Raw genomic sequence first — 56,712 nt, forward strand, 5'->3', positions numbered from 1 at the left:
GTGGGTGGCGGCCGCGGTGAGGATGCGGGGATGATCGGCGAGGGCGGTCACGAGGTCACGTACTACGAGGCCATGTACATCGATGTCCTCCGCCACGTCCCCCGGGGCGGCCTCGAACCCGAGGCGGGCGGCATTGCGGCTGAGGGCCCGGGTGCGGGCGTGGGCGTAACGGACCCGGAAAAGGGGGTTGCCCTCGCGCTGGACCAGGTGGTCGGCGGTGATCCGGGGCCGGTCGTGCGCGGCGGGGTGGAGCAGGGCCCAGCGGGCGGCGTCGGGACCGAGCGGGGCGGGGTCCTCCGGGGCGGGCACGGGCCGCAGATTGACGGGCTCCCGGTGATCGATCTCGACCCTCCCGCCCTGGGAGGCCACGATCCGCACGAGCGCGTCGGCGACGACCTCGGCACGGGCGTCGTACGGCACACGCAACTCGACGACCTGCCCGGCGAGCGCGTCACCGTGCCCGTACGCCACCCCCCGCTCCCGGATCTCCCGCACAAGGCCGGCGACGGGCTCGGTCCCCCGCCCCAGGCTGATGTTGATGAACCCGGGCCCGGTGACGACGACGTCCCCGACACCTTCCGCCTGGACAAGATGCGGCCGAAGAATCTCAGCAACACGCTGGGCCGTCTGCCCGGCCGGGCGGGCCAGCTGGAGCGCGATGTTGGTGGCGTAGTCACCACACCCTCCGGGCCCGGGCACGGTCACCACAACCCGCTCCGGCACGGTCACACTCAGTTCCCCCGCGTCAACGGCATGGCGCACTGCGCGCAGCACGGTGCGGGAGAGCTCGACGGGGGTCACGGGACAAGCGTATGGGAGGAGGGGGGTGGGTATGCGAGTCGGTTTGCGGAGGGTCCGGGATGTGGACGGGGTGGGGGCGCGTGCCGGGGCCATGGCGACCGGTGGGACCGGTCGGCCTGCCGAGGACCCTGCCGAGGACACGCAAACCGCCCCCGAACACACCTCACCCTCAGCCTCATCCTCATCCGCCGGTACGGCCGGCGCGCTCCGCCGAGAGCTCGGCCTCCCCGGCCCCGAAGGAAGACCCACCGCGCCCGCCCTCGACCGCCCCTCCGCGCCCCCGCTCGATCAACTGCCGGACAAGGCTGACGAGTTCGGCGGGCTCGAAGGGCTTGGCAAGAAAGGCGTCGACTCCGACATCAAGCCCTCGCTCGACCTCGTACTGCGTACAGGCGCTGACGATGGCGAGAGGAAGATCCCGAGTCACCGGATCGGCACGCAACCGGGCGGCGGTCCGCAACCCGTCCAAACGCGGCATGACGACATCCAGCGTCACGACGTCGGGGCGCACCTCATGCACCACATCCAGACACTCGGCACCATCGGCCGCGGTCACGACCTCAAGCCCCTCCAGCTCAAGATTGACCCTGATCAGCTGCCGGATGACCTTGTTGTCGTCCACAACAAGCACCCGACCCGACGCGCCCGACACAACTCGAGAGTAGGTGCGGACCGGCCACCGCGTCCGGCTTTTCCCCACTTCCGCCCCGCGCGAGTGAGCCACCCCCTCCCCACCGCCACAAACCCGTTCATGAACACCCCGACGGAGCTGGTAGTGTTCTACCCGTCGCCGCGAGCAAGCAGCTCAACGCCAGACGCCCCCGTAGCTCAGGGGATAGAGCAACGGCCTCCGGAGCCGTGTGCGCAGGTTCGAATCCTGCCGGGGGCACCTTGGATCAGGTGCCCAAAGACCCCGTCACCAGCGGAAACGCTGAGGCCGGGGTCTTCGCGTATGTGCAGGCAGATGCAGCCCGAAGCGGGCGTATGTCGGGGTCCGTGGACGAGGCGTGGACGGGATCTTGGAGCATCGCCGCAGGTGACGTCCCCAAGTGGCCGAGGACCCGCATCAGCTCCAGACGGCCGCTCCTGGACGATGGCCACGCTGCGGAGGCTGCCCGCGGTACCCGTGGAACGGCCAGCGCCGCACTAACGACGTTGCTCACCATCGCTTGCGGTTGCGGCGATGCGGGCGGCTCAGGACATGTCGAGCGCGCCCACGGCCGCACGGATGTGGGCCGGCCCGAGACGCGGCCGCCCTCCGGCGCACCACCAGGAGAGCGGCCCCTCCACCTCGCGCGCATGCATGCCCAGGTTGTGTTCGACGCACAGAGGCCACGCCTGCCACAGACGCTCAGCGACGGTATCCTGCGCGGCGTCGGCGACGATCGCCAAGGCATGAGCAAGGTCTTTGGCCACCTTTGGGTACAAGTGACCGCCGTGCCACTCGCCATTGGCCAGCGCAACGTAGACATACTCCGGCTCGCCCGCCTCGTAGGAAGGCTGGGCCACCAGTTGCAGGGGCCCCTGCTCAGGAAGAGTCACTGCCAAATCCCGGTTAAGGAGCGCAAGAGCCTCGTCCCACAAGGGGTACTCGCCCAGCAAGACGCGACGGAGCCCAGGACTGTCGAAGAGAGCATGCATAGGGCCATCCTCCACTACGGACAGCCGACCCCAATCGCGCACCAGGTCGTAATAGGGCACAGACTCAGGCCTTGCTCCAGGCCTGTCGATGGCGAGCGACGCTGTACACCTGCTCGACCTGCTCGGCCGTCAGCACCCCTGAGAGTGGGGCCAGAGCCGCTACTTGGCGCTCCTGGTACACCCGGACGCTGAGTTGCGTGGCGACCACCTTGAGATCGGTGACACCAACGAAGACGAGTACTGGCTCGACTTGCACGGGAAAGCCAGAGTAGTGCTCAAGCACCCGAACCACGCGCTTGGCCTCCGCTCGACTCTTGCGTGCGTAGGGCGCCGGCTTTCCGTGATCGACTTTCACAGCATCGTCGCCGACCCATACGGCCTTGTTGTGGTGGTGCTTCGTATTGATGCTGAACACCCCTCCAGGCCCGATCAGCAAATGATCGACGTCCACATTGTTGGCCAGCGGGATGGAATGCAGGACCCGCCATCCGCGACGCGCCAAGCGGTTCAGCTCGGCTCCCACTCTCCTCTCCCCTGCCAGGCCCCTACGCCACGAGTCCCACTCCGTAGGACGCCGCAGAAGCTGTGAGACGACTCGCTCGATCAGACCTGGGCCGGATTTGTCGAGCAGGTCGCGGAGGGACTCACCGGGACGGTTGGCGGAAAGGTCATCGGCCGGTGTCAGAGGCGGCAGCATCAGAAGGGCTTCAGCCTCCGGTGCCCCCTGCGACAACACCGGCTCAGGGTTGTTGCGTAAGTGGTGTGTCAACACGGCGATCACGTCGTCGCGATACTCACCGACCAAGACGGTGATGTCCCCCGTCCTCACGCCCGCCCAGCCGACCGCGGTGCCATCCGGCAGATTCGCGTACCAGCGATCATGTCCGTACCGCTTCCAGCGCGTGACCTTCAGCTCCACGAGCCCCCCTCGTCCGCTCTCCGCCCGAAGCATCGCAGCAGGCAGGGCTCAAAACGAGAGAGGCCCCGGACAATATGCCGGGGCCTCACAGGTGGGCTCAGTGATCAGACGTGCATCTCACGGACCAGTGTGTCGTCTCCCTGGTAGAGCTCCAGGGAGTAGCTCAAACCGAGGCGGTGAAGTACGCCGCCGAGTTCGTCGAAGTGTTGAGGGTCGACGACTCCGTTCAGGAGGATGTCTGGACCCTCGATCGGCTCGACCTCCAGCTGGCACCAGCTGGTTTCGACTTCGTAGCCGTGCCAAGAAGACGACCTCGAACTCCACCCCGTTCGCACGAAGTGCTGGGCCACCGCAGAGGCATCCCGGCAACCGCGCAGGACACCGCATACGTTGTTGCCAACCTCCACCCACTCAGGATCGATCTTCTGGTCATCGTCGGATACGTCCACGCCGGAAGTATGAGGCCCAGGTTTCGTGCGATCACTTGTATTCGCGCAACAGATCCTCGATACGCCGGTTGGCGACGTTCTGCCGTCCGTCGAGGCACTTCGCGTAGCGGGTCAGCAGGACCTCGACGCTGTTGCCGGCGCGCTCGGCAACCTCGGTGGGATCGACTCCGGCATTGAGCCAAGTCGACAGCGCCGAGTGCCGGAGGTCGTACGGGCGACTCGCGAGCGGTGAGGAGGCGATGGCCGGCGGGAGCGCGAGAAGCCGGGCCTCCTGCCACACGCGGTAGTAGGTCGAGGACGGGACGACCGAGCCTTTCTCGCTGAAGAAGAGGCGCCCGTCGTCCGCGGTCCCGAAGGTGGCCAGGTGCTCGCGGAACATGGCCACGAGGTGGGGCGGAATGGGCACTCGCCTGACGTCCTCGGTAGGCCGGTTCTTCAGCCCGCGGTCGTCGTGGGTCTCCCCCGAGTCGGTCCACTGCTTGCCGACCGACGGGCGAGTCCGGTGGAGTAGGGCCGATCCCCAGCCCTGGTCAGGGAGGATCAGGTCCGTCTCGGCGAGACCGATCGCTTCAGCCGGCCGAAGGCCACCGAAGTACATCGCGGCGAACAGACCCACGAGACGACGGCCGCGGGCACGTCGGTATCCGCCCACGTAGGAGACGGCCGCCAGGAGGTTGCGAGCCTGCTCCGGGTTGGCGACTACGCGCGGGTCCACCTGATTGGACACCTTCGGTTTCTGCCAGCGAACCGCCGTGATGGGGTTCTCGCGCAGCTCCCCCGGGTCGACCGCGTAGTTCGCGGCATTGACGAGCGTCCGACGCTTGCGCCGCACGGTCTCTGCCGCTGCCGCCGTACCGTCGAGCCTGAGCTTCAGCGAGTCGAGGACCGCGCGGGCCGTGGCAGGCTCAGCAAGATCGGCGAGCGGTCGGGAGGCCTTGGACAGCCAGTGCAGAACGTTCCGCACGTCGTCCGGGACTTCCCGATCGTCGGGCCCCGGCAACACGAAGGCCCAGTTGCGCAATGCTTTGCGGATCACCTCATCGGACGGCCGTCCGGCACGCTCGTCGAGCAGTTCCAGCGTCACGCTGGTGAGGGACTCATTGATGCCGTCCCTCGTATTAGGGGCGGCATGGGGCCACTTCATGGCCAGGTACCTGAGGGCGAAGGCGTACCAGGACACGGCCGACTTCTTCTCTTCCATCGAGGCCGGGAGGCCCGACTCGGTGTCGAACTCTTCACCGTCGCGCATCGCTCGCATGAGCTTCGTGCGGAAGTGGTCGGCGAGCGCCTTCGTGCGGAATGACTCCGAGAGCACATTGCCCGCAACGGACCAGCGGACACCGTACGAGGGCGTTTTGGTGTCCCGCTTGCGAACCGCCCAGACCTTCACATCAAGGGACTTCACGCCGCCGCCTCCAGCTGTCGCAGCCACGTGATGAAGTCGCTCCGCCATACCCGGAGCTCTCCGTTGGGCAGCTTGAACGCGGCCGGCCCGTATCCCAGCTCCCGCCAGCGGTAGAAGGTTCGGCGAGAGACACCGCCCAGCTCATCCAGGACTTGGCGAACAGTCATCAGCTCGTCGTGGCGGGAGTCCACGTCGGTTCTCCTTCCGTTCCGAGTGCGGGTTCGAGGGACGAGGCGAGCCAGGCTTCGGCACGGCTCAGGCCAGTACCGGCGAAGACCCAGTGCGAGAGGACGAGAGTGGTTTCCGTCGGCTCTGTCTCGACCACCGCGGTGACCTGTGCGCGTCGCCAGTCAGCGCGAGCGGTGCGCAGTGCGCCGAGGGTGGTGGAGTAGCGGCGGGATTTAGTGGAGAAGTGGCCGCGGAAGCCGAGCATGTGCGCCCAGGCGCGTAAGCGGAGCTCGGCGAGCTCAGGGCGTGCGCCGAGGGTCCAGGCGACGCGGATCATGCGTCGGGCGTGTTCGGTGATGCGTGCCTGGGCGAGCTCGGCGAGGAACTTCAGCGGGCGGTCGAGGGTGCCGGTCGCCGTCTCGGCGCCCTTGGTCGCGTACTTCGCGATGTACGAGGCGACAGCGCGTTCGGTGAGGTCCTGGCCGTCGTCGAAGTCGGCGGATCGGATCGTGCGGACGTCGAGTTGGCGGCCGAAGGCGAAGGTGTGCGCGCGTCCGTCGACGGTCGGGCCGTCCACGCGGGCGGCGGTGGCCGCGGCCTGGATGGCGTCCGTCAGGAGCTCCGCCGTCGCCCAAGCGGGCGGTGCCGTGTCGCCGCCTTCCGGGCCGTCGATGCGGATGACCGCGTGGAAGTGCACGGCACCGCGCTTCTGATACTCGGCGACCTTGGCGAAGGAGACGCGGGCATGGTCGCGGAAGGTGCGTTGGGTGAGACCGGCGCGCTTGGCGATCTCCCGGCGGAGGTAGATCGAGAAGCGCCGCCAGAGGCACCCGGCGTGGGCGTTCCAGAGCACGGCCGCTTCATAGTCGTAGCGGTCTGGGTCGAGAGGCGTGCCAAGTGCGCCGTCCTTCTCGTCGTGCCGCGCCCCGCAGCGGCAGGGACGCCCATCGGTGCGGCGGTTGTGGACCGGGCCGAAGCCAGGGGCGGTGAAGGTGGCGAAGACGCGCGGGTGGGTGGCGACCTGGTCCGAGGTGCCTTTGCCGCCGCGTAGTCCGGCAGTGATCAGGTGGTAGGTGTCGCGGCGGTAGGTCTCGGCGCAGGCCGGGCAGCGGGTCGCGCGGCGGTTGTTGCAGCGGACGAGGAGTTGGCCGGCCGGGAGGGCGGTCGAGTCGAGGTGGTGCAGGGTGCGGCCGATCTCGCCGGTTGCCGTGTCGACGGCGTATTCGGTGCGGTGGCCGTCGAGGCGGACAGGGTGGGTGCAGCCGCCCAGGCCGGAGAGTTGGCGGGCCAGCTCGGGCATGGTGCCGAGAGAGGCCAGCATGGAGAGTTCCGCCAGCGGGGGCGGAGTCTGCCGGGTGATGATGGGAGTTCCTTTCGGCTGTTTCTGCGGTTGGGAGGGACGGCCCCGGGGCGGCGGGATGCTTGGCGGCGTTTGCCGCCCCGGCGGCCGGTCAGCGCCTGTTGGCGCCGTTCAGCAAGGAGCGCAGGACCACGGCGGCGATGGCCACGGAGATGGCCGTGATGGCGACCGCCGCCAGGAGCGCAGTGAGGACGACACCGCCGACCAGGACAGCGGCCACCGGGCCCGCGTAGGGGCTGAGCGAGCGGCCGGCGGCGGTCGGAGCCGGGTTGTGCTGGTCGTACTGCTGCGGAATGAGGGTCGGCGGCGGAGTGGGCACGTCGGGCAGCTTGGGGCGGAACATGGCGCAGCTCATTTCAGCGGTTGTCGCCGTTGACGACGCCGACCCCGGAGCGGGTGCCGGACTCGATGGCGGGGGCGAGGAAGGTGTGGGAGAGCCAGAAGCCGAAGAGGGCGATCACGACGGCGACCCACATGCGCACGCCAAGGAACTTGATCAAGCCCCGGCTGCGCTCCGCTCCGCCGGGCGCGCTTCCCGGCTCCGCTGCGGGCGCCGCTCCTGCCTCCGGCCCGCTCCGCCCGCGCTGCGCCGACGCGCGCCCACATGTGGATAGGGCCGGAAGGCCATGGGTCGAGGACTCAATGACGCGGCCCGCGGCCAAAGCAAGCCTCCGGCGGGGGATCGGTCGGCACCGGGATGGAGGGGCGCCGTAGCCGACAGCGGGCCCGTTGTGGCGTGCGCGGAGAGCTCCCATCCCGTCCGCCATCGACCCAGGCAGAGCCGAGCAGACGCGGCCCAGGGGCGTCAAGGTCGTTCGTTCAGTGGCGCGCTCCACCTTGACGCCCCTGAACCACGCCAGCTCCACGGTGTGTGGGTCGACGGCGGACGGGATGGGAGCTGGGGTCCGTGGTTTGCTGGTGAGCGCTGCGAATCGGGCCTAGGTGTCAGCGTGTGCCACCCTGTCCGCACACGCAGGCAGCACTCCCGCGGACGGCGCCAGGGCCGCGATGGCCCACGGAGCGCTATCTGCCGGACAGCAGCCACAGCTGCAAGGGCACGGCTTACCCCGACACCGATTGACCAGAAGTCCCGCGACCTGGTCGACTAATCAAGCGGTCAACACGCACCGCCTAGGCCGATAGCGATGCCACGCCACACCTTCCCTCACAGCCCAAGAAATGTGGCACGCATCAAGGTCATCAACCCTCCTAGCTCAAGCCCGAGTTTGCGACGAAGTTCGTCCCAGGTCTCTGTCGAGATCGGTTCCCTCTGAGTGCTTAGGCGGGTGGGGATCAGTCGGGCGAGCGGCACGTTCAACTTGCCGCGCATCGCCTCCGCGTAACCCCACATCGACGTTCGATCCGTGTTCAGGGCGTGCCAGACGGTCAGCGGGTCGACGCCGGCACCACCCTCAGATCGTGCTGCCGCGCAACCACCTGCCAGCGCCTCGTGAACAAGGGTGATGAACTTCGCTCTGATTCCCTCCAAAGCCTGTTGCCGACGAGTGTCGGTGAGGGCGCTTTCGTACGACCGTTGCCTTCCAATAGCTTCGATCCGAATGGTGTTTGCTGTCTCTTCAGCCTCTCCTCGTGCGGCCGCGATTCCGAGGTTGTCAACGTCATTCAGCCCTTGCACCACGGTGGGCGGAGTACGGTCAGCACGTACAGCTACACTCGGCCATGCCCCGTCACCGGTGATGACCAGCGCACTGTCGTCAGGAAGGCTTGCCCCTGCCCTACGGGCGAGCACCTCGGACAAGGCTGGGTGACCATACGTTGCCAGGGCTGTCCAGCTCTCCCCGTCACGCGATGCCCGCGATGGGTCAGATGTGATGGGGCGGCCGGGCTTGTCGAGTACGGCACCGAAACGTTCAAAGAGGACCTCGCGAAGGTCTTCCAAGGCAACGGGGGAGGGTGCGTGCTCGGGCAGCGGCATCGCATCCTCCGCGCCGAAGCCGACACCTTCTTGTCGCACGATGTCGATCTGGTCGACCAGCTCGCGGATCGCTTGTTGTTGAGCCAATGCCCTCTCACTCTTCGGCGCCTTGAAGATCGCCTGAAATGCACGCTCGGTGGCGCCGAGAATGGGCTGAAGCTGACCGAGCAGCTGACGGAAGTCATCGATCCGTCCGGCGAGCGCTGCGTAAACGTCTTGCTCAACGGTATTGGGTATAAAATAGCTTCGAATGTGGACGACATCTCGCGCCTGGCCGAGGCGATCCACTCGGCCGATGCGCTGCTCGACTCGCATCGGATTCCACGGCATGTCGTAGTTGATGAGAAAGCTGCACGCCTGAAGGTTGAGCCCCTCACTGGCCGCGTCGTTGGCAAGCAGGACGGTCACACGGCCGGAGCGCACAGCATCGACAAGGTCACGCTTGGAGATGTCAACCCAGCCTTCGTGTTCACGGAAGACCTGCCCACCCTGTCCGGTGAAGGTGGCCAATTGTGATCTGTAGGCTCCGACAAGCCTGCCCCTAAGACTTAGAAGCGTGTCCGTGTACTGAGTGAAGACGATAGTTGAATACCCCCGCCCACGGGCAGCATCCAAATCGGAGCGCAACCGGTCAAATTTCGAGTCCGGCACGTTCTTCATCCGGCTGATATACCCCCGGATGTCTTCTATTTCCGTCGCCGTCAGTGGCAGCGCCTGAGAGTCGTTGACCTGATGCCCGTCTCCGGTCTCCAGGCCAACGTCGCTCCACGCCTCCTCGAAGTCCTCTGCCGCCTGATCATCATCGAGCGCCAGAGCTTCGCGATTGAGTCGTTTCGTCAATGTCGCCTGGATCGCCGCCCAAGACGAGGTTAGCCGACGGCGGTAAACGGTCAATACGAAGCCGGCACCACGCTTGCTTCCATGGGCAGACATGAGCCGGTCAATGAGGTCGTCGAGCTCATCGTAGAGATCCTGCTCCTCTTGGGTGAAGGGCACGACGACCGGCTGAGTGTCCCTATCAGCAAGGTTCTCCGTAAGAAGTCCGCGGTCGCGATACATCTTCAACGTCTCGCGACTATGGCGAGTTACGAGTTGACCGACAGGACTGAGCAGAGACAGCCACTCCCGCAGCGCTGCCAGGCCGCTGGGCGTCAGCTCCTGAGCAATCTCTTCCCCAGATAGGTCTCCCGTGCCGAACTTCTCGATGCGGGCCGCTGCTACGGGGCCCACTTGAATTCGAATTTTCTTGAGGACCGCTTCCTCTGCCGCGGTACGCGGTAGTCGAGGCGTATCACGCAGCGTCTGGTCCAACCATGCCCAGGCCGTTTTTCGGTCCTTTGGACCGTCACCCCTCGCCACTTCGCGGAAGTATCTCTCGAATGCATGAGGGTTAGCCAGAGGTCCCTGTAGACCTACATGGATGAGCAGATCCCGCAGCTCGATCGGGGCAACCTGCATCGGTGTCGCCGTCAGCAACCAGAGCGCCTTGGCCGCTCCCCCTTGCGTGATGCGGTCGAGCAATTCGAGCAGACGCCCCGGGCGGTATTCATCCTCATCAATGTGAGTGCGGCGAGCATGGTGCGCCTCATCCACAATCACGAGGTCATACGGCCCGGCCGCAAGGAGACGTTCCTGTTCAACCGGCCGACGCGCGAGGTGGCTGGAGGCGATCAGAACCGGCTCAGACTCCCACGGATTCACCCCGGGTACGACAGTCCGCACATCATCAGGGTGAGCACCGTAAATTTTGCCGCCTTCAAGGCGGGGAACCCATAGACCGAACTTCTCGAAGAGCTCGTCCTGCCACTGCCGACAGACATTCGCCGGGGCCAAAATCAGGGCACGTCGCACGCGCTTAGAGAGCAAGAGTCGGCGCAACGACATGCCAGCTGAGATCGTCTTGCCGAGACCTACTTCATCGGCGAGCAGCCAGGAGCGAGGGTACAGACCAGCAAGGCGTTCAACTACCTGCTGTTGATGCGGGAAGAGCGTCAGTCCCGTCGTTGCCACCGGAAGAGCCTCGGCCCCTACAAGGGCCGGAGCCACTTGCAGATAGCGAGCGACGGCGGCATCGTCGCCCATCGGCTCTGGCTCTTCTGAGTCCCTTTCTCCCGGCACCACGTTCGGTGCCATGCTCAGCAGTCGCTCCGACGCGGCATCCGGTAATGCGTACACCTTGAAGCCGACCATCCGGCCGGCCCAATGCTCCTCAAACTTCAAGGCCCAGTGGCTGAAGTACGTGGCAGCTTCAGTCCACGAGGGGTAGACCGAGAACGACTCGAAGTTGCGAGTCCACGCTTGAGCAGACTCGTTCACCGACCCCTGGAAGGCGACACCGTCGCCAACCGTGTCACGTAGGACCCCGATCTTCTCGTGGAAGTACGGGGTCATATCGCCGCCGACGATCGGCGTCCCGTCTTGGTCCACCGGGATCGCAATCCGTACGTCAAGACGCCCCATCTTTGCCAACCAGGCAAGCACCTCAAGGCGCCGTCGATCCACTTCGGACTCTGTGACCAGCGCATCTGCGAGCTTCTTGGCAAACGCCGGGCCGATCTCGGCCCGGCCAAGTAGAGCATCCCGGTCCCCCGGGCTGACCTCAGCACCACATAGGAGCCGCACGCGTCCGCCGCCGTTGATGAATCGCGACAAACCACGCGCAGCGGCACTCAGCGACGAGGAACGGAAATACCCGACCGAGCGGTCATAGTGCACTGATCTCGACAGGGCCGGGACGTAAAACGTCTCCAGCACACGGTCGCTGGAGTCATAGCCCGGCTTAAGGTCCAAGCCTCTCAAGCCGGGCGGCGACGTAACAGTGATTTCAGACATCGAATCCGAAGGTCTGCTGCTCGTGCTGCACAATAATGGGTTCCACCTCGTCGGCCGGCGGTTCGATGTGATCGAACAGAGCCGCTCGCAGGCTGTCTAGGATCCGGGCCTCTGGGCGGGCGAAAGCACCCTTATCTTTCACTCGCGGAATTGCGTAGAGGGCGGCCCGAACCACCTCAGTGAGGGTGGAGTCATCAACCAGACGGGTGCGGCTCAGCCAAGCTTTCGCTGCGCCCAGACCATCCGAGTCGTACAGCGCCATCAGCGCGTGTAGCCGGTCGAGCCACGTCCCAAATTCCGCGGCATCGGGGTCAAGCGCACCAGCTGTGACCCGCTGTGCCGGCGTGAGAAGGGTGACACTTCCGCTCGACGCCTTAATCACCTTGTTCCGCTTAGCGAGATCATCGATCTCAAGGTGAGTCGCAATAGAGAGCTTCCGCGCCTCGTCATAGGGGAATTCCGCAGCAGCGAAGTCGCTCCAGGCGAGCAAATACCAGTCAGTGATCCGATCGAAGTCGATATCCCGACCTCCCAGAAGCTCCCGCTTCTTGAGCGACGCAACCTTCTCCCGGGCCAAGTCAAGGGCCGCGTCAGGTCGCAAGACCTCTGGCTTGCCATCGCCATCAAGTTCACCCGTATAAACGGGCCAACGGTCGGACAGCACCGAAAGAACTGGCCCATACGTTGCGATCGTGAGGTCTACTCCGGTCATCCCTTGCTCGGCAAATCGGGTTACGGCATCTTCAGCAGCTCGCTCCACATCACGTCGAATGTCCGACCAGTAGGCGGGATCGCCATCCACTCGCTTCCGACACCCGAGGAAGATCGAAGATTTCGCCGAGTTTTTCTTCGCCTGATGAAGAGAGTTCTCACTCTCCGTATGGACTGGCCACGAAGAATTGATAGAGAAGCCAGAATCCAGGAGAGCCGAGCCGAGCGTATCCCAGGCGGAAATTTTCTTGTGCGTGAACATGACCGTCATCACACCATCAGACTTCAACACCCGGTGAGCTTCACGGAATGACTGTTTCATCAGCTCTTCGTACCGGTCGTCAGCCAATTTGGCCGCCGTTTTGGCGTCTGTTTTCTTGCGACCACGTTGTACGGGCGGCGCCATGTCCTTGAATAGGTAAGGATTGGCCACGGCCTCAGAAACCTTGTCCGTCGAGACGAGGTTAGTGAACTGCGGCCATGTGCTCTTGAGCGCCCGCTTAAGCCATACATAGAAGTAGTCGGACAGCTCCGCGTACATCACATTATCTGAATAAGGGGGATCAGTGACGATAAAATCTATCGATTGACTCTCCAGCGGCAACTGCGTAGCGGATCCACTTATGATCTCAACCTTCCCGCTACGCTGGAACGAGTCGAGTCGCTCTCCGCCGGAAATGAGGCGCGCGGTCCCTTCATAAGTGCGCCTTATCTGATCAATCGCCCAGTCCGGCAGCGAATGCGCAGCATCGAGCTCAGCGAACGACATCTTGAATGAGAGGTCGTGCTGACTAAACGTGTTCGCCGTAACCTGACGCAATGAGTGCCAGACGCTCATCCGACTGTTGTAGTTCAGACACTTACTGATCGCGAACGCGAGATAGAGCCCAAGCGCATTCGCTTGCGCCTCACTAATCTCTTCTCTCGCCTCAGAAACGATCTTCTGGGTCTCTTCTAGCGCAGTCAAATTCGCCAGTAGTTGCCGTGGAGTGAACATGTCCGACCAGCGGGTAAGCCCCATACGGCGTGGTTCCGAAGTCTTCCACCCATCCGGGATCTCATCAGTGGGCGCTAGATCGGAGATCTCCCATCCGGGCAAACGGGCCGAAAGTTCCTGCTCAGCAGCCTGGACAGCAGCTAGATCATCGCCCGTCGGCGCACGGAACTTTCGCCCCTTAACCCCGCTACGGGTGATTGCCAGAGCCAGGAGTTGCTGGCCAAGGTGCCCTGACTGCGCCATCTCCTGGATATACTCACCGGAGAAGGTTTCGCCAGTCCAGATACTCGTCGCGGTGCCGTTCTTGTACGTAGCCCTGCTTCCAGGACCCGTAGCAGAACTGCCTTCCACAATTCTCGGGTGGACTACCCCTGCCTCGTGGTCGATCTCCAGGTCTACAGCCACCTTCAGGCCGGAGGCAGGGCGAGCGAGCCAATAGTTCGGCGACAGCGGCGTTGGACGACCGGTCGTAGGACAGGGGACGGTATGCGCCCAAACGTAGGCGACCACCGTTTCCCCACCTTGCAGAGGGTAGTATTCTTCGAGCCTCTTTCGCACACGGCTAGACCAGCGGTTACCCCAGACGTTAATAACCTGCGTGAATTCAACCCCGAGATCGGAAGGAAGAGCCACCGTGCCTTCAAGGATCGCGGATGCTACCGGATTCAACTCGTTAGCATACGTATTGAATCCATATCGCACTGCCTCAAATGGGATACTACCTCCCCCGGAGAACATATCCAGGAGAGTCATTTGCCCGGATCCGGGGTTGCCACGCAACGCAGCAAGCCGCGAAATCCGCTCAAGCACCTCCTTTCCGGGACTCTCCGTAAACGCCCGCGGATACCCATAGCCGTTCCCTGGAAGCTTGATTCCTGCCTCTTTAGCTGCGGCAATTGCCTTCCGCGACGATACGGGATCGCCTGCAATTCCTAGGCACAAGAGGAACCATGCATGGTACTCTGCCTCGCCGCCTGGGAATTCATTCTGCAGGCCAGCAAGGACGCGCTTACAGTCCTCGCTCCCTTCTGCTTCATTAGGCGTCGGCCAGGCCGGTAGGGCAGAAGCAATTACTGCCGCACGGCTGGCAATGTGAGGACGCCGAGCCCACCAGACATGCAACGCGAAGGTCGGCGGCAAAGCCGTGAAGGTCCCAGTTTCTCTGACGCTTTCGGCGCCGATAGACGCTGAAGGCAACCACTGTTCAATAAGGCTCCGGGTCACCGTCTGGCCCCTCTGTGTCTGCACGGCGGATCCGACCGCTGCGCCCTGATCTACTCTTTCGTTGCGCAGGATCACCTGCGCTTGCCCCCATCAAGGAGGATGCGCAGCGCCTTGAGCCCATGCCGATGCTGGACCTGCGCATGCCAGTAGGCCGCTTCCTCTCGACTCATGGCAGCTACCCCTACGGCAATGTCAATGATCCGGTCCGTTCGGCGAAGAGGCTTCACAGCACGCAGCAGCAACTCAGCGTGCGCGCCCAGCATGGGATCAAGCGCCACCGGCTTGCGCGCGTTCCAGTCCCGCCCCCGCAGTCCGGCACTACGCAGGACATCTTGTAGGGGCGCCGCAATGTGTGTGGCGCGGCCGCCGTTTACGTGGACGGTTCGATGGCCGCCATCAAGGTCCTCTGCGGCAACATCGACGGCAACGATGCGGCCATCCTCATCCCGGGAAATTAGGCAGGTGTACTGCTCAGCTCGGCTCATCCGTCACTCTCAGTGCGCATCGAAATTCTGCACTTGGTCGGACCAGTGTCTCGCGCGGCCTGAGCAAAGCGTTCCACTAGATCCCCCGACAATGGCAGTGGGTCGGCGAAAGTCGCGGTTACTGAAGCCTTGAGTACGGACTCGCGCGGGCCAAGCAACTGCTTGAGAGCTTCTCGGAGCGGAGCATAGTCACCAGGTGTCCCCAGGTAGGAGACTTTTGCCGTGTGCATCTTGCCGTCACCTAGGGTGATGACCACATCCACATCGTAGGTCAGGTCGGCTCCCAGGGTGGCCGGCGGGACGATCGAGTGGAGTCGCAGCAGCTCAGGGCCAGCTCCGGCGCCCAGGTGATCGACCTCGATCTTCAGTTCCAGCAGGCTCTCCCGCTGGGTATCCGCCGCTGCGCTGCGTGCCTGTGCGAAGGCACTCCCCGCCGCGCCCGTTCCGGCGAACACCGTGGGCTTGGCGGGTTGCAGGCCCAGCTGCCTCCCACCGTTCGGAGAGCCGTTCAGTGTCTCGTCCGGGCAACCACGACCAGGATGGACGGTGTCACACAGAGGGCACGCCTGCTCGGCGGGCGCCGGAGCTGAGCCGGGCGGGTGCAGGAGCACATCTGCCGCTAGACGAATGCTCGCACCGGGGCGCTCCTTGGTTGCCCAGCCGTCGTCGCCACGGTCCGGGTCCTGGTACTCCCACACACCGTTGCGAACACCGGCACTGATCAGGGAGACAAGCTGAGCCCGGTCGAAAACCATCTTGAGATCAGGGCGCCTGGCGAATGCCTTGACCAGCTCTTCAGTGGGCTGGGGCCGGTTCATAAAGTCACCTAGCTTGTTCTTGACATGCGCCGGGTCGATTGCCTTGTCGCCGGCACGGAGCGTCTTCTCCATCGCAGCAAGACGGTTCAGAATCGCGTCGGTCTGGTTTGGCCAGACCGACGAGGTGGTGACCTGATCAAGCTGTACTGCTTCGAGCCCTTGGCTCGTTGGCACATACAGTGCGTTCACGTGGTTACAGACCGCAACCCTAGCCATGAGCGCGGACTCCTTGGCCTTGTCCTTCAGCTCGCTGCGCTTTTCGGGAGTCAGCGCGTTCAGCGTGTCGGCGCTCGTGGACAGCTCTTCAAGGGCGAGGTGAGTCTTCACAGCGCGGACCATCGCATCATGCGTGCCCAGTGTTGGGGCCAACACCACCAGTCGGTTGCGATACTCGCGCACTCCGCCAGACGGAGTGCGCTCCCACAGCTCCTGGATCTTGGGCGGAATGGCGCCGTGAGGGTCGACGCCACGCGGGTCACCGAAGTCGTCCCAGTGCATCACGACCAGCCAGGCATCCTCGGCGTTGTCTGGGACCTTCGCGTCGTCCCAGTGCCGACGGACCTTGAGCGTGCTGTCGCGGAACTGTTCGGTCAGGATTCTGGTGGCCTTGGTGCGCGCCTTGGTCACGCTTATTTCACTCTCGGCCTCCTGGATGAGCTTCACCAAGGACGCCTCGGTCGAGAAGCGGTAACCGCGAACATCTGCGTGCAGATACCAGCAGGCGGTCTCAAGGCCATCGAGCGCCTTCTGGAGCAGGTTGGGGTCGTCTCCAGGGACAAGCGTTGCGCCGAAAAGCTCAGGGGGCTGCACGCCCGGAACATCGCGCGTGAGGGAGTACAAATAGACCGCGGCGGCAAGGCGCCGCCCGTAGCGCGCTCCCATCCGCTCGTCGACGCGCTCCGCGTGTGACAACTCCGTCCCGGCCTGCGATGCGATGTCTGCGCGAATCACAGGCTCGAACTGCGGTCGCTCCAGCCGGCTGGAGAGCTCCTCAGCAATGACCCGTTCCGCAAGATCGATGTGGTGCGGGTGAATCAAGTAGGTGCCGTCCAGTTGCTGGGCCCACAGCCGACGCACAACACGGGCAAGCAGTCGCAACGCGCCGCGGGTGCGCTGGAAGTTCGGGATCGTAGACAGACGCTTGTCCAAGATCCGGATGAGAGCGGGATGGAACGGATACGTTCGCGCGACCTCTGATGCCCAACCGCTGCCGACCATGCCCTCTGGGAGATCAAGGCCACTGGCATACGCGGCATCAGCGGCCTCTGCATACGCCTGGGCGGTCTCCGCCGCGGCGCTACCACTCTCGCGCTGCTTGAAGAGACGACGCGCGAGGATCTTCGGGAGATCAGGTTCCTCGCTCGGGCGGAGGACCAGCTCTTTACGCGCCATGAGCGAACGAGCCTCGTTGATGGCCTCAAGCACGTCGCTGGTTGCGTCGCCGAAGGCGTCAGTCACACCGGTGGTGGTAATCACCAATGCCGCATGAGGAAGACCGTCCACCGCCTCCATAAGCGCCATCAGGAAGGCCGTGGTCTGGCTGGCGAGCGTAGTTTCGCCGACTCGCACCCCCTTGGCAACGTGGTAGTAGCGAGCGATCTCATCGATGAGGAGCAGTGAGGGGCGCTCTCCCAACATTCGCTTGATCGCATCAGAGCCCGGCGCAGTGAGCGCCTCGTCATCCCCTCGAACGAACTCGTAGCCAGCAGCCCCACCGATCTGAAGGGCTAGGTATCCCCAGACGGTACGGGGTGTGACGCCGGCGATCTCAGGGAAACTCTGCGCGCCGGTGCTGGTACCGACGAACGCCCCCACCTGATCGACGGGCTCGTCTGGGAGGAGCGAAGCATCCATAAACTCTGCCGCGTGACCCGCGTCGAGTCGTCCTCGGGCCGCGTGGAACAGCGCGATGAGGTTGTGGGTCTTACCGCCTCCGAGGTTGGTCTCCAGACGGATCACGCTGGCGCCGTCCGGCTTGCCCCCGCCGATACGCCCCAGGACCTCGTTGAGCAATGACTTCAGGCCAGCCGATGGGAAGGTGGCCGCGAAGAAGCGCCCTGCGTCAGCGTAAGTATCCGGGGCCGTACCTGCGATGACTTCCTCAAGCGACGCAGCAAAGCGCGACTCTGTGAGTTCGCCAGCCAGCACGTCATCACGCGGCTCGACCGCCCGGAACAAGCTCTCCACGTTTCTCCCCTTCGCCACCTGCTCCACACAGTATCCGCGAGGATGGAACCTGACAGGGGAATCTGTCCTGCTCCATCGCACACACGCGCCCACGGGCAACTGCTGGTCTTGGGCGGAGGATCAAGGTCTCCCCGGACACGGTCAAGCCGGAGGGCAGGCTTCTCGGGTTATATGCACGGTATCTGCCATCTCGTCACGGGTCCCTCGTCGAGCTCGAACCCGCCCGACGTGTCGGTGCGGTTTCGCCCTGTTCATGCCGTTTACATAGCCTATGGAGACGAACAGTGCCGCGCACGTCCTCGCCGACGTGTTGCCGTACGGGGCCATCGAAGCCCTTTCAAGGTGGTGTACGTCGCTTGTTCGCGGCCCATTCGCGGACGGGTGAGGCCACTCAGTCAGTCGGCAGGACGCTGAGCTGCAGAGACCTGTGATGGACACGGGGCCTCCGGAGCCGTGTGCGCAGGTTCGAATCCTGCCGGGGGCACCCTGTATGAGGTGCCCAAAGACCCCGTCACCAGCGGAAACGCTGAGGCCGGGGTCTTCGCGTATGTGCAGGCGTATGCGGGGCGAAGCGGCTGTATGCCGGGGTCTGTGGACTATTCGTGGACAGGAACTGAGCGCGTCCGCCCAGGTCACAGCGGCTTCCTCGGAGCGGACGCAGCCCGGCGTGCCGGTCCCGCACCAGATCCGCGGCGCCGAATAGGCTGCGCCTGACTGCCACAGAGAAAGACGCCCAACGTCGGCACCACAAGCGCACCAGATCGCCCGTCGGGCGTAGGTGGTCAGCGCGCCAGTCTGAGACGTGCCGTCTCTGCGGCATGGGACGCGGCTTCGATCAGTCCGAGTTCGCCGGCGAGCGTCGATACGAACGCATCAACCGCCTCGATGGCGCGGCCCTCCATGGTGTCGGGCTCAGCAAAGTACGCCGCGAACTCTCCTGCGCCGATGGTCGCCAGGGCGGACCGACGAGCCTGATGGTCCGCCCACATCGGCCGATGGACGGCGCGCACCCGGTCGAGCTCCAGTTCGTCGATCTCCTCGTGCCGAAGGCGGCGGATCGTCTGCTGTTTGGCCTTCCACATCGCAATGTGGTGCTGGACGGGGACGGGCCCGAACGGGCCCGGAAGGGCTCGTTCAATCCTCGGCATGCCGGGCTGAACTGGCCAGGGCGAGTACAACTCCGTGAGGACCGACGTCAGTCTGTCCACGTCGATCCGCCCGGTCCGCTCGCCTTCCTCGAGGACGAGCTGAGCGGCGCGCCTTTGCTTGAGGCTGGCGGAGGGGTGGGCGAGTTGCTCGACGATTGCGCGGACGTTCTCGCTTCGCCTGACGGCAGTCGTCTGGCCAGTGGCTCGCGCATGGGTACGCCAAGCTCGGCGCGCCTGCGGGGTGAGGACCACCGTGTCGTTGATCAGCCACAGGTACAGCACGACGCGGACCAGCGAGCGTTGCGGGATGCGCCCCAGCGGGGAGCGCTCTCGAGCTTCCAGAAGTCTGGTGAACAACTCGCGTTGCTCGGGGGGAAAGACCCGCGGATCACTGCCGTGCGCGCTGGTCTTGCGCGGCTCGGGGTGGGCGAGCATCCCGTCCTCGACCCAGGAGGTCACCATCCTGGGACTGGCTTTCACTCCCAGGGCGAGCGCGTCGGCGACCAGATCGGCCGAAGTCCCCTCGACCCACGCGGTGGCCCGATTCCCGTTCACGGCGCCGAACTTACATCGAGATTCGAGCTCCGGGAGCTGCATTCAGCGGACATCAGCCATAAGGCTTGGGGCAGCAGAAACTGCCGCCCCGCACCGTATCCCGGCCAGGAACAAGCGGTGCGGGGGGAGTCGACTCATCCCCTGAACGGAGACCGTCATGTCCCACCGTACGCAGCGCCCCGACGTGAAGCGGCAACGCGCCCGCCATCGTCTTGTCCAGGGCCTCGGGCAAGCCGCGTTCTACGCCGCTTCCACCACGTTGGCCGGTGGTCTGGCCCGCGCACTGCTCCACCTGCTCCGTCTGTCTGTCTCGTCATGCTGACCCGAGCGTCCAGCGCCTGTTGCCAAGGGGCGGGGAGTCGGCCCCGCCCCTTGGCCGAACACCACGCGCAATATCCGTATCCTCCGGCCATGAGACTCTTCCGACCGCGCGCCAAGCGGACGACTGAACCCCCTGTGTCGCGGGCCATGGCCCTGTACAGGGCCGGGCGCTACGCAGAGGCGGTGACCGAGGCCCGTGCCGTGGCCCGGTCGCTGCCACTCGATGACACGTACGCACCGCTGGCACTGAGCATCACCGCAAACGCGACGGGCGCCCAGGGCCGCCACGCCGACGCTCTCGCCATATACGACGAAGTGCTGCCGGCCGTCGGAAAGACTTTCGGAGCTCATCACTGGCAGACCCTGAAGCTGCGCTCCGACCGCGCCCAGACGCTGGCCGCGCTCGGTCAGTACGCCGAGTGTGAGGCAGAGTGTGCGGCCGTCGCCCAGATCGCGAGCCGCGGTACAGGGGAGTTGCAAAACGTAGTAAGGGCCGCCAGCAACGGGCTGGTCTTCGCTCTTAGCGCGCAGGAGCGCCACCCGGAGGCCGAGGCACACGCCCGCGAGACCCTGGGCGCCCATCCTGAACCGGACCGGCTGACTCTGGCATTGCGGCTCGGCCTGGCACGCAGCCTCAACGGCCAAGCCCGCCACGAGGAGGCCCTCGCCGAGGCGGAGCGCGCCCGTGAGCTGGACCGCAGCCTGCCCGCGGAATCGAGCCGCCCAGAGACCGGCGCCATCGAGCTGGCCGTAGCCACCGCCCTCCTGGGACTACGCCGCGGCACCGAAGCTCGCCTTCAGGCCGCAGCTGCTCACGATGCCTGTCTGGCCTCATTCGGCCCGGACCATCGCCGCACAGTCGAGGCTCAGGCTCTGCTCGACCGAATCGACGGCGCTTGATCGGACGCGCACCGCGAATCCGGACAGGGGTGTCCCAGGTGTCCGGCTGTCCGGTTACGGCCCCGAACTGCACGGACACCCCGGACAGCCCGATGGACCGCTGTCCGGGCTGTCCGGTCACAGACGGCTGCAACACCCGCGCAGGTGTTGCAGCCCGTCGGCGGAGCCGACCTCTCAATGGGCGCAGGAGCCGGAGGCGACTTCCGACTTCGCACTATCTGCGATACACGAGGGCACCTGACGCCTCCTGGGATCAAGGAACCCGCTGATCAGAGCCGCGTCGCAAGCCGAACTCTGATTGTGCTCCGGAGCCGTGTGCGCAGGTTCGAATCCTGCCGGGGGCACCCAGCATGAGGTGCCCAAAGACCCCGTCACCAGCGGAAACGCTGAGGCCGGGGTCTTCTTGTATGTGCAGGCGTATGCAGGCCTGAGCGGCCCTAGGACGCGGTGTGGGGACTATTCGTGGACAGGTTCTTGGGGCATTCGCCCTGGTCAGCCCCTGACACACCCCAAGGGGCCGCCGCGCCGCGCTCAGGCCGTGGTCAATTGCCTCAGAACCGCCTGCGCCACTCCCCTGGCACTACCAGGATTCTGTCCCGTGATCAGCCGGCCGTCCTCGACCACATACGACTCGAAGGGCTTGTCTGCCGTGCTGTAGTCGGCCCCGAGCTCCTTCAGCCTCTGCTGCAGGTTGTAGGGGACGGCGTCTGCTCGGTTCGCCAGCTCCTCTTCGGGCCAGGAGAAGCCCGTGACCTTCTTCCCTTTCACCAGGGGATCGCCGTTACTTAGGACGACATTCAGCAGACCAGTCCCTCCATGGCAGACCGTCGACACGACGCGTCCCGATTCATAGAACCGCGCCATCAGTTCTTCCAGTTCAGGGGTCTGCGGAAAATCGAACATCACTCCGTGTCCACCCGTGAGGTAGATCGCGTCGTAGTCGTCGAGATGCACGTTGGAAATCTTCCGCGTGTCTTCCAGGAGATCCATGAACGCTCGGTCCCGGTACCGCTTTTCGGTGCCGAGTTCTGCCAGGACCTCATGGGAAAGACTCTCAGGATCCAGCGGGATCTTGCCGCCCTGCGGGCTGGCGATGTCCATCGTGTAGCCACTCTCCGCAGCCACGTCCCAGAAGTGAGTCAGTTCCCCCAGCCACAGCCCCGTACGCATGCCGACTTTCTCGTACTCGCCGACGTTGGTGACGATGACCAAGATCTTCTTCGTCGCTGCCATGATCTCTTATCTCGCTCCAGTCGTGTGTTCACCTACCGAACGACGCCTTGGCTTGAAAAGAGCCGTGGCATTTTACCTTCGTTCCGTGGTCAGAGCGAGGTTGCTCGCTGAGCCCCGCCTCCACATTGGCTGAGGGGCGGACGTCAGGGAGATCCCGAAAACAACCGTAGCCCGATCGATTTGGCACGGCAAAGTCAAGTCCCAGCAACGGTGAAGGCCCCCTGGGTTGTCCAGGGGCCTGCCGACTGCGGCGGGCGCCGTACCCCCGCCGTCTCGGCTGCGAGCGCGCGAGGAGACCGCACCGCCGGCCGTGGCCGAGGGCGAGCAGCTGCTTCGAGCACGGGTGGGACGCCATCCTTGCGGCCGCCCCGGTCGAGGAGTCCGCCTCCATCGCGACCGGCCACCCTTCCGGCGAACGCCAAGTCACCCTTTGGTGAGCGGCCCCCGGCGCTCAGCGACGGCGCGCGACCACGAGGTACTGGTAGGCGCTGAGGCGACGGTGTGTCTCGACCCGCTCCGCCCCGAGGCCGACGGCGACGTCCACCAGTGCCTCGAGGTTGGCGGGCAGCGGCACGTCGTGGCACGCCACGCTCACTGGCTCGAAGCCGGTGGCGGTCAGCATCTGTTCGAACTCGTGCCGCGTGAAGAAGTGAATGTGGGTGCGATCGAGCAGCCCCTGATCCTCGTAGTGCCAGCGGTCCTGGACCAGTAGCGGCGCAAGCACCGTCCAGTGTTTGATGTTGGGGATTGAGCAGATGATCACGCCCTGGGGGGCGAGGTGGCGGCGAACGACTGACAGCAGTCGGGCCGGGTCACGCAGATGCTCGAGCACATCGCCGAAGATGGCGGCATCGAGATTGTCAGGCAGGTCCGAGACGGTATCGAGATCGGCGACGATGAGCTCGTCGAGACGCCCCGCCGCGATCTCAACCGCCTGCGGGAAGAGCTCAACCCCGGCAACCCACGCCCCCAACTCCGTCTTGAGCGCGGCGCCGAGGGAACCAGTTCCGCAGCCGACGTCGAGAATTCTGCGCGCTGTCCGGGGCACGAGCGCTCGGAGGTCTGGCCGGTCCCCCTCGTAGTAAACGCCCAACTCCTCGACGAGATGGGCCCGTGTGCCCGCGGCCTGCTCTGCCCCCGCGATCCACTTCGCGCGAAACGCGCGGTCAGCAGCCAGGAATGCGGCCGAATCTCCGTAGCCGCCCTTGGTGTGGTGAATCACCTCGAGATCGTCGACAACGACGCGCATCCCAGCACGGCGCGCCTGGAAACAGATGTCAGCGTCGTAGCCGTGAAACCCGGTGAACGCCTGTTCGTCAAAGCGTAGCTGCTGCACGGCGCGCGGTGAGAGCACCATGATCAAGCCATCGACCATGTCGACATCGCTACCACCATCCTGGAAGTCGATCAGGCCCCTCGTCTCGACCACACGCCCCGCAGGGTGATAGTCCCACCACGACAGGCTCCTCACCCCCCGCCCCCCGACTACCCCGATCACGCCGACATCAGGCTCGTCGAGCCGCGCCCGGATCTTCTTGAAGAAACCGTCATCCACGATCTCGGTGTCCTCATGCAGCAGCACGAGCGCTTCCAGGTCCTCCCGGCCCCGCGCGTTGTCGAGCACCTTGTTGTACGCCTCGAAGATCGATGTCTCCGAGGAGCTCTCGATCATGACGCTGTCCGGTTCGCAGATGCGCTGCAGTCCGTGCAATGCGAATCGCTGAAACTTCTCGGCCGAGCCGACGCACACGCCAAAACAGAACATGTACTGGTGATCGTCCAGGAGGCGTCACGCTTGAGCCTTGATCCGCCATTTGAGGGGCTCATTAACGAATGTGTCGTCATGCCACATTCGCTACTGACGTTGTAGGTGTGGTGCCGTCAGGGTGAGTTGAGTCCGGTGCCGGTAAGGCATCCGTCGACGAGGTTGGGCCAGTACTGGACCTGGCGCAGTCCCCGCCGGAGGGCTCGCATCAGGTGGGCGGGGTCGGTCCACCGCTTGCCGACACTGGGGCGCGTCCGGTTCAGCAGGGCCGTCCCCCAGCCGTCCTCGGGCAGCTTCAGATCCGCACTGTTGAGGCCCACGGCCTCAGCCGGGCGCAGAGCGCCGGGGTCTGGGTTCCGGGACGCTGGCCGGGGCTGATAGAGCGCCCGTCGTGGTGCGAGCGGAACTCAGTGATGGGGACTGGGAGTTGATCGAGTCGTTCTTGCCGATCAGCGGATCCGGGCCGCGTCCCGAGCCAGCCACGTGATTAGGACTCGTGGCGCACCCTGGAGCGGGAGCATCGCAGCGTCGCTCACACGGCGCCATCAAGATCCACCGGATGCTCCCTATGGAGCGCAGCCTTGGCTCCGCGACCGGAGCTGACCAGGGCTGCTGTGGAAGCGGCAACGGTGATGGCGAGTATGGGCATCGTGACCAGCTGAGCCGCGTCGGCGGTATTCGTGATCAACGCCGCAGCACAGGCGATGCCTGTCGTCGTCACGGCGAACGCCACCGCAACCCCGGACAGGGCAAGCAGCCGCAAGACCTTGGCAGATGGTCGGCACCGGGTGACGACGACAGCAGGCGTCACCGCCGCGGTAATGAGGAACGCCGCCGGCCCAAGCACCCCCAAGGCCCCGACCCAATAGGAGAACGGTTCGATGGAGGCGAACGCCAGGAACAACGGCGCGATCAGCCATGTAGGCAGCGTCGGGATGAGAACCACCAGTGGGCGCCACGCGGTCCAGTCTCCGGTTCTGAAGGTTTCCCCAAGTAGCGCGAGGGCGCCAGCCAGCAGGATGAACCCGGCGCCGTACATGGAGTACTGCGCAACGTCGAGCAGTCGGCGCACCAGGTCCGGAGTCGGCCAAGGTTCCTCGGACAGGATGAAGCGCAATACGGGCAGGACATACAGTGCGGCGCACCAGGTGACCCAGGTGGTGGCGACGCTTGCCTGCATGCGGCGGCGGCGCCGTTCGGCGGACTCATCGGGCATCACCGGGTGAAGCCATGCCCGCAGCGCGCCGACAAGGAGGTCTGCGACGACGCTTGGGCGGGCGCCGGTGTCCTCGACCAGCGCTTCAAGTTCGCAACCGTAGCGCTCCCGGAACGAGGGAGGGTATGCCCGCAAGGCCAGCCGAACTGCCATGTCGATCACGCGTTTGCTACCCCCAGTCGGGTCAACCCGGTGCGTGCGAAGCGGGCCATCGCCCGGAGTTTGTCATCGAGCACGGCCTGGCCTTCCGCGGTGATGCGGTAGGGCCGCCGACGCTCGTCCTCGTCCAGCGGCGCGACCAGGCCGCGTTCCTCCAGCCGCGCGATGGCGGCATACAGCGTGCCCGGTCCCAGCCTGATGGATGTCTGTTCCTCGACGTCCTTGGTGATCGCGTAGCCGTGCTTGGGGCCGTCGGCCAGGCTGGCCAGGATGAGCAGCGCGGGTTCGGCCCATCCGACGCGGTCTCGTTGACGTGGCATCGGGCACCTCCTTCGTTCCTGCCGACTACTACGTTATACGATACTACGTAGTACGTAGTAGTGGCCCAATGCGTCAACCATGCGCTGGGACCGAGCCGTCGAGCATCTCCCGGGATCGGACAACTGCCGCTGGAGCGGACGCGGAACTCCGCCGTGGGGCGGTCGGCCCGTGCCCGTGCCCGGGTCTGGGTCTGGGGTTACTCGGTGATGTTGACGGTCACGTAGTCCGCTGACGCCTCGTGCAGCGCGTCTCCGTCGTAGGAGACCACGTAGAGGGTGTTGCCCTTGGCGCGCGGCACGTCGTTCACAGTGAAGGAGCCGTCGGAGCCGACGGTGGCGGCGGGTAGGTCGATGACGCCCTTCTTCGTCACCCTGCGCACGTCGACGGTGGTGCCGGCCGGCAACGCGACTCCCGGTGTGGTCAGGGTGCCGTGGATCGCCACACCCGACGTGGTCGCCTCGGTGGGCGTGTCGAGCGCCAGGTCGGTGGGCGCCTTGGCCACATCCACGGCGAGCTTGGCGTCCTGGGCGGGGTCGTGCGCGGAGTCGCCGGCGAAGGAGACGGTGTAGGTGGCCTGCCCGCTGACGGCCGGGGTGTCCTCCAGGGTGAACGTGCCGTCCGGGCCGACGGGGGCCGACGGCACCGCGTGGTCACCGTCGGAGTCGTGCCGCACCGCGGTCACCTGTACGGGTGTCCTGGGCGCGGGGCCGTTCATCCGCAGTCGGCCGGAGATCTGCACGGCCTGGCCGGCGTAAGGGGTGCCGGGCTGCGCGGTCAGCGGGACGTCGAAGGAGGAGTGGTAGCGCGCATCGGGGTTGCTGATGACGTGGAGCCAGTACGCGTCCCCGGCGGCGTCGGTGGTCATGGCGAACAGACGGGAGCCGTCGGCGCTGAAGGCCAGTCCGCGGTCGGCCACGCGGTCGCCGCCGTTCGTGGCGTCGGTGAAGGCATACTCCCTGGGCGCGTCGCCCCGGGCCGGATCGGCGCTCTGGACCAGGAGGTCGGCCGCGGTGCCGTCGACCGCGCCGCCGCGCGCGAGGAGCGATCCGTCCGGGCTGAACGCGACCGCCGTCGAGCTGGTGCCGTCGGGCAGCGGCCCGTATCCGGGCGTCACTTCGCTCAGGTCAGTGGTGGACAGCGTCTTGGTCCCCGACACCCCGGCCGCGACCAGGGCGAGGGCGCCGTCGGGGCTCACCGCCACGTCCCGCGGCACCGTCGTCGGGTCGTTCGGGCCGGCGAACCCGCGCACGGCCGACCGGCTGAGGGTCGGCGCGGTCGCGTCCCACACGCCGACGGCCAGCTTGGACCCGGAGCTGGGGAAGGCGTACGCCTCGACGATCTTGTCGCCGGCGGCCGATACGGCGATCTTCGGGTCGACTTCGCTTGAGATGCTCTCCGTGTAACTGCCGCCCGTAAGAGCCCCGCTGTAGAGCGCCTGAGGCTCGGTGGTGCAGTCCTTCGGGGTCGACTGGCTGGTCATCCGCGTGAACCGCAGCGTGCTGCCGGTGGCCACGATGTCACCGGTGCACTTCCCCTTGAAGAAGTCACTGCGCACCCATCCGCCGCCGATGTAGGCGAAGGTATCGGGGTTGAAAATCAGGATGTAGTTGGCCGCGCCGACGTAGAGGGTGCTGCCGTCCGCGGAGAGCATCATCGCACCCGGGTTGATGAGGGCGTCGGTTTTGACGGTCTGCAGGAGGCTGCCGTCGAAGTCGTACACCAGCAGTTCGTTCACGGTCGCGTTGAGCGCGCCCGTGGTCACGTAGACACGCCGGCGGGCCTGGTCGACCAGCATGCGCGAGTAAGTACTGGACGGCAGTCTGACAGCGATGTCGGACGGTTCGCCCTGCTCGGCCGCGTGCACGGTCGGTGCGCCGGTGGCGAGTGTGGCGGTTAAGACCGCCAGCGTGGCGAGCAGGCTGCGGGCCCGTCGGCAGCGGGAGCGGGCATGACGGTACTCAGACAAGTGAACCCCCCGAGAGTCCTGTTCGAGCCGTGATCTCCGCCGCCGGGGCGGCGCTCGGACTGTAACAGAACGTCAGTTCCCATGCGGCGGAATCGGTTTCCCGACGCCCTCACCCGATTCGGGCGGTACGCGGCGTGCGCCGGATGCCTCACGGGTGGTCGCCGCCCTGCTCGCGGGCGGTCTCGGCGTCGAGGTCAACCCGCACTTTTCAGGAGGCTCGCGTGCGGATGCTCGGGCTACTACAACCAGCGCGGCAGCCGGTGAGTCTCATCTCGTAGCGGGATGGGGAGGCGCAGATGAATGGGCGCAAATCCGTGCTGAGCGGCGGCCGGGATGAGGACAGCTCTCCCGTCGGGTGGAGGGCACTCGCGGGCGTCGCGGCCATCGTGGTGTGGATAGCGTTCGGGCCGCTTGGGCCCTTGTGGCTCTATCTTCTCGGCTGGGTGATGGCGCTGGCGGCAACGGACGGTGTCTCCAGGCTGGTACGCCGCCAGGGCTGGGCCGTTCCTTCGCCGGGCCGCCTCGTGGCTGGGCTGCTACGGCTCGGACCGGAATCGTGGCTGGTGGCCCCCCGCTGGGCCAGAGCCCGATTGGCCGCCGGGGGGTTCCTGATGTTCGCCACCATTGCCGGAGTCGTGGGGCGGGAAGCCGGTCAGGAGTACCAGGTGCTGGCGAACCTCCGGGACCAGGGCCACAGGACCGACGCGACCGTCGTCGAGATCACCGGCCGGTCGGAGGAGGGATGGGCGAACTCCGTGACCGTGCGCTTCAACACACCGTCCGGCCCCGTACACGCGGCTGTCGATGTCACGGCCAGCTCAGCAAACGATGCGAAGCCTGGAACGCACATACCCGTCGTGTACAACCCGGTGCGCCCCACCGAAGTCCGCCACGTTGCGTACCTCGACGGACGCGACGCCGACGGAATTCTGCAGGGGTCGATCGTGATCGGGGTACTCGCGGCGGGTTTTCTGGTGCGGACTACCGGGGAGGTGCTCCGCACCATGCGGCAAACGGAATTGGGCAAGACGCCGGGCACCCACCACCCCAGTACCTGAATGGCCCGAGACACCTCGTGATCACGCCTCGGACACGGGCAAGCTCCTCGTGCGTGTTCAGCCCTGGGCCGCATACCGCACGAAGGCGGCCCACTCCGAGGGGTGGAAGGCGAGTTGGGCGCGGGCGGGGGCCTTCGAGTCACGGATGTGGACTGTGGTGGGAGTTGTGGCGGTCTCCAGGCATTCGCCGCCTTCGCCTCCGCTGTAGCTGCTCTTGAACCAGGCGAGGCGTGCAGGTTCCGCGGTGCTCATTACTCCCCCAACAACTTCTCGATCAGGGCAAGGGACTCGCGCGGTGTGAGGGCCTGCCCACGGATGGCTCCATATCGTGCGGCCAGGATACGTACCTCCTCTGGTTGCGTGATCAAGTGACCGGTACCCTGTACCTCCAGGTAGGCCACCTGTGGCTTCGCCTTGGGCGTCAGCAGAACGAACGGCCCGTCCACACCTGGGTTCTCGTCACACGCTAGAGGCAGAACCTGCAGTGTGGTGCTGCGCAGTCGGCCAACTGTCAGCAGGTGCCGCAGCTGCTCATGCTGGATCTTCCTTCCCCCGATTTCACGTCGTAGTACGGCCTCGTCGATGACCGCAGTAACCATCGGTGGCGGCCAACGGGTCAGGATCTCCTGGCGAGCCATCCTCGCAGTCACCCGTTGTTCGATGGTCTCCTCCGCCCACAGTGGCTGCCGCACGGTGAATGTGACTCGGGCGTAGTCCTGGGTCTGCAAGAGCCCCGGCACCGTGACCATGCTGAAGAAGTTGATCTCAACCGCGTCGCTCTCCAGCCGCGCATAATCCCTGAACCATGCCGGATGCCGAACCTTCGACTTCGCCTTGGCCTTCTCAAGATCCTCGATCGTGGCCTTCAACAGCCCACCGGCGCCGAGCAGTTCGTCCGCCGCCTCCAGGAACCCCCGCTGCGGCGTCCGTCGTCCCCGCTCCAGCGACGAGATCAGATCCTCGCTGTATCCGAGCCGGTCCCCCAGCTCCTTCTGCGTGAACCCAGCTCGCTCCCGAAGTAGCTTGACCTGCCTGCCGATCGCCCGGTTCAGGTCGCTGGCCTGCTCACCCTCGTCGTACGTCTCCTGCGGCTCCGTCATCGCCATCTCGACACCCACCCCGCCGTCCCACACGCTCAACCAGGTCACGGCCGACGCCCCGTACAGGACACCGTCCGTCACGGTACACACACCCTCCGTACCGAAGGATTCCCTGGTCAGGGTAGAGCGAGGCGGCCACTCTCAGTGACATGAAGTCAGAAATCTCCTCCCAGCGGTTCAGCCAGCTCCTCAGCGCCACGCCTCGCGGCGCCCGTCTCGCCCGGCTGCTGGCTGTCCAGCAGCTCGACGAGTGGGGCTGGCCGGCCAGTTGCCCGGTGGGCGAGTCTGCGGTCCTGGTCGTCGCCGAGTTGGCGGCGAACGCGGTCACGCACGGGCGTGTGCGGGATCGCGGGTTCCGGCTCACGCTCGCTGTCGAGGCCGAGGCCTCGGATACGCTCCGTATCGAAGTGGTCGACCCACGAGGTGACCGTCGCCCTCTGGCCCGGCGTATCGCCGGACCTACCGCCGAGACAGGCCGCGGGCTGCTCCTCGTCGAAGCGCTGGCCGCCCGGTGGGGCAGCGAGCCATGGCCGCCGTCCGGCAAGGTCGTGTGGGCGGAGATCGCTCTTCCCTGCCCGTGATCGCCCCTGCGTGTCGTCAAGCTCGGGTCGGTCGTTCGTCTCGTGTCACGGAGGCGATCACGGCTGAAGCGGTGGCGGTCACGACGAGGGTGCCCAGCATGACCATCCCCACTCCGATTATGAAGAGGCCGCTGGAGTCGTCCGACCAGTCGTAGTAGGCGGCGACGGTCAGGCCGACCGTGGGACCGAGCACCGCGGCCGCGGTGTAGTGCCGGGATGCTGCCCAGTACACCGGTGGCAGCAGGGTCAGTATCAGGCCGATGACCTGCCACGCGGCGTACGGGCCGGTCGTCGTGCCGTCAGGCTGCGTGTCGCGGTGCTGGTCCCAGCCCAGCCAGGCGGCCCACATCGCCAGCGCCAGCGCGGCCGACGCGAGGGTCGAGAAGAGATGGAGGGCGGTCTTTTGCAGTCCTTGGGTCATGACCCAAGCGTTTCGGCTCGGCCCGTGGCCGACCAGAGCGCAAGTACTCAGCTCTGCCCTAGTGCTCTGCCCTAGTACATCGCCGTCCCGCCTTGCCTGTGTTGCGCCCCCGGCGCACCCTTGTCCCATGGGTGCGCGAGATGGCCCCACGCTCATCGGGTCCGTACAGCGGGCGTTTCGGCTGCTGGAGGCGGTGAGTGGGCATGTGAACGGGGCGCCGGCCAAGCAGCTGGCGCGGGAGACCGAGCTGCCTCTGGCCACCGCCTATCACCTGCTGCGGACGCTGGTGCACGACGGGTACGTGCGGAAGCTGGACGACGGCGGGTTCGTGCTCGGGGACAAGTTGCAGGTGCTGCACGTCGCGGGGCGGGAGCAGGCCCTGCTCAGCCGGGTTCGGCCCACGCTCGCCGCTCTCCGGGACGAACTGTCGGCCGCCACCTATCTCACCTTCTACGAGGAGGGCGAGATCCGCGTCGCCGAGATCGTCGACGGGCCGCGTGCGCCGCGGGTCGACATGTGGGTGGGGTTCGAGGACGCCGGGCATGCCACCGCGCTGGGCAAGTCCGTGCTGCGGGAGCTGGACGACGACTCCCGCAAGGATTATCTGTCTCGGCATTCGATGGCCGATCTCACTCCCCGGACTATTACCGACCGCCCTGAACTGCTCCGACGGCTCGACTCCGCGCCCCTCGCCCCTGCGGTCACGGACCTGGAGGAGTACTCCCTCGGCACGGTGTGCGTCGCGGTACCCGTCTACAGCGGCGGCACCCTCGGCTCGCTCGGCGTCTCGCTGCGGGCGGACCAGCTCGCCCGGCTCGAGGAGGTCCGGGAGCGGCTCATGCCTATCGCGAGCCGCGTGACCCGGAGCCTTTCGCTCACTATCTGAAAATCCGCTTCTTGTGGTGTCCGATCTGAACCTTTTATCTGGATAAAACAGGCAATCCAGAGGGCCGTCGCCCACACACAGGTGAGGATCGCGAACCCAGTATGAGCACGAGCCGAGACCTCCGTGACGGCGTCCACCGGCACACATGGCCGTTCAGGGAGTGCGTGGCGGGCCCTGTGGTGTCGGTCCGGGAACGCGCCGCCGCGCAGTTGGGCGCCCGTGCGTGCATGCTGCCCGTCCTGCCCATCCTGCCCGTGCTCATCGTCACGCTCGTCGTCACCGTCGACCTCGTCGCCGGGCGGGGGCTGACGTGGGTGCCGCTGCTCGCCGCCGGGCCCGCGCTGGCCGCCACCACCAACGGGCCGCGCGGAGTCCTGTGCGTGGGCCTGCTCGCCACGGCACTGGGCACGGCGCTCGGCATCCGCGACGGCGGACTGAGTCACGAGCTGGCGGTCGTGCTGGCCGCCCTGGTGGCCGTAACCCTGGCGAGTGCCCTGGCCAGCGCGTTGCGCAGGCGCCGGGAGCGGGTGCTCGCGGCCGTCCGCTCGGTTGCCGAGGCCGCCCAGCACGCTCTCCTCCAACCCGTGCCGGCGGCCGTCGGTCCGTTCCAGGTGGCCGTTCGCTACAGCGCGGCCGCCGCGGAGGCCCGGATCGGCGGCGATCTGTACGCCCTGGTGTCCACCCCCTACGGCGTACGGCTGATCGTCGGCGATGTGCGCGGCAAGGGGCTGCCGGCCGTGAGTACCGCGGCTCTCGTGCTCGGCGTCTTCCGCGAGGCCGCCTACGACGAGCCCGATCTCCTCGCCGTCATCGACCGGATCGAGCGGAGCCTGGCCCGTAACCTCGGCCCCGACGACTTCGTCACCGCCGTGGTCGCCGGATACCCCCGGTCAGGGCGTCTGGAAGTGGTCAACTGCGGCCACGCGCCGCCGCTGCTGGTACGCGGCTCCGACGTCGTGGCCGTCGAGGCCACCCATCCCGCCCCGCCGCTCGGGCTGCGCGCCCTCATCGGCGAGACCCCGCGCCTCCAGGCGCTGCCCTTCTCCGACGGGGACCAGTTGCTGCTCTACACCGACGGGGTCACCGAGGCCCGCGATCACGGCCGTGCGTTCTATCCGCTCGCCGAGGGACTGGCTCGGCACGTGTCCGACGAGCCGGCTCATACCCTGAACGCGCTCCACGACGACCTGCTGGCGCACGTGGGCGGCCGACTGCACGACGACGCCGCGCTGCTCCTCCTCCGCAAGCCCGCCGCGCCCGACACCGTCGCCGACACCGGGCACGAGGACGGGCACAAGGACGGGCACGAGGACGGGCACGAGGGCGGGGAGATCAATAGGGGCGGGGAGGTCGACAAGGGCGGGGAGGCCGTCGAGCTCTACACCTTTGAGAAGGCGGCTGTTCAGCAGTTGCAGTCGTAGCGGCGCGCTCGGCTCAGGCCGTGCGCTTACGGGATGCGGTTGCGGTCTTCTTGGCAGCCGCGGTCGCCTTCTTGGCAGTCGACTTCGTCGCGGTCGACTTCGTCGCGGTCGTCCTCTTGGCGGTCGTCTTCTTCGTCGCGGTCTTGGACGTGGATTTCGCCGTGGGCCCGGCCGTCGACTTCTTCGCGCCGGCCGTCTTCTTCGCCGCGGACGTCGACTTCTTGCCGCCCGTCTCCTTGGGTGTGGCACGGGTCCGCGCGCGCTTCGGGAGCGGGGTGACCTCGGCCTTCCCGGCCTCCCCGGCCTCCCCGGCCTCCCCGGTCTCCTCGCCCACCGCCTCGCCGCGGGACTCCTTCGCCGCCCGCACGCTCTTCTCCAGGGCCGCCATCAGGTCGAGCACCTTGCCGCCGGCCGCGGGGGCGGGGGCCTCGGGGAGCTCCTCGCCGGCCGCCTTCGCCGCGATGGCCTCCTCCACGGCCTCCCGGTACTCGTCGTGCAGGTCCTCCAGCTCGACCTCGCCGAGGGTGTCCATCAGGGCGTCCGCGAGGTCGAGCTCCTTGTCGCGGACCGTGACGTCCACGTCCGGCGCGACGCCCTCGGGGGCGCGGACCTCGTCCGGCCACAGCAGGCCGTGCATCGCGATCGCGTCGCCGACCACGCGCAGCATGCCCAGGCGTTCGCGGCCGCGCAGCGCGTACTTCGCGATGGCGACCTTGTTGCTGCGCTTGAGGGCCTCGCGCAGCAGGGTGTACGGCTTCGCGGCCGGGGCGCCGCCTGCCGCGAGGTAGTACGCGGCGTCCATCTGGAGCGGGTCGATCCGGTCGGCCGGGACGAAGGCGACGATGTCGATGGTCCGCGCGGTGGGGATCGGGAGGTTGGCCAGGTCCTCGTCGGTGATCGGGATGATCGTGCCGTCCGCGTCCTCGTACCCCTTGCCGATCTCCGCACCGCTGACCTCGCGGTCCTCCAGTTCGCAGAACTTGCGGTAGCGGATGCGGCCGCCGTCCTCGGTGTGGATCTGGCGGAAGGAGATCGAGTGGCTCTCCGTGGCGTTCACCAGCTTGATCGGGATGCTGACCAGGCCGAAGGAGATGGCGCCGTTCCATATGGATCGCACGTGCGGGATCCTTCCGATCAGTACATGTACGGGTATGCGGCAGTGATATGAGCATGCGCCTGTTTGTTGCTGTTTCGTGGGATTCTCATCGTATGACGCCGATCACTGAGGTGGAGGGGCGACGGGTCGCGCTCAGCAACCTGGAGAAGGTGCTGTATCCGGCGACCGGCCTCACCAAGGGCGAGCTGTTGCACTACTACGCGACCGTCGCGGACGTCCTGCTTCCCCATCTCCGTGACCGGCCGGTGTCCTTCCTGCGGTACCCGGACGGGCCGGACGGCCAGGTGTTCTTCGCCAAGAACGTGCCGCCCGGAACGCCCGACTGGGTCACCACCGCGGAGGTGCCGCGGTCGGAGGGGCCCGCGCGGATGGTGTTGGTGCAGGATCTGGCCTCGCTGATGTGGGCGGCGAACCTGGTCACCGAGTTCCACACCCACCAGTGGGCGATCGGGGCGCCCGGGGAGGCGGACCGGCTCGTCTTCGATCTCGATCCCGGGGCGCCCGCGACGGTCGTGCACTGCTGCGAGGTCGCGGTGTGGCTGCGGGAGCGGCTCGCCGACGACGGGGTCGAGGCGTATGCGAAGACGTCCGGCTCGAAGGGGCTGCATCTGCTGGCGGCGGTGCGGGGGGTGTCGTCGGAGCGGGCGTCGGAGTACGCCAAGGGGTTGGCCGTGGAGGCGGAGCGGGCGATGCCTCGGCTGGTGGTGCACCGGATGACGCGGAGTCTGCGGCCGGGGAAGGTGTTCGTGGACTGGAGTCAGAACGCCGCGCGGAAGACCACGGCGGCGCCTTACACCGTTCGGGCGCGGTCCGTGCCCGCCGTTTCGACGCCGGTCGCGTGGGAGGAGGTCGAGGAGTGCCGGGAGGCGGGGCGGCTGGTGTTTCTGGCGGGGGACATCGGGCCGCGGGTGCAGGACTTCGGGGACCTGATGGCGCCCTTGCTGGATGTGGGACGCGCGAGTCCGTTGCCGTGAACGTCCCCGCGTTCGCCAGGTGCCGTGGGCTGCCCTGTGGGGGTAGGTCGCGCAGCCCGGCACTTGTGAGGTGCCGCTGCGCCCACCCGTGCCGCCCCAGGCGGCACGATTGCCCGCAGCTACAAAGTCGCCTCACACCCTCAACCACGTGTTCCGGTCCCGCGCCATCGCATGCAGCGCCTCCACATCCGCCGGCTTCAGCACGCCCCCCAGCCGCGCCAGCCCCGCCAGCTCGGTGTCCTGCAGGACACGGACCTCGCGGAGCTGGGCGGTGACGGAGAGGGTCGCCGGGCCCGCCAGGGCGAGGACCGGGTGGACCTCGGCCGTCAACGCGTACGACGCGCGGTTGGCATCGGCGCGCATACGGCGCAGGAGCGGGCGCGGCTCGCGGCGGCCCACGGTGACCATGGGGTCGGCCACCAGGACCCGCTGCTTGCGGGCGTACAGGGTGTGGAACACGAACAGTCCGCCGGGACCGATGAGCAGGTGGTGGACACGGTCGCCGCCGGGCAGCGGGATCGAGTGCAGGGCGTGCCAGCCCGCGCCGTCCAGGCGGTCCAGGGCCTCGCCCACCGTCTGCTCGGCCAGCAGGGCCCGGCGGCGCGGGTCCGGGCGGAGGCGGTGGGGCGGGGCCGGGTCCCGGTCGAGCGCCACCAGCAGGGCCTCGCCGGGGCGGTTGGGGGCCAGGTCGTCGTCGGGGTGCAGGGCGAGGCGGGCCAGCTCCGCCGGCGTCGGGACCGGGGGCGGTCCCACGGTCACCGGGCCCGCCAGGAAGGGGCCCAGTGCTTCCAGCACGGCCTCGCCGCTCTCCTCGCTGAGCAGGTTGACCCGGGCCGCCTCGCGGTCGTACCAGGCCACGTTCCTGCCGTCCGTGAGGCAGACGTACAGCCGTTCGTGGCCGTGCCGCCAGACCGGCACGACGCGCAGTCCGCTCATGTGCCATCACCCCTCGACCATGGGAACAGGCGGGGTGCTCCAGGGGCAAGAACCCGGTTACCTTTGAGAGCAGTTGGGTGGGGTAGCTGGGGAGGCGCCGGTGCGTACCCGTGGGAAGCAACCCGACGTTCCGGCTCCGGGCAGCCCGTGGAGCGAGATCGTGCCTGGTCTGTGGATGGGCGGACACGAGTTCAAGGGGTCCTCGGGACAGCTGGAGTTCGCCGTCGTGCGGGATGAGTTCGATCTTGTGCTTACGCTGCTGAGGCTGCCGGGGCACGGGCCGGACGCGGACGTCGAGCACCATGTGTGGCCGATTCCCGACGGTCCGCTGGACGGAACCCAGCTCGCCGGTGTCATACGGCTGGCCCGGGCCGCGAACGACGCGCTGGACGCCGGCCGCAGGGTGCTCGTCCGCTGCTACCACGGGTACAACCGCTCGGGTCTTGTGGTCGCGCACACCCTGGTCGCCCGGGGCCGCTCCGCCGACGACGCCATCCGGCTCATCCGCACCCGCCGCTCCCCCTGGGCCCTGCACAACGACCTCTTCGTCGACTATCTGCGCGCCGGCCTGTCGACGGCCCGCCTCCTGGAGGAGCTGGCGGAGTAGGCGGAGTAGACGGAGTAGGCGGAGTAACGGGATAACCGTTTCTCCGGACGAATAGGGTGTACGGCGGCACCGAACGATCCGAGCCACAGGAGTACCGTGCCCTTCAGCCGTCGCGCACGCACCGCCCGAATCGCCCGCACCGCCGTCACCGTCACCCTCCTCGCGGCGACGGCGGCAGCCTGCGGTGACACGGGCGGTCTGCGCGGCGCCGGCGCGACCCCCACCGCGGTCAGCCCCGTGAAGCTCTGGCCGGACCTGCGGCCGGCGTCCAGCCCGGCCTATGACTACGACGAGGGGACGACCGAGGTCGTGAAGGGCGTCACCTCCCCCGGTGAGGACATCCACGAGGACATCCACAAGGTCGATCCGGTCGCCGTCGTACGAGCGGAGATGGCCGCGCACCCGGACGACTACGGCCCGAACGGCGCGTACCACGAGACGGCCGTGCGGATGGACGAGTGCGGGAAGGGCGGGAACCGTGGCCGGTGCCCCCTCCTGAAGGCGTACTACCGGGATCTGACCGGCGACGGCCGGGACGACCTGACGCTGGGCTTCCGGCTGTTCCCGACCAACCAGACGGCCGTGCGCGTCTACACCTTCGAGGCGGACCGGCTGGTCCAGGTCATGGCCGACAACGACGCGATCATCGGGGTCGAGCTGGCCGGGCGCGCCGTGATCGTCCGCTCGCCCGCCGGGATCACCGGCTACGAGTACCGCACGACCTGGGAATGGGACCAGAACCAGCTCGCGATGGTGTTCACCCGCGACGAGTTCCTGCGCACCGGCCGGCTGAAGAAGTCGCCCGCCTCCTCCGCGCGTCCGTCCGCCGCCTCCGCCCGGCCGTCCGCCGCCTCCGTCAGTCCCTCCACCTCCTCCGCCCGTCCCTCCGCCTCCCCCTCGGCGAGCGCGCGATGAGGGTCGCGCTCCCCCAGTGGGCGGGGACGCTCGCCGTGAAGGCGGCCGCGTTCATCGTGGTGATGTGCTGCGCGCTGGCCGCCCTGCTCGGTGTCCTGGTGCATGTCTCGGTGACCGACCAGACCGTCGCCCAGGCCCGCGACCAGGCACTGGACCGACTGGCGGAAGCGACCGCGGCGTACCAGGCCGGGGACTCGATGGCGCGAGGCGCCGGGGTGGACCCGGCCGGACTGCCGGAGCCGCTGCGGGCACTGGCGGTGACCGGGGACCGGGGGACGATGGTCGCCACGTACCGCGGGCGCCCCACGATGTGGGCGGCGGGTCCCGCCGACGGCGACCGGGCGCTGGCCGTGGAGGTCGACTACTCGCAGCAGACCCGCACCATCGCCGGCCTCGACAGTTCGATCCTGTGGTCGTCGGCACTGGCGATCACGGCGACGCTGCTGGTCGGCGCGTTCGCGGTGACCCGGGTGTCGAGACGACTGCACGGCACGGCGCGGGTGGCGCGACGGATCAGCGCGGGCGACCTGGACGCACGCGTGAACGACCCCCGCACCAAGGACGTGACGCGACCCCAGGACGAGGTGGCCGCGGTCGCCGCCGCGCTGGACTCTATGGCGTCGTCGCTGCAGAGCAAGCTGCAGAGCGAGCAGCGGTTCACCGCGGACGTGGCGCACGAGCTGCGCACCCCGCTCACCGGGCTGCACGCGGCCGCCGAGCTGCTGCCCCCGGGCCGGCCGACGGAGCTGGTGCGGGACCGGGTGGCCGCGTTGCGCACGCTCACCGAGGACCTGCTGGAGATCTCCCGTCTCGACACCGGACGGGAGCGGCTGGACCTGGACACCGAGGAGCTGGGCGCGCTGGCCCGGCGGGTGGTGCGGGGAGCGGCGACCGACACCGAGGTGAGGGTCGTACAGGACACCCGGGTGGAGACCGACCGGCGGCGCCTGGAGCGGGTGCTCGGCAATCTCGTGGCCAACGCGCACAAGCACGGGCGGGCACCGGTGGTGCTGACGGTGGACGGGCCGGTGGTCACCGTGCGGGACCACGGGGACGGCTATCCGGACTATCTGGTGGAGCACGGGCCGCAGCGGTTCCGTACCGAGGGCGGGGCGACGGGGCACGGGCTCGGGCTGACCATCGCGCTGGGCCAGGCGGAGGTCCTGGGCGCCCGGCTGGCCTTCGCGAACACCCTGGACGGCGGCGCGGTCGCCACGCTGACGTTGCCTTGAGGCCCGCGTCCCTTTGAGGCCCCGCGCCCCTTTGGGGTGCCAACGCCGATGTAGGCCACACAAGACACCCTATTTGTGTAAGTTCCGGACATGACCAAGCCCGGAACCGTTGTGGCGGCGCCGCAAGCACGCGTCCCCGTCGTACGTCTGTCCCGGCGCCGCGGCATCGAACTCGCCCTGCTCGTGCTGGCCGTGCTGCTGTCCGTGTGCGGCTACTGCGCCGTGGGCCTGGCGAGGACCGGCACCGTCCCGAAGGGCGCCATGGGCTACGGCGCAGGGCTCGGCGTGCTCGCCCTGCTCGCGCACATCACCGTCCGCATCCGGGCCCCGTACGCCGACCCCCTCCCGCTCCCCATCGGCGTGCTGCTCAACGGCCTCGGTCTGGTGCTCATCTACCGGCTCGACCTGGAGACGCCGGGCGACCGGGCCGCCCCCACCCAGCTCGTCTGGTCCACGCTCGGTGTGGGGCTGTTCATCGTGGTGGTCCTGCTGCTGCGCGACCACCGGGTGCTCCAGCGCTACGCGTACGTCAGTGTGGTCGCGGCCCTCGCCCTGCTCACGATGCCGATCCTCTTCCCGGCCGTGAACGGCGCCCGTATCTGGATCCGGATCGCCGGATTCTCCATCCAGCCGGGCGAGTTCGCGAAGGTGCTGCTCGCGGTGTTCTTCGCCGCGTACCTGGCGGCCAACCGCAACGCGCTCGCCTACGCGGGCCGCCGGATCTGGTTCGTGCAGCTGCCCACCGGGCGCGTCCTCGGCCCGGTCGTCGCCATCTGGTTGATCAGCGTCGGCGTCCTGGTCCTGGAGCGGGACCTGGGCACCTCGCTGCTGTTCTTCGGCCTGTTCATCATCCTGCTGTACGTCGCCACGGGACGTACCGGCTGGATCGCGGTCGGCCTGCTGCTGGCGGTGCTCGGCGCGACCGCCGTCGGCTGGCTCGAACCGCATGTGCACAGCAGGGTCCAGGACTGGCTGCACCCGTTCGCCACCATCGACGCGGGCCTGGGCCCGAACCAGCTCGCCCAGTCCCTGTTCGCCTTCGCGGCGGGCGGGATCCTCGGCACCGGGCTGGGCCTCGGCCACTCCATCCTGATCGGCTTCGCGGCCAAGTCGGACTTCATCCTGGCGACGGCGGGCGAGGAGCTGGGCCTGGCCGGACTGTCGGCGGTCTTCCTCCTGTACGGCCTCCTCGTGGAGCGCGGCTACCGGGCCGGGCTCGCGCTGCGCGACCCCTTCGGCCGCCTCCTCGCTCTCGGCCTCGCCTCGATCGTGGCGCTCCAGGTGTTCGTGATCGCGGGCGGGGTGACCGGGCTGATCCCGCTGACCGGCATGGCGATGCCGTTCCTGGCGCAGGGCGGTTCCTCGGTCGTCACCAACTGGGCGATCGTGGCCCTGCTGATCCGGGTGAGCGACTCGGCCCGCAGCCAGTACGACGGCCGGGTGGCCCCGTGACCAGGTACATCCGGCACGCCGCCGCCTTCTGCGCCCTGCTGCTGGTGGCGCTCCTCGTGAACGCCGCCCGCGTCCAGCTCGTCCAGGCCCCCTCCTACGACGACAACCCGGCCAACCGACGGGCCACGATCGCGCGTTACAGCCGGGCGCGCGGGGACATCCTGGTCGACGGCGTCCCTGTCACCGGCTCCCGGGACACCGGCGAACAGCTCCGCCACGAACGGGCCTACGAGAACGGTCCGTTGTACGCCCCGGTGACCGGCTTCGCCTCGCAGGTGTACGGGACGACGTTCCTGGAACACGCCGAGGACGGCATCCTGTCCGGCACCGATCCGATGCTGTCGCCGTTCCCTCTGTGGAACGAGGTCACGCGGGCGCAGAACCCGCCCGGGGACGTCGTCACGACCCTCGACCGGGCGGCGCAGGAGGCGGCGTACCGGGGGCTCGACGGGCGCAAGGGCGCGGTGGCGGCGATCGAACCGTCCACCGGCCGGATCCTGGCGCTGGTGTCCACGCCGTCGTACGACCCCGCGGAGCTGTCCGGGAACGGCGACGCGGTGACGTCGGCCTGGGCACGGCTCAACGACGACCCGGAGAAGCCGATGCTCAACCGGGCCGTACGGCAGACATATCCGCCGGGGTCCACCTTCAAGGTGGTCACGGCGGCGGCGGCGCTGGACGCCGGGGTGGTCAAGGACCTGGACGCGCCCACCGACTCCCCCGACCCCTACACCCTGCCGGGTACGCGGACCCGCCTGACCAACGAGTCCGACGGCTGCGCGGACACCTCGGTGCGGGCCGCCTTCGAGTGGTCGTGCAACACGGTGTTCGCGAAGCTGGGCGTGGACGTGGGGGTCGAGGCGATGGCGTCGACCGCACAGGCCTTCGGCTTCAACGACACCGGGCTGAGGATCCCCTTCTCGGTCGCGCGGAGCACCTTCGACACCCATGTGGACAGGGCGCAGTTGGCGCTGTCGTCGATCGGGCAGTACAACACGCGGGCCACCCCGTTGCAGATGGCGATGGTCGCGGCGGCGGTCGCCAACGGCGGGCTGGTACGGGCGCCGTACCTCGTGGAGCGGACCACCCGGCGGGGCGGCGAAACGATCGAGACGGCCGGTGCCCGTCCCCCGCGTCAGGTGATGAACCCGGCGACAGCCGTGCGTCTGCGGGAGCTGATGACCGACGTGGTGCGGGACGGCACGGGCGCCAACGCCGCCATCCGCGGTGCCACGGTCGGCGGCAAGACCGGTACCGCCCAGCACGGCATCGGCAACGCCGGTGTGCCGTATGCCTGGTTCGTGTCCTGGGCGCAGGGCGACGACGACATGGAGCCGAAGGTCGCCGTCGCCGTGGTGGTGGAGGAGGCGGCGGCCGACCGCGGGGAGATCAGCGGGGGCGGGGACGCGGCGCCGATCGCGCGGGAGGTGATGAAGGCGGTTCTGGGGCTGTGAGTTCTCGGTCCGTGAGACGGGGGGTGTCACGGGCGGGCGTCCCGACCTACCGTTCGGTCATGACCTTATCCACAGCCGCGTACGAACTCGCCCAGGCCAACATCGCCCGCCTCAAGTTCCCTCTGGATTCACCCGAGTTGAAGTACTTCGTCGACGCGCTCGACCCCGTGAACGCCGTCGCGGACGCCGCCGAAGGCTTCGTGTGGCGGCTGCAGAGCGACTCCGGCAACGCGACCGGCATCCCCGTCCTCGGGGACGAGTGGCTGGTCATCAACATGTCGGTGTGGCGGGACACGAACGCGCTCACGGCGTTCATGTACCAGGGGCAGCACCGGGAGTTGCTGGCCCGGCGGCGGGAGTGGTTCGAGCGGGTCGAGGAGGCGATGGCCACGCTGTGGTGGGTGCCGGCGGGGCATCGGCCCACGGTCGCGGAGGCGGAGGCCCGGCTGCTGCATCTGCGCGCCAACGGGCCGACAGCGTACGCCTTCACCCTCCGGACGTCGTTCCCGGCGGGTGCATCGGCACCGGTGCTCGGCGAGGTGCCGGAGGGGCTGGGCTGCGGGGTCTAGGCGGTCGATCGCGGTGAGGCCGATGCCGACGGGGGTCAACCGATGAGGCGTTGACCCTGATCGATCGCCTCCTCCACCTCCGCCACCCGCTCCCGCTCCTCCGCCTCGAAGCGCTCCGCGTCCAGTTGTTCGGCGATCTCCTCGTCCTGGGCCATCAGCAGGTCCAGGTTGGAGTCGCCCATCTCCAGGACACCCATGTCGACGTAGGCCTGCTGGAGGCGCTCGCCCCACAGGCCGATGTCCTTGACGCAGGGCACGATGCGGCTGAACAGGAGCTTGCGGAAGAGCTGGAGGAACTCGGACCGCTCGCTGAGCTCCTCGGCCTCCGCCTTCGGGACACCGAAGTTCTCCAGGACCTCGACCCCGCGCAGCCGGTCGCGCATCAGATAGCAGCCCTCGATCACGAACTCCTCGCGCTCCCGGAGCTCGACGTCGGTGAGCTGCTTGTAGTAGTCGCGCAGCGCCATGCGGCCGAAGGCCACGTGCCGGGCCTCGTCCTGCATGACGTAGGCCAGGATCTGCTTGGGCAGGGGCTTGTCGGTGGTGTCCCGGATCATGCCGAAGGCGGCGAGGGCGAGTCCCTCGATGAGGACCTGCATGCCCAGGTAGGGCATGTCCCAGCGGGAGTCGCGCAGTGTGTCCCCGAGGAGCGCCTGGAGATTGTCGTTGACCGGGTAGACCATCCCGATCTTCTCGTGCAGGAAGCGGGTGTAGATCTCGGCGTGCCGGGCCTCGTCCATGACCTGGGTCGCCGAGTAGAACTTGGCGTCCAGATCGGGGACGGACTCCACGATCCGCGCCGCGCAGATCATCGCGCCCTGCTCGCCGTGCAGGAACTGGCTGAACTGCCAGGAGGCGAAGTGCCGGCGCAGCTCGCCCTTGTCCCGGTCGGTCATCCTGTCCCAGTACTTCGTCCCGTAGAGGTTCATGGCCTCGTCCGGTGTGCCCAGGGGGTCGAGGGGGTCGACGTCGATGTCCCAGTCGATGCGCTTCTGCCCGTCCCACTGCTTGTCCTTGCCCTTCTGGTAGAGGGCGAGGAGGCGGTCGCGACCGTCGTCGTACTCCCAGCTGAAACGGGCCGCACCCGTCGCGGGCACCTGCCAGTGGGAGTCTCCCGGGTCCTTGGCGTACAGGTCGTAGGTCGGCATACTCCGCAGGCTCACATGTAGACAGCGAGTCAACAAGTCCTGTGCAAGGGATTGACGGTCTTGCTGACAGGCATTCTCATAAGGGTGGACGCACGTACTCCGGGTAACGAGGTGAGGGAGCCATGACGACCCTGACGGAAGCCGACGCGGTCGACGGTCCGCGTGACGCGCTGGGCCTGCTCAAGGACCGGGAGCAGGTGGCCGAGCGGCTGCTCGTCTCTTCCGCCAAGCACTCCTTCGACCCCGACGTCGAGCTGGACTGGGACGCGCCCTTCGAGGAGGGCAAGTGGTTCTGGCCGCCGGAGCTGGTGTCGCTGTACGACACGCCGCTGTGGAAGCGGATGAGCGAGGAGCAGCGGATCCTGCTCTCCCAGCACGAGGCCGCGGCGCTGGCCTCGCTGGGCATCTGGTTCGAGATCATCCTGATGCAGCTGCTGGTGCGGCACATCTACGACAAGTCGGCGACGAGCGCGCACGTCCGCTACGCGCTGACCGAGATCGAGGACGAGTGCCGGCACTCCAAGATGTTCGCCCGCCTGATCTCACGGGGTGACGCGCCCTGGTACCCGGTGGGCCGGGCCCACCAGACGCTGGGCCGGGTCTTCAAGACGATCTCCACCACCCCCGGCTCCTTCACGGCGACGCTGCTCGGCGAGGAGGTGCTGGACTGGATGCAGCGGCTGACGTTCCCGGACGAGCGGGTCCAGCCCCTGATCCGGGGCGTGACCCGCATCCATGTGATCGAGGAAGCCCGCCATGTCCGCTACGCCCGCGAGGAACTCCGCCGCCAGATGCTGACGGCTCCCAGGTGGTCGAAGGAGTTCACACGGGTCAGCTCGGGCGAGTTCGCGCGGGTGTTCTCGGTGGCCTTCGTCAACCCCGAGGTCTACACGAACGTCGGCCTGGACAAACGTGAGGCGATCGCCCAGGTCAGGGCCAGCGGCCACCGCCGTGAGGTCATGCAGACGGGAGCGAAGCGGCTGACGGACTTCCTGGACGACATCGGTGTGCTCCAGGGCGTCGGCCGCCGGCTGTGGCGATCCTCCGGCCTACTGGCCTGACCCGGCCCCGGCAGCCGGCAGCCGACAGCCATGGCAGGCACCCGGACCACCGGCCTGGGCCCCGGCCCGAGGCCACCCCGGCCCGGATCCGCCGGCCGCGGCGGCCACCCGAGCCACCAGCCCAAGGCCACTCCGGCCCGGCAGCCGGCAGCCACGGCAGCCACCCGGAGCACCGGCCGGTGGCCCTGGGCCAGAGGCCCCCGGCCCGAGGCCACCCCGGCCCGGATCCGGCAGGTGTGACGGTCGGGCGTCCGGGCCGTCGGACCTGCGCGAACCCACTGCGCACGCCCCGGTCGGCGGGCTGAGCCGGGGGCCGGCGGGTGACGGGCGTCGCACCCGTCCCGGCCGGCGGTCCGGGCTGGGTGTGCCGCTGCCAGTGGGGGCGGCAGCGATTACCCTGCCCGTCATGACCCCGCAGGCCCCCACTCCCGCCTACCGTCGGCTCAGTGTCGAGGAGCGCCGCAGTCAGCTGCTCGACGCCGCGCTGTCGCTCTTCGCGCACCGCGCGCCCGAGGACGTCTCCCTGGACGACGTGGCGGAGGCTGCCGGAGTCTCGCGTCCGCTGGTGTACCGGTACTTCCCGGGCGGCAAGCAGCAGCTGTACGAGGCCGCGCTCAGGTCCGCCGCCGAAGAGCTCCAGCAGTGCTTCGACGAACCCCGCCAGGGGCTCCTCCTCCCCCGCCTCGGCCGCGCCCTCGACCGCTATCTCGCCTTCGTCGAGGAGCACGGCGCCGGCTTCAGCGCGCTGCTCCAGGGCGGCAGCGTGGTCGAGACCTCCCGGACCACCGCCATCGTGGACGGGGTGCGGCGGGCCGCCGCCGAGCACATCCTCGGCCACCTCGGCGTCACGGAACCGGGCCCGCGCCTGCGCATGACCGTCCGCATGTGGATCACGGCCGTGGAGGCGGCCTCCCTCATCTGGCTCGACGAGGACAAGCAGCCCCCCGCCGGCGAACTCCGCGACTGGCTGGTCGAGCAGTTCGTGGCGGTGCTGACGGTCACCGCCCGCCGCGACCCGCAGACGGCCGCGCTCGTCGATGACCTGTCGGCGGATGGCTGAAACTGGTGCCGTGAAGACACAGGACACCCCGTTCGAGGGCGGGCCCATGAACGGGCGGGTACTGCCCGTGCTGGTGGGCCCCACCGGCCACCCCCCGAAGACGTACCGCATTCCGGTCCCGGACGCGCACGGCGGCCCGCCCGCCGTTCTCGTCTACCGCCGCGTGCCCCGGGCACACAGCAAGCGGCTCGGGATGGTGCAGGGCTGGAAGTACGAGTACGACCCGGAGGGCCGGAAGGGCGACACGCTCAGGTGGCCGTGGTCCAAGCCCCAGGCCGGGTCCGGCACCGACAAGCCGGACGCCACGCCGTCCGACCACCCGGATGACGCAGACGAGTGACGTGGTTGCGCCGAACCGCGCACACTTCACGAGCGGCGCGCCCCACATGCCTGATGCTCGCGATGCGATGAGAAACGGAAGGTCCGATTCCCTCGCATCGGAGGTGATGTCATGTCAGGAAGGCTTCTGCGCCTGGTGTGCACGGCCACGGTGGCGGCCCAGGCCGCCCTCGCACCCGTCCCCGCGGCGGCCGCGCCCGACCCGCAGCGCCCGGTGGCCCAGCTGCTGACGGACCTTCAGCGGCTGTACCGGCAGGCCGAACAGGCCACCGAGACCTACAACGCCACCGAGGAGAAGCTGAAGAAGCAGCGCGGCCGGATGGAGCGGCTGGACAGAGACCTCGCTCGCGTCCGGCTCTCGCTGCAGGACAGCCGCGGTGCCGCCGGACGACTGGCCCGCCAGCAGTACCAGGGCGTCACCGGCCTCTCCCCGTACGTACGGTTTCTCCTCGCCCGCGATCCGCAGCGCGCGCTCGACGAGGGCCATGTCATCGGACAGTTGGCGCGGGAACAGGCCATGACGGTGGGACGGCTCGTGAGCGACGAGAAGGAGAAGGACGAGCTGGCGCGGCAGGCCCGCAACGCCCTCGACCGTCGGCTCTCGCTGGCCGCACAGCAGAAGAAGCAGCGGGACGATGTGCGTGCGCGGCTCGACGACGTAGAGAAGCTGCTCGCCTCGCTCAACAAGGACCAGCTCAGCGAGCTCGCCGGGTTCGAGAAGAACGGGATCGCGGGCGCACAGCAGAAGTTCATGGCGTCCGGTGCGCTCAGCGGCGGGCAGGCGCCGTCGAAGGCGGGCGACAAGGCCATGCGCTACGCCGTGGACCAGCTCGGGAAGCCGTACCAGTGGGGTGCGACGGGCCCCGCTTCGTACGACTGTTCGGGGCTGACCTCCCAGGCCTGGGAGCACGCCGGCACCCCCATCCCCCGGACCAGCCAGGAGCAGTGGGCACACCTCCGGCACGTTCCGCTGCGCGAGATGCGGCCCGGTGACCTCGTCGTGTACTTCCCCCAGGCCACGCACGTCGCCCTCTACCTCGGCGGCGGCATGGTCGTACAGGCACCGCGACCCGGCGCCCAGATCAAGGTGTCGCCCATCGCGGCCAACCCGGTGCTCGGTGCCGTACGCCCCGACCCGGCCGGGGAGCCCCTGCGGCGGTACGCGCCGCCGAAGCTCCCCCACAGCGCCCTGAACGGGTCCGACCAGGGTTACGCGCCCGCCGCCGCACCCGCCACGGAGACGAGGTAGGCCCCGGTCTTCTCCGGCTCGTAGAAGAAGTTCTCGAAGTCGGCCGGGTCATTGAAGGCGTTGGCGAAGCGGTCGGCGACCGGCTGGAGCTGGCCCGCGGCGCCGATCAGGTTCAGGATGTGCTCCGGCGGCGGGGCGAGCATGGCGTTCGTCCACTTGGTCACGTGCTGGGCCGTGTTCCAGTAGCGGTCGAAGGTCGCCTGCATCCAGGCCTCGTCGAACTCCTTCTCCCCGTGTTCGAGGATCGAGGCGAGGTAGGCGGCCGCGCACTTGGACGCCGAGTTGGAGCCCTGGCCGGTGATCGGGTCGTTGGCGACGACCACGTCGGCCACGCCCAGCACGAGGCCGCCGCCGGGGAGCCGGCCGATGGGGTTGCGCACGGTGGGCGCGTAGCGGCCGGCGAGGGTGCCGCCCGCGTCCGTCAGCTCGACGCCCTTGGCCCGCTCGTGCTCCCAGGGCGTGAACTTCTCCATGAGTTCCAGGGTCAGGGAGAGGTGCTCGGCCGGGTCCTTGACGCCGTTGAAGACGTCCAGCGGGCCGCCGGGTATGCCCTCCCAGAACAGGATGTCCGCGCGGCCGGACGTGGTCAGGGTCGGCATGACGAACAGCTCGCCGACGCCGGGCACCAGGTTGCAGCGGACTGCGTCGAACTCCGGGTGCTCCGGGCGGGGGCCCAGGCCGTGGACGTACGCCACCGCGAGCGCGCGCTGCGGCTCGCCGTACGGGGAGCGGGCTGCGTCCCGGCCGAACATGGACACCAGTTCGCCCTTGCCCGCGGAGACCAGCACCAGGTCGTACGCACGGGAGAAGTAGTCGAGGTCGGAGACCGCCGCGCCGTGGATGACGAGCTGGCCGCCGCGCTGCGCGAAGGTCTCCATCCAGCCGGCCATCTTCACCCGCTGGTCGACCGACTGCGCGTACCCGTCGAGCCTGCCCACCCAGTCGATCGCCCGCTGGGTCGGACCGGGGTCGTGCGAGCCGGGGGCCGCCACCGAGACGCCGAGTCCTTCGATCTTCGGGGCCTGGGACTCCCAGAAGTTCAGCTGGAGATCGCGCTCATGCTGCAGTGCCGTGTCGAACATGCACTGCGTCGACATGACCCGGCCGGAGCGGATCTCGTCCGCGGTCCGGTTCGACATCAGGGTGACCTCGTATCCGTGCGACTGGAGTCCGAGGGCGAGCTGGAGTCCGGACTGGCCGGCTCCGACGACGAGTATCTTCCGCATGCGGGTGATGTCTCCTACAGAGGGCTGGGACTACTCGGGGGTTTCCTCTAGTGCGTGGGCCACTAGGGCGAGGAGGGTCTCGATCGCCGAGATCCGGCGGCGCGCATCCATGATCATGACAGGTATGCGCGCGGGGATCGTCAACGCCTCGCGTACGTCATCCGGTTCGAACAGCTCGCTGCCGTCGAAGTGGTTGACCGCGACGACGTACGGCAGGCCGCAGCTCTCGAAGTAGTCCAGCGCGGGGAAGCAGTCCTTGAGGCGGCGGGTGTCGGCCAGGACGACGGCGCCGATCGCGCCGCGCACCAGGTCGTCCCACATGAACCAGAACCGCTGCTGGCCCGGCGTGCCGAACAGGTAGAGCACCAGGTCGTCGTCGAGCGTGATGCGGCCGAAGTCCATGGCCACGGTGGTGGTGAGCTTGCCGGGCGTGGCGGTGAGGTCGTCGGTCTCCTCGCTCGCCTCGGTCATCAGCGCCTCGGTCTGCAGGGGCGTGATCTCCGAGACGGCGGTGACCAGCGTGGTCTTGCCGACGCCGAAGCCCCCCGCCACGACTATCTTCGTGGCTATCGGGGCTCGGGTGCGGTCCGTCTGCCAGGACTTCAGATCCTCGTCGGGTTCGGCGAGGCCGACGAGGGGAGTGACGCCAGGAGCGGCGTCAGAGACGACGGAGTCCACTCAGCACCCTTTCCAGCAGAGCGCGGTCCGGGCGGCCCACCCCGTGGCCGGTCCCGGTTCCGTACACACGGATCTTTCCCTGGTCCGCGAGGTCGCTCAGGAGCACGCGGACCACGCCGAGCGGCATCCTCAGCAGCGCGGCGATCTCGGCCACCGTACGCATACGGCGGCACAGTTCGACGATGGCCAGCATCTCCGGCATGACCCGGGCCGAGAGCGGCGTTCCCCCGCTGCCAATAGCGCGGGCGGTGCCCCCAGTCAGTTCCTTGCGCTCCTCGGGGGCCTCCAGCGCCGCCGTGCTGGCTACGAATGTCTCCACGAGGAGGACGTGGCCGAAGCGGGTACGGCCGCCGGTGAGCGAGTAGGGGCGGACGCGGGCGGGCTTGCGCTCGCCGCCGCGGACCGGGAGCCGCTTCCTCGGGGCGTCGCTCATCGGGCGCTCCCCGTCGACTGCGGTTGTTGCGGCTCCAGGGACTTCCGCAGCTCGCTGCGGAGTTCGGGCGTCAGGACGTGGCCGGCTCGGCCGACGAAGAGCGCCATGTGGTACGCCACGACGGTCATGTCGCAGTCCGCGGAGCCATGCACACCGAGCAGCGAGCCGTCGCTGATCGACATCACGAAGAGGCTGCCCTCGTCCATCGCGACCATCGTGTGCTTGACCCCGCCGAACTCCATCAGCCGGGCGGCGCCGATGGTGAGGCTGCCGACGCCGGAGACGATGGTGGCGAGGTCGGCGGAGGAGCCACGGGGGCCTGTCCGCCTCTCGCTGCGGGCGTCCCGGGCCTCGGCGTTCCGGCCGGGGTCCGAGGAGAGCAGGAGCAGGCCGTCGGAGGAGACCACGGCGACCGACTGGATGCCCGGCACCTCCTCGACAAGGTTCGTCAGCAGCCAGTGCAGATTGCGGGCTTCACTGCTCAGTCCGAAGGTACTGGGCGCGGTCAACTGCTTGCCTCCTCGACTGTGCCCCCCGTGACTTCTCCGGCGTGTGCCGGAGCTGCGTTCGGCCGTTGGTTCTGGGCCGTCTCTTCGGCGATCTCCGCCTCCACGTCCCGGCGCCCCTCTTCCGCCCCCCGGCGGAAGCCACCGAGGCGTCGGCGGAGGGCGTCGGCGTCGACGGAGCCGGTCCGCTGGCGCGGGGCCCTGGCGGGCTCGGTGATCTTCGGGGTCCGCTTGGGGAGCCCCTTGCTGGTGAGCCGTTCCTCCGCCTCGTCGGACGCGCGCTCATGGCTGTCGGGACCGATGGCGTAGGGGTCGGCGGGGGTGTCGGCGGGGACCTCCGGGAGCAGGAGCTCCATCGTGGTCTCGGCGGGAGTCTCCGACGCGGCCGGCTCCTCCTGCGCTACGGCGACCGGCTCCTGCTCCGGTACGGCGGCCGGCTCCGCGTCGGTCTCCTCCCGTACGGCCCTCTCCGCCAGCGCCACCAGCGGGTCGGCGTCCTTCGAGCGGCCGTGCAGGACGTTGGAGTTGGCCTCGGCGTCCGCCCCGGGCAGGGAGAAGGTGTGGGTGCCGCCGCGCACGGTCGTGGCCGGCGGGCCGGCCGTCGCCGGGGCCTGGACCAGCAGGGCGCCGGGCAGGACCACGACCGCCGCGATGCCGCCCTGCTTCTGCTCGCGCAGCCGGACACGGGCGCCGTGGCGGTGGGCGAGGCGGGCGACGACGTACAGGCCGAGGCCGAGGCCCTCCTCGCCCTCCTGGTCGTACGGGGACTCCGGGTCGAAGTCGGAGAGCCGGGCGTTGAGGCGGACCATGCGCTCGGCCGTCATGCCGATGCCCTCGTCCTGCACGGAGAGCATGACGTCGCCGCTCTCCAGCAGCCAGCCGGAGACCTCGACGGGCACGTCCGGCGGGGAGGACGAGGTGGCGTTCTCCATGAGCTCGGCGAGCAGGTGGGAGAGGTCGTCGGCGGCGAAGCCCGCCACGTGAGCGTGCGGGGGAAGCGCGGCGATGCGGACCCGTTCGTAGCGCTCGATCTCGCTGACCGCCGCCCGTACGACGTCCACCAGCGGGACCGGGCCGTGGTGCTGCTGGACGTGCTCGGTACCGGCGAGGAGCAGGAGGTTCTCGCTGTGCCGGCGCATGACCGTGGCGAAGTGGTCGAGCTTGAAGAGCGTGGCGAGGCGGTCGGGGTCCTGCTCGCGCTCCTCCAGGCCCTCGATGACGGCCAGCTGCCGCTCGACGAGGCCGAGGGTGCGCAGCGCGAGGTTGACGAAGGTGCCGCCGATGCTGGTGCGCAGCCGCTCCAACTGGCCTGCGGAGTCGGCTAGTTCGGCGCGCAGTTCCTCGCGGGCGTCGGCCATCCGCTGGCGCTGGCCGACCAGGTGCTTGCGGTCGGTCTCCAGGGTGGCGAGGCGCTCGTGGACGGCGGCGGCGTGCGCGTGCAGGGCGTTGACGGAGCGGACGACCTGGGCGAACTCGTCGTTGCGGCCGGTGAACGTGACGGGTTCCTCGGCGGCCGGGTTCTCGGCCTCGGCGAGGCGCGCCGAGCCCCGGCGCAGCACCGAGAGCGGGCGGGTCAGGGTGCGGGCCATGGCGGTCGCGATGCCGACGGCGACCAGTGTCAGGGCGCCGAGGACGGCGATGCGGATCTCCCAGGCGGTGACGTCGTCGTCGCGCAGTCCGGCGAGGTCCTTGGTGCGGTGGTCGAAGAGGGCGGACTCCGCGCCACTCATCTGGTCGACGCGGGCGGACAGGGCCGCGTCCAGCTTCTTGGTGCTGACGCCGAGGTCGCTGTCGGAGAGCGTCGGCTGGTCGGTGAGGGCCGCGAGGTACTTCTCGGCGGAGTTCACCTCGGGCCCGGTGACCGTCGAGTCGTACGAGTCGACCGCGGCCTTGGGCGCGGTCTCGCGGAAGTCCGCGAGGGCGGCGTCGGAGCGCAGCCGTGCCTGCTGGGCGGCGGCGCTGAGGGCGTCGCGCTGCTTCTTGCCGGCCGCGGAGGTGGTGGTGGTCGTGCTGGGCAGACCGGTGACGGGGTCGATGACCGTCTGGGTGGTGCTCGGCACGTTGAGGGCCGCGAGGAGCAGGCCGCGGGCGGCGGCCGACTGCTGGACGGCGGAGTCCAGTTCGGCGAGCGCGTGTGCGCCGGAGCCCGCACGCGCGGGCATCTGGTCGGCGAGGTCCTCGGCGAGGCGGTGCAGCTCGGTGATCGCGGCGGAGTAGGCCTGGTGGGCCTCCAGCGCCGTGCTCTTGCCGGTGAGCGCGGACCTGCGCACGGACGCGATGCCGTCCAGGTCCTGGCGCAGCCAGGCGGGCGTGTCGGTGTCGGCGCGCAGGTCCTCGACCTGCCGGTCGACGCGGGCGCTGCGCTCCTCGGCGGGCGCCTTGGACTTGGGGCGGCCCGCCGCGACGTAGGAGGTGACCTCGTCGCGCTCGTCGGCGAGCGAGTGGGCGAGGGCGAGCGCGTCCTGGGTGCGCCCGGCCAGGGTCACCAGGTCCTGTGAGTCGCTCAGCTGTCCGGAGGCGGCGAGGACGGACGGGGCTCCGGCCGCGGCGATGGCGGCGGCGACCACGGCCACCGCGACGATCAGCCGGTTCCGCACGTGGGTCGGACGACCGTTACCGACAGGGGTGCGCTCGGCGCCCCCTTCGGAGGCCGTCTGCTTGCCTGTGCCCCGAGGCCGCTTCTTCTGCACCGATGCTCGCATTCCTGAACTCGTGTACCCATGGGCCCGGGTGGCACCCCGTCATGTCGGCGCCGAGCAATGCGTAAACCCTCCCCCGCGCTCGACTTCGCTCGCGCGGGGGGACCCCCATCGGTCCCCGACCTTCCCAGCGCCGGTGGGCAGTGGTCGTACATCACCTGACCGGCCACTCGAAGGAGTGAACATCGGAGGGGAGTTGGCGGGCAAGTTCCTCCCACCTGTGCGGGGGTGGTTCCCGGCGGGCCGGTTGGACGCGGACGGCAGGCTTTGACAGGATTCGCCACCACGCCTTCCCGGAGTGCGCCATTCCATCCCAAACCAGGCGGCTGACCTGCGCGGCTGTGTCAATTCCGCAAACGGTGCCAGCCTTTGACGCACGTCGTGAAGGCCTCGTGCAGACTGGCCGAATGCGCACTGAAGTCGTTTCGGAAGCCGGCCCTGTGAACTCGGGGGCTCGCCCCAACGAGGACTTCGCGGGTATCGGACTACCGGCCTCCGGGCAGGGGGGTTGCGTGATCGTCCTGGACGGGGTGACCCCGCCGGACGGCGGTACGGGCTGTCTCCATTCCGTCCCCTGGTTCACCGCGCGACTCGGCGGGACCCTGACCGAACTGACCGTTTCCGGCCGAGATCTGACGCTGCCGGAGATCCTCTCCGTGGCGATCGCCCGCACAGCGGAGACACATGCTTCCACCTGTGACCTTTCTCACCCGCGTACACCTCAGGCAACGGTGGTCCTGACCCGCTGGTCCGCGGACACGGTCGAGTACCTGGTCCTGTCCGACTCCGCGCTCCTGCTGGAGTCCTCCGACGGCACGGTCACCCCCGTCCTGGACGACCGTCTCGCCCGTCTCCCCCGCGCCTCGCTGGCGAGCGACGCCGTCGCCGACGCCACGGTGCGCAACAAGGAGGGCGGCTTCTTCACGGCCGCGGCCGACCCCTCGGTCGCCTCCCGCGCGGTCACGGGGACCCTGCCGCGCCACGAGGTCCGCGCCTTCGCCGCCCTCACCGACGGGGCGACCCGCTGGGTGGAGAAGTTCCGCGAGGGAGACTGGGCGGACTGCTTCGCCCTCGTGCGGGAGGAGGGCGCGCGGGCGCTGCTCGGCCGCGTACGGGCGCTGGAGTCGGCGGACCGGGAGGAGCGGGCGTTCCTGCGGCGGAGCAAGACGCACGACGACGCGACGGTGGTGTACGTCGAGCTGTGAGGGGCGGGTCCCGCCGCTTCCGCGGGACCCATGCGTCTCCATGCCCCTACGTCTCCATGCCCCTACTTGCCCATGCCCCCTACTTCTCCATGCCCCGGTTCAACTCGTGCAGCAGCCGGGCCAGTTCCGCGACCTCGCCCCGGTCCCAGTGGGCGAGCTGGCTGACGTACCGGGCGCGGCGGGCCTCGCGGACCTTGCCGACGCGACCGCGGCCCTCGTCCGTGAGGGTGACCAGCCAGGCGCGTCCGTCCGCGGGGTCCGGCTCGCGGGCGATCAGGCCGAGTTCCTCCAGGGCGCGCAGCTGGCGGGACATGGTGGCCTTGCCGACACCGATGTAGCCGGCGAGTTCCGTGGCGCGCTGGCGGCCGTGCTCGTCGAGGCGGACCAGGAGGCCGTAGGCGGCGGACTCCAGGTCGGGGTGGACCTCGCGGGCCATCTCACCCTGGCTGGCGCGGGCGCGCCGCAGCAGCACCGTCAACTCGCGTTCCAGGGCCAGGAACTCCTGGTCCGCACAGACCGGTGTCACCTGGGCAGCGACACGATGTCCGTCGCCGTTTCCGTCCTCGTGCACGTCAGCACCCCTGCTCGGTTTCTTGGTCCTGAAAGTTTCTGCCGAACGCCGTCATCGCCGCAGCTCCGTCAGTATTTCGCAGGCGTAGACCAACGGCAGCCTCCGGACCCCCTTCCACCTGCCTGTCTACGTGCATAGCTTCTTTACCAGGCAATTAATGGCATGCCCACGGCGGCAGCTCGTCCGCGGTCCCCCCACCCATCCTCGGAGGCACGTCATGCCCGTGCACAGATCCGGTCCCGTCCACCCTCGCCCGCTCACGGCCGTCGTGGCCGCGCTCCTGGCGGCGCTCTCCCTCACCCTCCCCCTCTCCACCGCCCACGCCGCCACCACCCCCACACGCGGCTCGGCCCACATGGGCATGGGTGTCCTGGCCCACGACGGCCAGGACGGCACGCCCGGCCCACGTGCCGTCACCCAGACCGAGGGCGTGGACGTCTCGGGCCACCAGGGCAACGTGGCCTGGTCGACCCTGTGGAGCAGCGGGGTCAGATGGGCGTACACGAAGGCGACGGAAGGCACGTACTACACGAACCCGTACTTCGCCCAGCAGTACGTCGGCTCCTACGACGTCGGCATGATCCGCGGGGCGTACCACTTCGCCACCCCGGACACGACCAGCGGCGCGACACAGGCCGGCTACTTCGTCGACCACGGCGGCGGCTGGTCCAAGGACGGCAAGACCCTGCCCGGCGCCCTCGACATCGAGTGGAACCCGTACGGCGCCGACTGCTACGGGAAGTCGACGAGCGCGATGGTGAGCTGGATCGCCGACTTCCTGAACACGTACAAGGCACGGACGGGCCGGGACGCCGTGATCTACACGGCCACCAGCTGGTGGACCGAGTGCACCGGCGACTACGGCGGCTTCGCGTCGGACAACCCGCTGTGGATCGCTCGCTACGCGTCGGATCCGGGCACGCTGCCGGCGGGATGGAGCTACTACACGATGTGGCAGTACACGTCGTCCGGGCCGACGGTCGGGGACCATGACAAGTTCAACGGGGCCCTCGACCGGGTGGTGGCACTCGCCGACGGCTGATCGCACGGCACGCCGGAACACCCGGCCGGCGCGGGGCTGCCGGCCGGGTGTCGCGGTGCGGGCGGCCGTACGCCGCTCAGCCGACCAGGCCTTTCGGGTCCAGGGGCACGTCACCGGCCGCCGAGGCGGTCCGCTGCTGGGGGAACACCACGTCCGCGGGCCCGGCCGGGCCGTCCTCCGCCCGCTCCGCCGCGGCCCGTTCGGCCAGGGCGTTGACGGCGGCGTTGAACCGTTCCATGGAGGCCGGGTGGTCCGGACCGAGGACGTACTCCTTGAGGGCGCGGCGCTGACCGGCCATCGGGTCGCGCCGCGGCTCGCGGACCGAGCGCAGGATCTCCGGCAGCCGCGTGCACTCCCGGTCGAGGAGGTAGGCGCCTCCGGCGGTGGTGTACGCGGCCCTGAACTCCTCGTCGGGCAGGTCGTGGGCGTTGGTCAGGACGTACGGCTTGAGGCTGGCGACGAAGTCGGCGACCACCGAGGAGACGTCGCTGACGAGGATGTCCGCCTGGTTGAAGCACTCGTACAGCGTCGGCAGCTGCTTGAGGACGACGTGGTGCCGGACCGGGCCGCGGCTCTCCCAGAACAGGCGGTGCCACTCGGCGTGCAGTTCCCGCCACTCGGCGGAGCCGTCCCCGTCGGGGACCCGCGCGTCGCGGATCTGCTGGGCGTCGTCGCCGTCGTGCCGTCCGGCCAGTTCGTCGAGCCGGGCCTTGATCTCCCGCAGCCGCGGCGCGGCGGCGGCCACGGCGGCCTCCGTCTCCGCGGCCTCCGTCCCCGCTGTCTCGCGCCGCTCGTTGTCGGCCCGCAGCAGCTCCCGGACGGCCCGGTCCGCCTCGGCCGCCTCGGACGAGCGCTTGCCGGTGAGCGGATGCGGCTTGTAGAGGACGCGGACGTTCTCCGCGAGGAGGCGCTCGATCAGCGTGACGCCCATCGGGATCAGCGAGGTGTGGCAGTCGTCGTCGCTCCAGCCCTCCCAGGTGGGGGCGTAGAGCACGGTCGGCAGCGGGCCCGGCGTGTGATCGGCGTGCAGCCGGATCGGCTCCAGCTGCGGCCGGCCCACCTCGACGATGGCCTCGTCGCTGATGGCGTGCCGCACCCGCTGATAGCGGTCGCGGCCCGCCCGGCCGGCCACCCAGATCTCGTCGTACACCTTGCTGACCCGGTTGCTGCTGGCGAGCTTGTCGCTGTCGCCGTGGCCGATGAAGACGTGCTTGGCCTCGGCGACGCGCAGCATGTGCACGTTCTTTCCGGCGTT

At 68.3% G+C, this 56,712-nt stretch carries 52 protein-coding genes and 1 tRNA gene (2 of these 53 only partly in view); 19 read left to right on the forward strand and 34 right to left on the reverse strand.

Annotation, left to right across the window (positions count from 1 at the left end; genetic code table 11):
- Positions 1-801, reverse strand: partial view of an ArgS-related anticodon-binding protein NrtL gene (gene nrtL / locus ACIPSA_RS07180; protein WP_402629805.1) — the 5' portion only. 198 nt of this gene lie to the left of the window's left edge; 801 of the gene's 999 nt are visible here — the first part of the coding sequence; it begins with the start codon at positions 799-801; its stop codon lies off the left edge, out of view.
- Positions 802-982: 181 nt separating this feature from the next.
- Positions 983-1,501 (reverse strand): response regulator, encoded by a 519-nt coding sequence (locus tag ACIPSA_RS07185; RefSeq protein WP_402631660.1) that lies wholly within the window; start codon positions 1,499-1,501, stop codon positions 983-985.
- Between the two features lie 117 nt (positions 1,502-1,618).
- Here ACIPSA_RS07185 and ACIPSA_RS07190 point away from each other — a divergent pair.
- Positions 1,619-1,690 (forward strand) — tRNA-Arg (locus tag ACIPSA_RS07190).
- A gap of 305 nt (positions 1,691-1,995) precedes the next feature.
- Here ACIPSA_RS07190 and ACIPSA_RS07195 read toward each other — a convergent pair.
- From ACIPSA_RS07195 to ACIPSA_RS07255, 13 genes are all read right to left on the reverse strand, one after another.
- Positions 1,996-2,442, reverse strand: a complete 447-nt coding sequence (locus tag ACIPSA_RS07195; RefSeq protein ID WP_402629808.1) for a hypothetical protein — start codon at positions 2,440-2,442, stop codon at positions 1,996-1,998.
- A gap of 64 nt (positions 2,443-2,506) precedes the next feature.
- On the reverse strand, positions 2,507-3,394 hold the full coding sequence (locus ACIPSA_RS07200) for a nuclease-related domain-containing protein (protein ID WP_402629811.1): 888 nt from the start codon (positions 3,392-3,394) through the stop codon (positions 2,507-2,509).
- A gap of 71 nt (positions 3,395-3,465) precedes the next feature.
- Positions 3,466-3,810, reverse strand: a complete 345-nt coding sequence (locus ACIPSA_RS07205) for a hypothetical protein (RefSeq protein WP_398419923.1) — start codon at positions 3,808-3,810, stop codon at positions 3,466-3,468.
- 31 nt (positions 3,811-3,841) lie between these two features.
- Entirely contained in the window at positions 3,842-5,215 is a 1,374-nt protein-coding gene (locus ACIPSA_RS07210) for a tyrosine-type recombinase/integrase (RefSeq protein ID WP_402629814.1), read from the reverse strand.
- Positions 5,212-5,382 carry a helix-turn-helix transcriptional regulator gene (locus tag ACIPSA_RS07215; RefSeq protein WP_402631663.1) on the reverse strand — a complete coding sequence of 57 codons (171 nt, stop codon included), beginning with the start codon at positions 5,380-5,382 and terminating at the stop codon, positions 5,212-5,214. Before ACIPSA_RS07215 ends, ACIPSA_RS07210 begins: the two co-directional genes overlap by 4 nt.
- Positions 5,382-6,704, reverse strand: a complete 1,323-nt coding sequence (locus ACIPSA_RS07220) for a replication initiator (RefSeq protein WP_402629817.1) — start codon at positions 6,702-6,704, stop codon at positions 5,382-5,384. The genes ACIPSA_RS07215 and ACIPSA_RS07220 overlap by 1 nt, the downstream gene beginning before the upstream one ends.
- A 130-nt stretch (positions 6,705-6,834) precedes the next feature.
- Positions 6,835-7,086 carry a SpdD protein gene (locus tag ACIPSA_RS07225; RefSeq protein ID WP_402629820.1) on the reverse strand — a complete coding sequence of 84 codons (252 nt, stop codon included), beginning with the start codon at positions 7,084-7,086 and terminating at the stop codon, positions 6,835-6,837.
- 13 nt (positions 7,087-7,099) lie between these two features.
- Complete coding sequence (locus ACIPSA_RS07230; protein ID WP_402631775.1) at positions 7,100-7,243, reverse strand: hypothetical protein; 144 nt, start codon at positions 7,241-7,243, stop codon at positions 7,100-7,102.
- 665 nt (positions 7,244-7,908) lie between these two features.
- Positions 7,909-11,511: a helicase-related protein gene (locus tag ACIPSA_RS07235; RefSeq protein WP_402629823.1), complete on the reverse strand. Its 3,603-nt coding sequence runs from the start codon at positions 11,509-11,511 to the stop codon at positions 7,909-7,911.
- Positions 11,504-14,518: a DUF1156 domain-containing protein gene (locus tag ACIPSA_RS07240; protein ID WP_402629825.1), complete on the reverse strand. Its 3,015-nt coding sequence runs from the start codon at positions 14,516-14,518 to the stop codon at positions 11,504-11,506. Before ACIPSA_RS07240 ends, ACIPSA_RS07235 begins: the two co-directional genes overlap by 8 nt.
- On the reverse strand, positions 14,515-14,928 hold the full coding sequence (locus tag ACIPSA_RS07245; protein WP_402629827.1) for a hypothetical protein: 414 nt from the start codon (positions 14,926-14,928) through the stop codon (positions 14,515-14,517). The genes ACIPSA_RS07240 and ACIPSA_RS07245 overlap by 4 nt, the downstream gene beginning before the upstream one ends.
- Positions 14,925-17,933: a DUF499 domain-containing protein gene (locus ACIPSA_RS07250; protein ID WP_402629830.1), complete on the reverse strand. Its 3,009-nt coding sequence runs from the start codon at positions 17,931-17,933 to the stop codon at positions 14,925-14,927. Before ACIPSA_RS07250 ends, ACIPSA_RS07245 begins: the two co-directional genes overlap by 4 nt.
- A gap of 782 nt (positions 17,934-18,715) precedes the next feature.
- The gene (locus ACIPSA_RS07255; protein ID WP_402629833.1) at positions 18,716-19,678 is read right to left on the reverse strand and encodes a hypothetical protein; all 963 of its coding nucleotides are present in this window, start codon (positions 19,676-19,678) and stop codon (positions 18,716-18,718) included.
- A gap of 462 nt (positions 19,679-20,140) precedes the next feature.
- Here ACIPSA_RS07255 and ACIPSA_RS07260 point away from each other — a divergent pair, with 462 nt between their 5' ends.
- The gene (locus tag ACIPSA_RS07260) at positions 20,141-20,857 is read left to right on the forward strand and encodes a tetratricopeptide repeat protein (RefSeq protein WP_323187291.1); all 717 of its coding nucleotides are present in this window, start codon (positions 20,141-20,143) and stop codon (positions 20,855-20,857) included.
- A 531-nt stretch (positions 20,858-21,388) separates the two neighbouring features.
- Here the strand turns inward: ACIPSA_RS07260 and ACIPSA_RS07265 are convergent.
- From ACIPSA_RS07265 to ACIPSA_RS07290, 6 genes are all read right to left on the reverse strand, one after another.
- On the reverse strand, positions 21,389-22,090 hold the full coding sequence (locus ACIPSA_RS07265; protein ID WP_402629836.1) for a type 1 glutamine amidotransferase domain-containing protein: 702 nt from the start codon (positions 22,088-22,090) through the stop codon (positions 21,389-21,391).
- Between the two features lie 451 nt (positions 22,091-22,541).
- Positions 22,542-23,855 carry a methyltransferase domain-containing protein gene (locus tag ACIPSA_RS07270; RefSeq protein ID WP_402629839.1) on the reverse strand — a complete coding sequence of 438 codons (1,314 nt, stop codon included), beginning with the start codon at positions 23,853-23,855 and terminating at the stop codon, positions 22,542-22,544.
- Positions 23,856-23,971: 116 nt separating this feature from the next.
- Positions 23,972-24,175 (reverse strand): hypothetical protein, encoded by a 204-nt coding sequence (locus ACIPSA_RS07275; protein WP_402629842.1) that lies wholly within the window; start codon positions 24,173-24,175, stop codon positions 23,972-23,974.
- A gap of 212 nt (positions 24,176-24,387) precedes the next feature.
- Complete coding sequence (locus ACIPSA_RS07280) at positions 24,388-25,233, reverse strand: hypothetical protein (protein WP_402629845.1); 846 nt, start codon at positions 25,231-25,233, stop codon at positions 24,388-24,390.
- Positions 25,230-25,550 carry a PadR family transcriptional regulator gene (locus ACIPSA_RS07285; protein WP_402629847.1) on the reverse strand — a complete coding sequence of 107 codons (321 nt, stop codon included), beginning with the start codon at positions 25,548-25,550 and terminating at the stop codon, positions 25,230-25,232. Before ACIPSA_RS07285 ends, ACIPSA_RS07280 begins: the two co-directional genes overlap by 4 nt.
- Before the next feature lie 197 nt (positions 25,551-25,747).
- A complete protein-coding gene (locus ACIPSA_RS07290) occupies positions 25,748-27,517 on the reverse strand; it encodes an Ig-like domain repeat protein (protein ID WP_402629850.1) in 1,770 nt (589 codons plus the stop codon).
- A 314-nt stretch (positions 27,518-27,831) separates the two neighbouring features.
- Here ACIPSA_RS07290 and ACIPSA_RS07295 point away from each other — a divergent pair, with 314 nt between their 5' ends.
- A complete protein-coding gene (locus tag ACIPSA_RS07295; protein ID WP_402629852.1) occupies positions 27,832-28,575 on the forward strand; it encodes a DUF3592 domain-containing protein in 744 nt (247 codons plus the stop codon).
- Positions 28,576-28,632: 57 nt separating this feature from the next.
- On the opposite strand, the gene ACIPSA_RS07300 is transcribed toward ACIPSA_RS07295, so the two are convergent.
- The gene (locus tag ACIPSA_RS07300; RefSeq protein ID WP_402629855.1) at positions 28,633-28,827 is read right to left on the reverse strand and encodes a DUF397 domain-containing protein; all 195 of its coding nucleotides are present in this window, start codon (positions 28,825-28,827) and stop codon (positions 28,633-28,635) included.
- Positions 28,827-29,681 (reverse strand): helix-turn-helix domain-containing protein, encoded by an 855-nt coding sequence (locus ACIPSA_RS07305; RefSeq protein WP_402631666.1) that lies wholly within the window; start codon positions 29,679-29,681, stop codon positions 28,827-28,829. Before ACIPSA_RS07305 ends, ACIPSA_RS07300 begins: the two co-directional genes overlap by 1 nt.
- Before the next feature lie 143 nt (positions 29,682-29,824).
- On the opposite strand from ACIPSA_RS07305, the gene ACIPSA_RS07310 reads away from it, so the two are divergent.
- The gene (locus tag ACIPSA_RS07310) at positions 29,825-30,256 is read left to right on the forward strand and encodes an ATP-binding protein (protein WP_402629858.1); all 432 of its coding nucleotides are present in this window, start codon (positions 29,825-29,827) and stop codon (positions 30,254-30,256) included.
- Between the two features lie 16 nt (positions 30,257-30,272).
- On the opposite strand, the gene ACIPSA_RS07315 is transcribed toward ACIPSA_RS07310, so the two are convergent.
- Complete coding sequence (locus ACIPSA_RS07315; RefSeq protein WP_402629861.1) at positions 30,273-30,677, reverse strand: hypothetical protein; 405 nt, start codon at positions 30,675-30,677, stop codon at positions 30,273-30,275.
- Between the two features lie 127 nt (positions 30,678-30,804).
- On the opposite strand from ACIPSA_RS07315, the gene ACIPSA_RS07320 reads away from it, so the two are divergent.
- Positions 30,805-31,563, forward strand: a complete 759-nt coding sequence (locus ACIPSA_RS07320) for an IclR family transcriptional regulator (protein ID WP_402629863.1) — start codon at positions 30,805-30,807, stop codon at positions 31,561-31,563.
- 227 nt (positions 31,564-31,790) lie between these two features.
- Positions 31,791-32,984, forward strand: coding sequence for a PP2C family protein-serine/threonine phosphatase (locus ACIPSA_RS07325; protein WP_402631669.1), 1,194 nt, complete (start codon positions 31,791-31,793; stop codon positions 32,982-32,984).
- 13 nt (positions 32,985-32,997) lie between these two features.
- Here the strand turns inward: ACIPSA_RS07325 and ACIPSA_RS07330 are convergent, their stop codons facing one another.
- Positions 32,998-34,101 carry a Ku protein gene (locus ACIPSA_RS07330; RefSeq protein WP_402629866.1) on the reverse strand — a complete coding sequence of 368 codons (1,104 nt, stop codon included), beginning with the start codon at positions 34,099-34,101 and terminating at the stop codon, positions 32,998-33,000.
- A gap of 92 nt (positions 34,102-34,193) precedes the next feature.
- Between ACIPSA_RS07330 and ligD the strand changes: the two genes are divergently transcribed.
- Complete coding sequence (gene ligD / locus ACIPSA_RS07335) at positions 34,194-35,075, forward strand: non-homologous end-joining DNA ligase (protein WP_402629869.1); 882 nt, start codon at positions 34,194-34,196, stop codon at positions 35,073-35,075.
- 132 nt (positions 35,076-35,207) lie between these two features.
- On the opposite strand, the gene ACIPSA_RS07340 is transcribed toward ligD, so the two are convergent.
- Positions 35,208-36,011 (reverse strand): nuclease-related domain-containing protein, encoded by an 804-nt coding sequence (locus ACIPSA_RS07340; RefSeq protein ID WP_402629871.1) that lies wholly within the window; start codon positions 36,009-36,011, stop codon positions 35,208-35,210.
- 100 nt (positions 36,012-36,111) lie between these two features.
- Between ACIPSA_RS07340 and ACIPSA_RS07345 the strand changes: the two genes are divergently transcribed.
- The 6 genes from ACIPSA_RS07345 (at position 36,112) to ACIPSA_RS07370 (ending at position 42,240) form a co-directional block, all read left to right on the forward strand.
- Positions 36,112-36,618 carry a dual specificity protein phosphatase family protein gene (locus ACIPSA_RS07345; protein WP_402629874.1) on the forward strand — a complete coding sequence of 169 codons (507 nt, stop codon included), beginning with the start codon at positions 36,112-36,114 and terminating at the stop codon, positions 36,616-36,618.
- A 96-nt stretch (positions 36,619-36,714) separates the two neighbouring features.
- Positions 36,715-37,533: a hypothetical protein gene (locus tag ACIPSA_RS07350; protein ID WP_402629877.1), complete on the forward strand. Its 819-nt coding sequence runs from the start codon at positions 36,715-36,717 to the stop codon at positions 37,531-37,533.
- Positions 37,530-38,765: an ATP-binding protein gene (locus tag ACIPSA_RS07355; RefSeq protein ID WP_402629879.1), complete on the forward strand. Its 1,236-nt coding sequence runs from the start codon at positions 37,530-37,532 to the stop codon at positions 38,763-38,765. Before ACIPSA_RS07350 ends, ACIPSA_RS07355 begins: the two co-directional genes overlap by 4 nt.
- Before the next feature lie 90 nt (positions 38,766-38,855).
- Entirely contained in the window at positions 38,856-40,217 is a 1,362-nt protein-coding gene (locus ACIPSA_RS07360) for an FtsW/RodA/SpoVE family cell cycle protein (protein ID WP_402629882.1), read from the forward strand.
- The gene (locus ACIPSA_RS07365) at positions 40,214-41,671 is read left to right on the forward strand and encodes a penicillin-binding transpeptidase domain-containing protein (RefSeq protein ID WP_402629884.1); all 1,458 of its coding nucleotides are present in this window, start codon (positions 40,214-40,216) and stop codon (positions 41,669-41,671) included. The genes ACIPSA_RS07360 and ACIPSA_RS07365 overlap by 4 nt, the downstream gene beginning before the upstream one ends.
- Before the next feature lie 59 nt (positions 41,672-41,730).
- Positions 41,731-42,240: a DUF3291 domain-containing protein gene (locus tag ACIPSA_RS07370; RefSeq protein ID WP_402629887.1), complete on the forward strand. Its 510-nt coding sequence runs from the start codon at positions 41,731-41,733 to the stop codon at positions 42,238-42,240.
- 35 nt (positions 42,241-42,275) lie between these two features.
- On the opposite strand, the gene ACIPSA_RS07375 is transcribed toward ACIPSA_RS07370, so the two are convergent.
- On the reverse strand, positions 42,276-43,388 hold the full coding sequence (locus ACIPSA_RS07375; protein WP_402629890.1) for a ferritin-like domain-containing protein: 1,113 nt from the start codon (positions 43,386-43,388) through the stop codon (positions 42,276-42,278).
- Positions 43,389-43,510: 122 nt separating this feature from the next.
- Between ACIPSA_RS07375 and ACIPSA_RS07380 the strand changes: the two genes are divergently transcribed.
- The 4 genes from ACIPSA_RS07380 to ACIPSA_RS07395 all read left to right on the forward strand — a co-directional run bounded on the left by ACIPSA_RS07380 (position 43,511) and on the right by ACIPSA_RS07395 (position 47,097).
- Positions 43,511-44,449: a diiron oxygenase gene (locus tag ACIPSA_RS07380; RefSeq protein WP_402629893.1), complete on the forward strand. Its 939-nt coding sequence runs from the start codon at positions 43,511-43,513 to the stop codon at positions 44,447-44,449.
- A gap of 406 nt (positions 44,450-44,855) precedes the next feature.
- A complete protein-coding gene (locus ACIPSA_RS07385; protein WP_402629895.1) occupies positions 44,856-45,509 on the forward strand; it encodes a TetR/AcrR family transcriptional regulator in 654 nt (217 codons plus the stop codon).
- Between the two features lie 10 nt (positions 45,510-45,519).
- Entirely contained in the window at positions 45,520-45,849 is a 330-nt protein-coding gene (locus ACIPSA_RS07390; protein ID WP_402629898.1) for a hypothetical protein, read from the forward strand.
- Between the two features lie 111 nt (positions 45,850-45,960).
- The gene (locus ACIPSA_RS07395; RefSeq protein ID WP_402629900.1) at positions 45,961-47,097 is read left to right on the forward strand and encodes an NlpC/P60 family protein; all 1,137 of its coding nucleotides are present in this window, start codon (positions 45,961-45,963) and stop codon (positions 47,095-47,097) included.
- Here ACIPSA_RS07395 and ACIPSA_RS07400 read toward each other — a convergent pair.
- Genes ACIPSA_RS07400 through ACIPSA_RS07420 form a run of 5 tightly spaced genes read right to left on the reverse strand, consistent with a single transcriptional unit; the run spans position 47,058 to position 52,642 of the window.
- Positions 47,058-48,323, reverse strand: coding sequence for a styrene monooxygenase/indole monooxygenase family protein (locus ACIPSA_RS07400; protein WP_402629903.1), 1,266 nt, complete (start codon positions 48,321-48,323; stop codon positions 47,058-47,060). The genes ACIPSA_RS07395 and ACIPSA_RS07400 overlap by 40 nt on opposite strands.
- A gap of 30 nt (positions 48,324-48,353) precedes the next feature.
- Entirely contained in the window at positions 48,354-49,001 is a 648-nt protein-coding gene (locus tag ACIPSA_RS07405; protein WP_402629905.1) for a GTP-binding protein, read from the reverse strand.
- Positions 48,982-49,434: a DUF742 domain-containing protein gene (locus tag ACIPSA_RS07410; protein ID WP_402629907.1), complete on the reverse strand. Its 453-nt coding sequence runs from the start codon at positions 49,432-49,434 to the stop codon at positions 48,982-48,984. Before ACIPSA_RS07410 ends, ACIPSA_RS07405 begins: the two co-directional genes overlap by 20 nt.
- Positions 49,431-49,943 (reverse strand): roadblock/LC7 domain-containing protein, encoded by a 513-nt coding sequence (locus ACIPSA_RS07415; RefSeq protein ID WP_402629910.1) that lies wholly within the window; start codon positions 49,941-49,943, stop codon positions 49,431-49,433. Before ACIPSA_RS07415 ends, ACIPSA_RS07410 begins: the two co-directional genes overlap by 4 nt.
- Positions 49,940-52,642 carry a nitrate- and nitrite sensing domain-containing protein gene (locus ACIPSA_RS07420; RefSeq protein ID WP_402629913.1) on the reverse strand — a complete coding sequence of 901 codons (2,703 nt, stop codon included), beginning with the start codon at positions 52,640-52,642 and terminating at the stop codon, positions 49,940-49,942. The genes ACIPSA_RS07415 and ACIPSA_RS07420 overlap by 4 nt, the downstream gene beginning before the upstream one ends.
- A 404-nt stretch (positions 52,643-53,046) precedes the next feature.
- Between ACIPSA_RS07420 and ACIPSA_RS07425 the strand changes: the two genes are divergently transcribed.
- The gene (locus ACIPSA_RS07425) at positions 53,047-53,844 is read left to right on the forward strand and encodes a protein phosphatase 2C domain-containing protein (RefSeq protein ID WP_402629916.1); all 798 of its coding nucleotides are present in this window, start codon (positions 53,047-53,049) and stop codon (positions 53,842-53,844) included.
- Positions 53,845-53,923: 79 nt separating this feature from the next.
- Here the strand turns inward: ACIPSA_RS07425 and ACIPSA_RS07430 are convergent, their stop codons facing one another.
- Positions 53,924-54,415, reverse strand: a complete 492-nt coding sequence (locus tag ACIPSA_RS07430) for a MarR family winged helix-turn-helix transcriptional regulator (RefSeq protein ID WP_402629919.1) — start codon at positions 54,413-54,415, stop codon at positions 53,924-53,926.
- Positions 54,416-54,632: 217 nt separating this feature from the next.
- Between ACIPSA_RS07430 and ACIPSA_RS07435 the strand changes: the two genes are divergently transcribed.
- Positions 54,633-55,457 carry a lysozyme gene (locus tag ACIPSA_RS07435; RefSeq protein WP_402629922.1) on the forward strand — a complete coding sequence of 275 codons (825 nt, stop codon included), beginning with the start codon at positions 54,633-54,635 and terminating at the stop codon, positions 55,455-55,457.
- Positions 55,458-55,533: 76 nt separating this feature from the next.
- On the opposite strand, the gene ACIPSA_RS07440 is transcribed toward ACIPSA_RS07435, so the two are convergent.
- Positions 55,534-56,712: the 3' portion of a hypothetical protein gene (locus tag ACIPSA_RS07440; protein ID WP_402629925.1), read on the reverse strand. 888 nt of this gene lie beyond the right edge of the window; only the last 1,179 of its 2,067 coding nucleotides appear in the window; the start codon falls outside the window, past its right edge; it ends in the stop codon at positions 55,534-55,536.

Source organism: Streptomyces sp. NPDC086549 (assembly GCF_044746205.1).
Taxonomy (GTDB): Bacteria; Actinomycetota; Actinomycetes; order Streptomycetales; family Streptomycetaceae; genus Streptomyces.

Bases quoted from the DNA above. Each gene is read 5' to 3' on its own strand.
- ACIPSA_RS07410 (WP_402629907.1), bottom strand. From the start codon at position 49,434: ATGAGCGACGCCCCGAGGAAGCGGCTCCCGGTCCGCGGCGGCGAGCGC.
- ACIPSA_RS07375 (WP_402629890.1), bottom strand. From the start codon at position 43,388: ATGCCGACCTACGACCTGTACGCCAAGGACCCGGGAGACTCCCACTGG.
- ligD (WP_402629869.1), top strand. From the start codon at position 34,194: ATGACGCCGATCACTGAGGTGGAGGGGCGACGGGTCGCGCTCAGCAAC.
- ACIPSA_RS07200 (WP_402629811.1), bottom strand. From the start codon at position 3,394: ATGCTTCGGGCGGAGAGCGGACGAGGGGGGCTCGTGGAGCTGAAGGTC.
- ACIPSA_RS07325 (WP_402631669.1), top strand. From the start codon at position 31,791: ATGCTGCCCGTCCTGCCCATCCTGCCCGTGCTCATCGTCACGCTCGTC.
- ACIPSA_RS07235 (WP_402629823.1), bottom strand. From the start codon at position 11,511: ATGTCTGAAATCACTGTTACGTCGCCGCCCGGCTTGAGAGGCTTGGAC.
- ACIPSA_RS07270 (WP_402629839.1), bottom strand. From the start codon at position 23,855: ATGTTCTGTTTTGGCGTGTGCGTCGGCTCGGCCGAGAAGTTTCAGCGA.
- ACIPSA_RS07420 (WP_402629913.1), bottom strand. From the start codon at position 52,642: ATGCGAGCATCGGTGCAGAAGAAGCGGCCTCGGGGCACAGGCAAGCAG.
- ACIPSA_RS07340 (WP_402629871.1), bottom strand. From the start codon at position 36,011: ATGAGCGGACTGCGCGTCGTGCCGGTCTGGCGGCACGGCCACGAACGG.
- ACIPSA_RS07300 (WP_402629855.1), bottom strand. From the start codon at position 28,827: ATGAGCACCGCGGAACCTGCACGCCTCGCCTGGTTCAAGAGCAGCTAC.
- ACIPSA_RS07225 (WP_402629820.1), bottom strand. From the start codon at position 7,086: ATGTTCCGCCCCAAGCTGCCCGACGTGCCCACTCCGCCGCCGACCCTC.
- ACIPSA_RS07315 (WP_402629861.1), bottom strand. From the start codon at position 30,677: ATGACCCAAGGACTGCAAAAGACCGCCCTCCATCTCTTCTCGACCCTC.
- ACIPSA_RS07360 (WP_402629882.1), top strand. From the start codon at position 38,856: ATGACCAAGCCCGGAACCGTTGTGGCGGCGCCGCAAGCACGCGTCCCC.
- ACIPSA_RS07400 (WP_402629903.1), bottom strand. From the start codon at position 48,323: ATGCGGAAGATACTCGTCGTCGGAGCCGGCCAGTCCGGACTCCAGCTC.
- ACIPSA_RS07385 (WP_402629895.1), top strand. From the start codon at position 44,856: ATGACCCCGCAGGCCCCCACTCCCGCCTACCGTCGGCTCAGTGTCGAG.
- ACIPSA_RS07310 (WP_402629858.1), top strand. From the start codon at position 29,825: ATGAAGTCAGAAATCTCCTCCCAGCGGTTCAGCCAGCTCCTCAGCGCC.
- ACIPSA_RS07195 (WP_402629808.1), bottom strand. From the start codon at position 2,442: ATGCATGCTCTCTTCGACAGTCCTGGGCTCCGTCGCGTCTTGCTGGGC.
- ACIPSA_RS07305 (WP_402631666.1), bottom strand. From the start codon at position 29,681: ATGGCGATGACGGAGCCGCAGGAGACGTACGACGAGGGTGAGCAGGCC.
- ACIPSA_RS07245 (WP_402629827.1), bottom strand. From the start codon at position 14,928: ATGAGCCGAGCTGAGCAGTACACCTGCCTAATTTCCCGGGATGAGGAT.
- ACIPSA_RS07255 (WP_402629833.1), bottom strand. From the start codon at position 19,678: ATGCAGCTCCCGGAGCTCGAATCTCGATGTAAGTTCGGCGCCGTGAAC.
- ACIPSA_RS07395 (WP_402629900.1), top strand. From the start codon at position 45,961: ATGTCAGGAAGGCTTCTGCGCCTGGTGTGCACGGCCACGGTGGCGGCC.
- ACIPSA_RS07220 (WP_402629817.1), bottom strand. From the start codon at position 6,704: ATGCTGGCCTCTCTCGGCACCATGCCCGAGCTGGCCCGCCAACTCTCC.
- ACIPSA_RS07355 (WP_402629879.1), top strand. From the start codon at position 37,530: ATGAGGGTCGCGCTCCCCCAGTGGGCGGGGACGCTCGCCGTGAAGGCG.
- ACIPSA_RS07425 (WP_402629916.1), top strand. From the start codon at position 53,047: ATGCGCACTGAAGTCGTTTCGGAAGCCGGCCCTGTGAACTCGGGGGCT.
- ACIPSA_RS07435 (WP_402629922.1), top strand. From the start codon at position 54,633: ATGCCCGTGCACAGATCCGGTCCCGTCCACCCTCGCCCGCTCACGGCC.
- ACIPSA_RS07380 (WP_402629893.1), top strand. From the start codon at position 43,511: ATGACGACCCTGACGGAAGCCGACGCGGTCGACGGTCCGCGTGACGCG.
- ACIPSA_RS07320 (WP_402629863.1), top strand. From the start codon at position 30,805: ATGGGTGCGCGAGATGGCCCCACGCTCATCGGGTCCGTACAGCGGGCG.
- ACIPSA_RS07265 (WP_402629836.1), bottom strand. From the start codon at position 22,090: ATGGCAGCGACGAAGAAGATCTTGGTCATCGTCACCAACGTCGGCGAG.
- ACIPSA_RS07215 (WP_402631663.1), bottom strand. From the start codon at position 5,382: ATGACTGTTCGCCAAGTCCTGGATGAGCTGGGCGGTGTCTCTCGCCGA.
- ACIPSA_RS07285 (WP_402629847.1), bottom strand. From the start codon at position 25,550: ATGCCACGTCAACGAGACCGCGTCGGATGGGCCGAACCCGCGCTGCTC.
- ACIPSA_RS07370 (WP_402629887.1), top strand. From the start codon at position 41,731: ATGACCTTATCCACAGCCGCGTACGAACTCGCCCAGGCCAACATCGCC.